Below are 43,002 nucleotides of genomic sequence, written 5' to 3'. Positions count from 1 at the left end.
TTTCCCTTTTTCCTGAAGAACTTCTTGTACGCGTCGGCCAGGTGTTTGACACTGTTCTGGACGGCCGTGCTGTCCACTTCCGTCAACCAACCGAACTCCTGCTTGAGCATGGGAAGTGCTTTCGAGCATGCATCATACGACAGTCCCTTGCCGGTCGCTTCATGGGCCGCGTCCCATTTCGCCAGGAAGTGGTTGAACACGAAACGCGAACAGCCGATCGTCTTGGCGATCAGGATTTCCTGTTCCTTCGTCGGGTAGATCCGGAATTTATAGCCCTTGTGCTTCACCATATGACGGTCACCCCCTTTGAAGACATTTTACCCGAAAGAGCGGCTCGCGATTCATCGCCCACTTTCACGTAAGCTCTGTCCTTAACGTTTAGAAGTGGGCGTATTCTCGCTTAATTTTGATAAACGAGATAAAGGTCATAGAGTTCATCCGTCGCAATCGATGTTTCCGATTCAGGGTCGAACAACATCCACTCACCGTCATGTATAAACGCATCGACCCTTTGTCTGACAGAAGATATTTTCAGTTCATTCAATACCTCTACATGAATCAGAACTTGTCCATACAAACTGTTGATCCAATCAAAGACGTCGGCTTGTCGAAAGCTCGCCGCGTGAATGATGACGTTCGCATCGATGAACACCGGCTCCTTAATCATCGGTAGCATCCTCTTGGAGACGACTAATTTCATCTTCCTGTAACGCCCGAGCCAAATCAGGACGATAAACAGAGAGTTTATTGGCAGCACTCAAACGTGTCAACCGTTCTTCTTCTACCGCTTTGACGACCACTTGTTCATAGGCTGAAAATGATTCGAAACGTTGGGCTTGATCCAATGGACTCGGTGCAATCCCAAGATGCTTCCGTTCTTCACGCCAGTCGGATTCCAGTTCACTCAGATCAGAGAATCGGTAATGAAGTTCCCGGAGTCGCCTTACGACTGCGACGTAAGGGACTTGAGCCATATCGGCCAAATAGATGATAGCGGTCTTCGTATCATGATTGTCTTTCAGCTTCTCCCAAATCTCTTTTGTCATACTTTTTGGTAGCATGATCGCAGCAGCAAAACGGTCGGCCGCTCGTTCGTGATCGAATCCATCGATTTGCCACTTGCTCGCTTCAGACAAATGCCATAACTCGTGGGCTGCGGTAAAGTAACGCATACGTAATGGTTGGTAAGAATTCAATGCGATGAACGCTTCTCCAGACATGTGCTTGATGGCGACACCATAATAAGTATCGTCCTCGACGTATTGAAAAATGAGGTTCGCGCGTTTGGCTAACACCTGCTCGATGTAAGCGCCAATGAAAACGTGACTGTCGATGACTCGCTCTAAAAAATCTGCCGCGAATGCTTCTGCCGTGTCTTCCGCAATCCGTGCCGATGGCTTCATGGTCGTTCACTCTTGAGACCAACATAATCTTCTATCGCAAATTTCAAACGCTCGAGTTCCATTTTCGACCGTTGATTTGACAGTGTGCCTCGCAATTCGACCGTCATGCGTTCTTCCTTCATCGAAGCATCTGATGTCAATTCATTGACCGTCAAACCCAGTGCATTCGCAAGATCAACGATTCGTTTTGGTTGAATGACGCGACTCTCATTCAACATATGACCAATCAACGCCTTGCTGACCCCGATTTCTTGAGCTAACCATTGTTGCGATTTTCCGTTATCCCTTAGCCATGATTGTATGTTGTTCACAATGATTTTGTTTGCGTTCACGATGACACCCTCCTTTGATTTTATGGTAACCCATTTCAATCATGACTACAAATTTGAAAATTAATTTTGTAGCCTTATTTACTATTGATTTCCCCTTTCTTTATTTTGTTGTATAGGAATGCATCTTTCAAACAACGAGGGACATCCTCCTATAATGGTTGTTATGCGGTTTTCGCACCTCGCCAACCGTGTCGTTTCGTCAAATCAAATCGGATGTAGCCTCGAAATGCTGTATCCCATTTGCGCCAAGCCTTATGGATTAAAAGCACGGATTCTCTATAACAACCATTATGCTGTAACCACCTAGGAAACTTGAGACGCGCGCGGGAAAGCAGCCCATCATGCCAGACGTAAACGAACAAATCAAAGAATGGGAACCGATGATCTATTACGTCATCCGCCAACTCCATCTTCATCCGAACGAAGTCGACGATGCCGCCCAGACGGCACGTATCGCCCTATGGCGGGCCATCCAGGACGGCAAGACGCTAGGAAAGACGTACTGTTTCATCCGTATCCGTGGAGCGATTTTAAACGAGCGCGCCAAGCAGGCGAAGACGCTCCAGCACGAGGTGACGAGTGAGCGACTCCCCGAACAAATCGACAAGAGTGAGGTGCCGCTGTCCCTTTGGCTAGACGACAAGCGTTCCACTTTACCAAATCGTCATTTCACCTTACTGTGCCATATGCTTCACGGAACCGAAGCATCGCTCGGGTACTCCCCGAGCCGCCTCCGCGCCTACAAGGCCGAACTACAGCGGATGCTCCGTGAGGACGACAAGTAAGAGGAGAATGAAGATGACCTTACACATGAAAGACGCTGTCGACCAGCACGTTCACTACTTACGCATGACCGGAAAATCGGACAATACGGTCTATCAGGCCATGTATAAGTTCGCCCGGTTCGAGAGAATCATGGGGCAGAGCCGAACTCTCGGTGACTTCAAGACGAGACAGGACGTCATGCCGTATATCGACGCCCTCCGCTCCGAGGGATGTCAACCGGTGACGATCAACAATTACTTGAGCGCGCTCCGCGGTTTATATGACTGGGCGATCACCGAGCAGCTCGTCACGCACAATCCGTTTCATCACCTTCGCGTGAAAGTGACCGAACGTCCACCTTCGGACGTCCCCACACCAAGCGACTTGCACCGCGTCATCGCTGCAATCGACGTCCCGTTGTATCGAACTTTCTTGACGCTCCAGTTGCATACGGGGATGCGCATCAATGAAGTGAGACAGTTGACACTCGACGCCATCGATTTGAACGCACGTCTCCTGTATATCCATGAATCGAAGACGGGGAAACCGCGCAAGGTCCCATTGAATGATGCGGCTCACGCAATGATGACGACGTACCTCGAGGAAGAGCGACGTTGTATCGATTCGCCATACGTCTTCCCGAGTGCCCGCGGCGAGCTCATCTGCAAGACGACAATCAACCGCCATTTGAAACGCGCCGCCGAGGAGGTGCTCGGCACATCCGTCACGTCGCACACGCTCCGACACGCCTTCACGTCGCATCTCTATGACAAGGGTGTCAAGGAGACGACGTTGTCCGAACTGCTCGGTCATAGCGAACCGAAGACGACCCGGCGATACATCCGCGTGCGCGAGGACCATCTGCGTGATGCGGTGGAGCGGTTGACGTTGGAGTGAATACAGAAACATAAAAAATCCGGTCCACGAGCGACCGGATTTTTGATCATCTTTTCATCACATATACCTTCAATAGATATCCGATGATTCCAATCAATGCAGCAATTGCAAGATACACAATTGGCACGAGAAGTTGCGGGGCTGTCAAAGATACAACGTAAATAAACATCGCAGTAATAAAGAAAAGTAGTAGGAACAAGCTGACATGTTTCAATGTATTTCCCCCTTCACAATCTGTACGCTTTAGACTGTCCTCACCGAGTCACTTTATCACTTCAATCTAATCGTCGTCTCGGTAGTCTTTTATTTTGACAGGTCAAATACATTCCCTATTTGAAATTAAAATATAGAAAATTAAGGAAATAACCTCACCTCATGGTATACTTTGAAAAAGAAGTAAATCCAATTTTTGAGGTGTATCTATGAAACGAATCTTACTCGTCCTCGTCTTGATTGGCGCGTGGGGGTCTGTCACCCCGACCGACTCCGTTCAGGCTGCGACGAACCCGTTCCACATCCGCTCCGTCCCGAACGCCATCGTCTACGAGATGAAGAACGGGAATCTGACGAAAGTGGCGACCTACTCGACGACGAAGCGCTATGCGGCGATCAGTACGTCCGGCTGGTACTATGTCGCCCTGAGCGGTGGGAAGAAGGTGTACATAAAGAAGAGTCAGGCGAAGCTCTTACTCGCTGACGCCATCACCCGTTCAAACTTAACGTCGAGCGGGACAGCACGACTGGCGCATGAATACATGCGACAGATGGCACCGCACGCCCCGTATGAATACGAACGTCTCACCGAAGCGAGGGCGATTGATTACGCGAACCGGGCCCTTCGCGGGGATTGGTACGTCCCGTCCACGCCGCATCGTCTGTCGGTCAAAAACATCGATACGTTCGATTGGCACCGGAGTATCCCGAGCTCTTCAAGCAACTCGTACCCGTTCCAGATCCACTATTTGACGGTATTGAACCAATTGACACAAGCCTACAATGCGACAGGCGACACCGCGTATCTGAAATACGGGATGCGCGTCGTGAAAAGTTGGACGAAAGCCCACCCCGTCGCCAACTACAAACAGTATCGCTGGCCGTATAACGACCACGGCACATCAATCCGCACGTTCCATTTGTTGAACTTCTGGGACGTGTATAAGTCGTCGTCCCTCTACAAAGACACGGCATTCACGGGTCTCATGTTGCGGACGCTCCATGAGCACGGCACGTTGCTCGCGACATCGAGTTTTTATAAGTATGAACACAACCACGGTGTGTTCCAGGACATGGCGCTCACGGCGATCGCGCAGACGTTCCCACAGTTCGACCAAAGCGCGAGATGGAAAACGATCGCTGATAGCCGGCTCGACAAACAGATCCGCCACAGCATCACGTCGGACGCCGTCCATCTCGAGCATTCACCGGGCTACCAGGCGTACATGTACCACGTGCTCGACCGCTTCGTCATCTGGGCGGACGACAACCGCTTCACGCTCCCGTCGAGCATGAAACGCGTCGAGTACATGCCGAAACAGCTGACGTATATGGTGAAACCGAACGGAACGCTCCCGATCTTCGGGGACACGTCCGGGGCTCGGCGCACGACGTCGATCATCCCGCATATCGAGGACTTCCCACAGCTCGCCTACGCGGTCTCCGGAGGGAAGAAAGGGTCACGCCCACCGCTCAAAGCGAAGAAGATCAGCACGCAATATAGCTTCATGCGTGAATATTGGTCCGCCCCACCGCGCGCCTTCGACCAGGCGACGCAAGTGATGATGACGGCGGGCTACCATAGTAACGCCCATAAGCACGCCGACGATTTGAGCATCGACTTGTACGGACTCGGCCGTGACTTCATCATCGAGACGGGGCGTTACGGCTACACGAACCGCCCGGAGCGTCAGCGCGTCTTCGGGGTCGATGCCCACAATACGGTCCATCGGGACGGGGCGAATCTCGACTTGAGCACGTGGATGCGCGAGAAGAGCAAGATCGTCACCGTCAAAAACCTCGGCCCGTCCCTCCTCGCGATGGGCGAAAGTAAGCTCATCGGCAAAGGGGCGACGCATCGCCGGACGCTCGTCTATGACAAGGCACAGACGCTCGTCGTCTACGACCGGATCAGTTCTCCGACACAGGAGAAGTTCGTGCAGCGATTCCACCTTGCGGAAGGTCTGAAACTGCTACAGAGTTCGATGGCGACCCAAAACGTCGTCTATGGTGACTCGAACGGTCGGACGATCCAGCTCATGCAGCTGAACCTTAAAAATTCGTCGATGCGCAACAGCACGAGCTTCGTCGCCGTCGAGGATTACGAGTGGAAGCCGCGTCCGCAAGTCATCTCGTATAACACCGGGAAGGACGTACGTTATCTCACGCTCATCCGACTCGACCAGTCGAAGACGACGATACGGTCGGCGAGTGTGAACGCATCCGGCTCAAACTATATCGTGACGTACACGCTCTCGAACAACGAGACGAGACAGATCCGTGTGCCGATGTAAACAAACAGGTCCTTTACGCCATGTTCGCGTAAAGGACCTGTTTTCATGTTTATGCCGTCTTCCGTCTTGTCGTCCACAGGAATCCGATCCCGATGGCGAGAAGCACCAAGCCGATCAACCAACCGTTCGACGATGCGCCACCCAAGAATGGGAGTCGTTCCGTCAAGGTCGGCTTCTTGCTGCCGCCTACACCGAGTGTCGATTCAGAGTCGGCGTCATCGTAACCGCCTCCTCCGGCACCGCCAGGGATTTCTGTCTCTTCAAATTCGAAATATTCTGCTGTGTTTTCCACGGTGATCTGTTGTTCGTCCGCTCCGCCGCGTTCGAATCGAATCGTACGTGGCGTCTCGTCCAGCTCATAGCCGAACGGCGCCCCGGTTTCCGTGAGCGTATACGTGCCGAGCATCAAGTCGGTCACGCGCACCTCTCCCGACGCATCCGTCATGAAAGTGATCACCTTACCGGTTGCATCGGTCAACGTGAACGTGGCGCCTTCGAGCGGTTCACCCGTCTCACTGTCGACTTTCTGGATGAGGAGCGTCTTGACCCGGTCGTTCTTTACCGTGACCGTCTTCTCGACATCGCCCTGCTCGAACGTGAACGGATACGGTGACTCATCTAAGAAGTACCCCTTCGGCGCCTTCGTCTCGACGAACTGATAGTCATCCGGGACGAGCCCTTCGACGACAATCTCTCCGTCTTCGTTCGTGACGAGGTCCTCTTTCACGACTTTCCCTTCACCGTTTAACAGACTGAACGTCGCACCGGCCAACACATCACCGGTCTCACCGTCCGTCTTGACGAGCCGGACCGATTTGTACGGGTCGTTCGTCACGTCGACTTCGAGAACTTCATTCGTCCCGCGCGTGAGCGTGAACTCGTGTTTTGTCGTGTCTAAGATGTAGCCTTCCGGAGCCTCCGTCTCGACGAAGGCGTAGTCGCCCGGTTCGAGGTCACGGACGAAGATCTCTCCAGACGCATCTGTGACGAGCCCGGCGCGGACGATGTTGTCCGAGGCGTCGATCAAGTCAAACGTCGCACCCGGAAGCACATCGTCCGTCGTGACGTCCGTCTTCGTGAGACGGACCGACTTTTTCTGTTCGTTCGTGACAGTGAGTGTCGTCGGTGCCGCTTGACGAGATGCCACGCTGAACGTGTGTTCTTTTGAATCGAGCAAGTACCCGTCCGGCGCTTTCGTCTCGATGAACGCATAGCTGCCCGGTGTGAGCCCGCCGACAAAGATCTCACCCGTCGCATCCGTCACGAGTCCGTCGCGGATCGTCGTCCCGAACGAATTGACGAGCTTGAACGTCGCGCCCGCCAGACGGTCACCCGTCTCCGAGTCGACTTTCGTCATTCGGACCGATTTGTATGAGTCGTTCGTCGCACTCACTTCCGTGACGTCGTTCGTTCCGCGTACGAGCGTGAACGGACGGGCCGTCATGTCGAGCATGTACCCAGGCGGTGCGACCGTCTCTTGGAAGTAGTACTCGCCCGGGTTCAACCGGTCGACCAAAATCTCCCCGTTCGCATCCGTCTTCAAGCCCGCCTCGACGAGGACACCGTCCTGTCGATAGAGCGAGAACGTCGCATTGGCGAGGCGTGACCCGTTGATCACGTCCGTCTTGATGAGACGGACCGATTTTTGCTGTTCGTTCGTGATCGTGATCTGTTCATCGACGTCTTGCCCGTACTCGACCGTGAACGCATGAGGCGTCTTGTCTAAGATATAGCCGGTCGGTGCGGTCTTCTCGACGAACGTGTACGTGCCGATGTCTAGGCGGTCGACGAGGACCGTCCCGTCCGCTCCCGTCGTCACGTCGTCACGGACGATTTCGTTCTTGTCGTTATATAACGTGAAGACGGCGCCTTGAAGCGTGGCGTTCGTGTCTTGATCGACTTTCGTCAACTTCACGCGTTTCATCGTCTCGTTTTCGATGTCGTCCTTCTGAACGGCATCACTCTCGAGCGTCACCGTGAACGTATACGCCTTCTCTGGTAACACGTATCCGTCCGGCGCCTTCGTCTCGACGAGCTGGTATGTGCCGAGGTCGAGGTCCTCGATCAAAAGCACACCGAACGCATCCGCCGCGAGGTCGTTACGGAGCGTGTTCCCGTCCATGTCCTTCAGGTCAAAGACGGCACCTGGGAGCGCCAAGCCCGTCTTCCAGTCGACTTTCGTCACTTCGATCGACTTGAACGGTTGGTTCTTCACACTGACCGGTGTCGCCGTCAGCTGATCCTTCTTGATCGAGAAGTCATGTTTCGTCGCATCGAACAAGTGACCCGTCGGTGCCTTCGTCTCGATGAAGTAATACATACCCGGCTCGAGGCCCGTCACGGTGATCTTGCCGTCCTTGTCCGTCACGAGCCCTTTACTGATGAGCGTATCGGCGGCATCATATAAGCTGAATTCCGCTCCTTCGAGTACCTTGCCCGAAGTCGACGTCTTCGTCAGTTCGACGTCTTGACGGATCGTGTCGTTTTTGACGGTCGTCGTCTCGCTCACGTCGTCGATCGTGATGTTGCGGGATGCCGTCGCGATCAAATAGCCGTCCGGCGCCTTCGTCTCGACTAGACGGTAGTCCCCGTACAGGAGACGACCGAACGTGAGCGTGCCGTCCGCACCTGTCGTGCCGCGACGGACGGTACGTCCGCTACCGGTGTCGATCAAGTCGAACGAGGCCCCGCTCAATGTCTTCTCACTCAACTCGTCCGTCTTCGTGATCGTCAGTTCACCGAGCTCCCCGCTCGCCGTCCCCATTCCGGACGTACGCGCGACACGGACTTTCGACTGTTTCGTCGTCGTGTTCTCGGAGACCTCGTCCGCCGTCACATACACCTCGTTCGTGATGTCTGTGCCGACCGCGGCCAAGATGTACGAGTCATATTCTAAAATATACGGGCGGTCGATCGGGTAGTTGAACGATAGTTCGAACTCGCCCATCTCCTCAATCGCTCTGACCGTATAGTCCGTCCCTTTCGTCAGTTCCCCTGCCTTCGTCACCTTGCCGTTCGGGGCGACCGTCGTCTCATAGACGCTTAGCGAATCGAGCAGGACGTCCTGGTTGTTCGATGGGACGTCACGAATGACGACATTTTGTAACGATGATTGTCCGAAGTTGATATCGATCGTCCAGGCGATGAGCTTTCCTTGCTGGACGCCTCGCTTCTCGTTATATTCGCCACCGTGGCGGACCGTCACCGTCGCCGGCAAGTTGCCGAGCTCGGTCGCTCCGTCTGTGACGACGGCCGTGTTTTTATAGGACGGCGCGATTTTCGTGTCGTCGATGTTCGTGTCATACGTGATGACGTACGCGTCGCTCGTCGGGTCGTTGAACGTCAACACGAAGCCCGTGTCACTCCACACGACGTTATATGCGGACGCCGGGATTGGGGTCGCATCGACCGAGTAGGCGTTCGCCCCACTTTCGCGCGTCATCTTGGCGACGGTGAGGGAATCCTTGTCCGGTACTTGCGTCCCTTCCCACGTGTCGGTGACCGTCAAGTTCGTCGTCGCATACTCGTGGTAGTTGATTCCGACTTTCCAAGTGATATCTTTCGTGACGGCGTTATACGTGCCGCCTTTGAATCCATTGTTGCGCGTGTGCGACGCCGGCTCGACAGAGTCTGTCGTCGTCACCGTGCGCGCTTCCGCTGACTCGTTATCCCAATTGACGGTCGCCTCATTGACGAAGCTCGTATTGTTCGCGTCTAGACGCTCGCGGTAATCGAACGACGTCTCATACGTGATGAGGTGTCGTTCCGTCAATTGCGTGTTGAAGTTTATCGTGAAGCCGTTCGCGTCAGGGGTGACCGTATAGTCCGTCCCTTTCGTCAATCCGCTGATTGACAGCGAGTCCTCGATGAACGTCAAGCCCTCGTTCGGGAACGTGTCGGTGATGACGGCGTTGTTCATCTCCCGCTTGTCCCGGTTCAACTCGAGCGTCCACTCGATCGTTTCTGCCGCATAGTTTGGTGCCTTGTGCGTCTTTCGTAAGACGGCTTGCCCGATCGACTGGGTCGCCGACTTCTTCCAGCCGTTCACTTCGATCGTGTTCGTCACACTGCCCGAGGAGACGATACGGTTTTTCGCTTGTGTTTCATACACGAGCTGATACGCCGTCCCGTTCTTCGGCAGGTCGAACGTGAACCCTTCAAGTCCCGTATCCGTGATTTTGCTTGTCGTCACGGGAACGGCTACCTGATTCGCGATCTTCCCGTCCCCATCGAGCGTCACCTCATATAACGTGAGATTGATCAATTGATGGGTGTCAGTGAATAAGTCCTTCACCGTGAGCGAGCCCATATTCCGTTGACGGAAGTTGATGTCTGACTCCCAAGTGATCGTCTGGGTGACATCGTCATAGCCATTCGGCTGCTTCGTCCGCTTCTCGAGCTCCGTGCCTCGTCCGACAGCGACCGTCGCCGAGGCCGTCGCCGTCTTGAACGACGTCCCTTCGAGATTCGTGACGTTGTTGAACGAAGCCACCTCTTCATCAAGGATATCCGTGATGAACGTGAGGCGATAGGCGTTTTGAATCGTCCCGAAGTCGATGGCGAGACCACTCGTCGTATCGACGGTGAGACCCGTCACCGCCTCTTCGCGGAGGACGCTCCCGTCCATCGCCATGACGAGTCGCGTCACTTCCATGCTGTCGGCGCGATACGCCAGACCTGCAGGGACCACGTCCGTCCAGCGGGCATCCTCGATCTGTTTCAGCCCTTTGTTCAGCTCGACCGTCCATTCAATCGAGCTCGGGTTGTACGGCCGGTCGGCGACACCCGATTTGGCGATGTCTTTCCCTGGATTCTTCAATCCGACCTGTAACTTGTGCGAGAGTTTGTTCTCGATCGGGGTGATTGTGACCGTCCGCTCTTCGGAGATCTCGGTCGTCTCTTTCACTTGCGTCAGGGCTTGGATCGTCCCTTGGATGTTTGAATATTTGTAGACGTTGTCGTTGAATGTCATCGTCGCCGTCCCGTCGAGGGCGAGCGAGTACGTCCCCATCGACTTGCCGTTGAAGTTCAGCGGTGCGTTCGTGACCGCGTCATACACCTTCAACTCACTCGGCATTTGGAACGTGAACGTCGACCCGTCCGTGTAACTGTGCCCGTTCGGGATCGACCAGTCATAGTTGATCTCGACGATCGAATCGGTCGTGACCGTACTCACCTCGACGTCTTCAACCGTCGTCGTCCGAATTTTGTAATTGTCCAATATATTGTCGGTGATCGTCATGACCGGGTCGGCCGGTGGCTGTGGGTCCGTGATGACCGGGTCCCCTGCCGCCTGTGCCGTTCTTGAGGTGGCGAACGGCTGCATGATGAGCAATATGGTCAAGAGTATGGATAACCATCGTTTCATGTACGTTTCCTCCTATGTCTTTGTTTGCAGACATCACAAACGTGGAACGAGGAGGTTCGCCTCAAAGAGAACACCAAAAAAAGGTCGCCTTCTCGAGAAGGGACCTTGGTCGTCGTTCAGTCATAGAGTGTGACACGATAGTCTGAGGCGCTACGGTACGTCGTCGTCCGTCGCTCGGTCACGTCACGCGTCACATCGATGACGCGCCACTTACCGTTCACGAACACCTCATTCCACGCATGATAGCCGGTAACACCTTTCGCCGTCCCCATGACGAGACGGGTCGGGATGCCTTGCGCACGAAGGAGCGCGGCGTTCAACGAAGCGAAGTCATAACAGATCCCCCGCTTCGTCCGAATCGTGTCGGCGTTGTTCGGCAGATAAGTAGATGAGAGCTTCATGAGCTTGTTGTCGTCATAGTCAACGAGTCGGTTGACGTGACGGCTCGTCACGAGCGTTTGCGTCGAAGTGGAATAAGATGAACGTGACAACGACGAGGCGAGACGCGACGTCGCAGAATCGATGGAGACATTTTGGGTGGAATGGAGGTACGGCGCAGTCGAATGGACGAGGCGGACCGTCTTTTGGAGCCCATAGACGCGTTTATAGCGTTTGCCGTCCGATGACTGGTAGAGCGTGAATGTATAATCCCCATTCCCAAAGTTGACGTTGAAATGATTCTTCCCTTTATAGACATCGTAAGTACGGACCTGCTTGCCTTGTCGCACCTCGAACTTGAACGATCCTCTGTCCTTGTTTGAGATGTACACGTCAACTTTCCCCGTTCGTGTGTCGACACGCGCGCTCGCCGCATCCGCGACGGCAGGCCGCACCACAATCAGTGCGAACAACAATACCAAAACCCCTGCGAAGAATTTCTTCACGAGACGAACCTCCTTTGGAAACTGGCTGCCATTTTACAGGCCCTATAGCTTTGCGTCACTCGCTTTCGCGTAGTTTTGCCATTATCAGTGAAGTCTTACCCTTTCACCTTAGCATAAGGGGCATCATGACGATGTCCGACTTTTAAATATTATGGGAATGAATGTGCTCGAGGGCATGCGAAAAAAACCTCTGCGCCTCGCAAAATGTAACTGATAGAGAGGATCGTGGCAATTTTTTTCGAGACGACATCACTTCGAGCGAAGCGACAAGTGCTCCATGAATGGAAAACGACGATGGAGTCGTTGTTTCACGAACCGAGACAAGACGACGGACGAATGTAAGACAAAACCGAGGGTCGGAAGCGCCAGCAACAATAAAATATAGAAGAGAACATCGTTCAATGGACACAGCTCCTAACGAATATGGTAGGTTACAGGATGCCACGTTCGCTTCACTATATGTGGAAGCAGGACGTGTGAGGATGGGGTATATGTGAAGGAATACCTAATATCTAACAACCATGTAATGATATTGTAACAAACTTCTCGTTTGCATTTAAGGGAAAATGGGAATAATTGTGTCCGAATAGTAGATTTCGTTCGACAGAAAATGACAATTTACTACATAATTAAAGACGAACCCTCTCGAGTTCGTCTGATGACCAAGCATATAATGGATTGCTTGCCGTTTAGACCATGAACCTTAAATCGTTCAAACCCCGTCTTTGGAGCGAGTCTGCCGTGTCTTCAGTCGCTCCGACCATTTTTCATGACCTGTTTGTTCCGCATGTAACGAACGATCAGCCAAATCAGCAAAATCGGAATGACTAGACTCGTGACGGCACCGATGACGATCGACCCGATAGCAAGGAGCACCACGAGGACATCCATTGACATGAACCATTCCATTATTCCCGCTCCTCTTGCGTGTTATTTTGAACCTTTCATCCCTTCCTGAAATATCACAGGCACTAAATCCTCTCTTAAAAAAAGCGGATGTTTCGGATACTTTCCATCAATTATTTGTTCTAATACGATGCTACCTATCCTGCGCGCCCCATCGAATTGAGTTTATCTACGTTATTTCAATTCATAACTCATTCGATACGGTTGATTCCGATATTCCGATTCAGCTAAACCCGATAATGGGAACGAGGCCAAGTAATACTCGCCGGCAGGAATAACGAGGTCTAACGTCCCATAATAACGCCCTTCATTCGAGTACTCTTCACTGTAACGAATCGCCTCACCGTTCGCGTCAAATAGACCGAACGCCCAGTATTCACCTTGCTGATTGTTCATCCATCCCCCGAACACAGATAACGTCATTCGCTTATCAGTCCGGAAGACGAACGTATCGACATCTTCTAAATCATAAACAGAACCAATTAAATCACCAGAGGCATACGAAATCACATCCGCATCCGCAAACGCATCATTCAATTCCTGTTCTCGTGTAACCCCTTTGCCGGATACGACAGGTAATTCATATTCTGGCTCAGTCGGCATTTGCACATTCGCAATCGTTTCACGTCCGTACTTCAATATATCCAGTTCTTGAATCGGAACCGCATAGTTCATATTTTGTGAATCCGGGAGTCCCCATGTGACGACACCGATGACCTGTCCGTAATCATTAATGAGAGGACCACCTGAATTGCCATGAGTCACACTGGCGTTAAATTGAAGATAAGGTTGGCCACTGAAGAAAACTTCACGATTACTAAGAATCCCTTGTGTGATTGTATTATCCACACCTTTCGGGCTCCCGAGGGCATAAACGGTTGATCCTGTACTTCCCGCCTTCGCTGTCGCCAATGTTGGAATGGACTGAAGGGACGGGACATCTAAAATCGCCAAATCCAATGCATCATCGAAGCGCTTCAATTTGAGTGTTTCGACTTCAGTCCCGTTTGCGAACCGAATGCGCGCGTATCGGTTCGATTCACCCGAAACAACGTGGAAATTGGTGATGACTTCCCCTTTCTTCGTCACGAATCCACTCCCAGTTGAAGTGAGTCGATCGGAAGCATCGTACATCTCAATCGTCGCGACCGATGGATTGACTGCCTTGAACGCTGCTTGTGCGTTCAGCTTTTTCGGTTTGACCGTCACACTGATGGTCGATTTCAATTTTGTCTTTTGGACGGTGACTGTGATTGTCGCTTTTCCGACCGCTTTCGCTGTAATCTTCCCATTCTTCACGGTCGCCACTTTCGTGTTCGAAGATTTCCATACGTATACCGGTTTTTTCACACCACTCGTTTTCACCTGTACCGTTTTGGATTGGCCAACTTGTAACGTCACGCTTTTTGGAGAAACCGTCAAACTTGCCGCGGCTGCCGTTGTGGGTAAGCATGTACTGAGTAACAGGAATAGGATGGCAAGAAGAGAAAACTGCGTCACGAACCGTTTCAAATCTTTCGACCTCGCTTTCGTATTTAGTCAATTTGTATAAATCATGTCCATCATTTTCATAGTACCAACCTAGGTCTTTCGTCGGATGACACTTATCATTTTTAAGTCAATCAGTAATTTAAAATCAAAAAGCAATCGTTCGACAAGATTCGTCACGTCCTCATCCTCATTTTCTCCAAAAGAAAAGAACCGCCATCGGCGATCCCATTCCTTCATTTCATTCTCTTCCCGACCCGCTTCATCTGCTCCACATCTTCTCGTTCCATCGTATGTTTACAGAGTGGGAAGTTCAAACATCCATAAAACTTGCCGTTCTTCCCGTTCCGTAGCACAAGATATCCTCTGCATGATGGACAGACAATCGGATCATGAATGATGCTCGGATGATTAGCGGTATAGTCGCAGCCCGGGAAGTGACTGCAACCGACAAACGTTGACTTTCGGTTTGTCTGTTCACGAATGACCAAGTGACCATCTAAACAACGAGGGCATTTTGGATTATTCCGTATGCTCTTGCCCTCCGCGATCCCCATTTCATACGGGACTTGTTGCTCCTTGATCAACTCTTGGACAAACGTCGACATGCGGTCATCCGGCGTCAGCACATACGTCGTGTGTTTCGTGCGCGTCAATGCCACATAGAACAGACGACGTTCTTCCCCAAACTCCAACTCTTCTTGTTTTTGAAGGACGAATGACAATAATGGGTCATCCATGATTTTATTTGGGAAACCATTCTTACTGTTTGCCGTATTGATCAAGATGACGTTCTCTGCTTCGAGTCCCTTTGAACGGTGAGCCGTCAAAAAGGAGATTCGAAGATTCGGATGCGTCCGGTCTATCACCTGCACTTCATCTTTCATGTGCTTCACTCGAAACGAAGCGCTCCCCTCAATTGACTTGATGTCAAAGTTGTTCCGTCCGACGAGTAGTACGTCCGACTCCGGACCATGCGATTGAACGATTTGATCAAGCGCTCTACGTAAGGCGACTTCAAAGTCGTTCTTCCCCTTGATCCCCATCACGCGAACAGGTGTGGTCAGTCGTTTTCCCGAAGAGAGGTTCTTTCGAATTTGACGCTTATTCTTCATCACGAATCGACCAGCGATATCGATCAATTGTTGCGAGTTGCGGTACGTGTTCTCAATTTTTAATAGAGCACTCTTCCCGAAATAACGCTCAAAATCTGTGAACAGACTCAAATCAGACCCCGCAAACCGATAAATGGACTGCCAGTCATCCCCCACGCATAGGATGGTCGCCGCCGTCTTCTTCCGTATTGCTTCAATCAGACGATAACGACTGACGGAGACATCCTGGTACTCATCGATGATGATATATTTGTACGGCAAATGGACGGCATCGGACGAAACAATCGAAGTCGCTTCGTTGATCATGTCATTGAAGTCAATTTTGTTCATTCGTCGTAGATGATCCTCATACATTTCGTACATCGGTTTGACGAGACGGAAGAAGAGGAGTGCTCGTTGATAATGAAATAGGTCTTTCTTGTTCAAACTTTGCGCGAAGACATCAAATTGAGACTCCGTATAATGGTTCGATTTGAACAATTGAAGAAAGCTCGACACAAAATCGACGAAGTCGTTGAAATGACTCTTTTGTTTCGTACGATATAACTTTTCGAATACTACTTTCGGGTCCACTTCCCGGAAGACGACACCTTGCTTCAATAACTTCAACCGTAGTTGATCTAACAAATTCCCTTCTTGCCGATTGTAGGAATACGTCTCCATCAGCTTCGTTCCGTGTTCACGATGCAGCTGTCGTTTCCATTCCATTCCGTCGAGATACTTCTGCTCCTCGATTGGACTGAGCCACGGGGCGCGATTGTTCCGGTTGATTCCGAAGTGCTCTAAGTACAAATCGTATTCTGGCAGATAAAAGTCTGGTTGGTATTGACGGTGATACCGAGTCGCCGTTTGATGAGGGTGCTCATAGAACTGATTTATACAATAATCACGAATGACTGTTTTTAACTCGTCCTCGACTTGAGGTTTTTTTCCGTCCTTCGGCAATGAGCCCATCCCTAGACCATGAAACGTTTTGACCTCCACCGGGATATGAAGCCGTTCGCAGATTTGCTCTTTCATCTCTTCGGCAGATTTTTTAGTGAACGAAATTAAAAAGATTTCCTGAGGTTGCACTTGTTTTCGTTCAACCAAATATTTCACTTTTACAGCAATCGCCAACGTCTTCCCCATCAATGAGCAGGACCATCAACTTGATATTTATTACTCCTTGCCTTCCCCCTCCAAAAATAGGAACTACCAACTTAGCTCATCATATATTTTTGAGAAGATGTCTAAATAGCTAGTAGTTATTTATTTAAAAGTACTATGAGCAATATGTATTTTGCACTACACACAATAACCTACAATTCAAAAAACTCCAGAGGATAAGTCCCCTGGAGTTACGATTGTTATCACTTTTAATTAGTTGATTGTAATGTCAGCAGTTTTAGAAAGTCCATTTCCAGTAACAACTGTGATTGTCTCAACCACATCGATTGAGTCATCATCATCAGTTACATTACCGTCCGAATCAATTTCATTTCCACCGAAGAAGTACATTGAAGTTGAGTTAGTAATTTCTACTCCATATTGATCAAGTACATCAACAATAGATTTTACATCCGCTGAGACAGCATCATCGATTGATGTTGCTGAGAACTCGACTGATTTAGCATACGGTGCTTCTTCACTCACTACCACTGAAGCAGACGCTACTTTTACTCCATCTTTCCAAGCAGTGATTGTTGCAGTCCCCTCTTTAAGACCACGTACTTCAACATCATTATCTACCTTAGCGACTGAAGTGTTGCTAGACGTGATGAAGTCTGGAGCAGTATCTGCCAAGACAACTTTTTTACCTTCCGCATCTACGCCATTCAACATTGCTGTTACGTCATACGCATCAGTGTTTCCTGCATAAATTGTACCGAAGCTCTCTAAAGTATAACTCTTAATATCTGCTGAGTTAATTACTTTAACATTCACATCTAAAGTTTTAGTACCGACTGTGATAGTAAGTTTTGCAGTTCCAGCGGCATCAGCAACGATTGTATTATTGTCGTTGTCCTGAATTACGGCGTCTGTGTCAGAGCTTACAGAGATTGGTCCTTCAAATTCACGACCATACTGGTCAACTACTGTCAAGTCGTCGTTATCGAGTGTTAACGATGAACCAACTTCAAAGACTGTAGGGAAGCTAGCTGCTGTGATTTGTTGTGCGACAGCAGTAGGTTGAACATCCAAGTCAAGTGTAGCGACTGTTTTAGTGCCAATCTTAACTGAGATTTTTACATCTCCATTTCCGTGAGGCGTTACAACGAGTTCATTATCATCGTTGAATGAAATGTCACCGTTCGCAGAAGCATCAACTACGCTTGTATCTGAACTCACAAATGTAAGTTGGCTTTGCTCAGCAGTTCCAAAGTCTTCGAGATCATATGCAGTACCGTATTGATCAGCTGCTACATATTTAACTTTCATAGCTTCACCTTGAACAACTAGAGAAGATGGAGCAACGACATCGAAGCGGTCGACAGCTGGATCAGCAGCTACAGTCACCTTCACAGTAGCAACATCACCTGTTGCATTGATGATAGCTGTAAGTGTAGCAGTACCTTCCTCATCTCCTGCTTCAAAAATCAAGTTACCTTCTGCATCAGTATCGATATCAGCAGGGTCTACAACATCAAGATTCGAAGATGTAAATGTAACGCCATCAGCTGTTGAAATTGCGCCAGCACCAGTAGAGTTAGGTGTAAGTTCGATTTCTTTACCGAATTGGTCAAATAGTGAATATTTGATTTGTACATTTGTATCGCCAACGTAAATACGTTTTTGATTTTCTGGAATAACTACTTCTCCAAATTCGAAGTCTCCAGCAGCAGCATTTTCAGTAACAACGACGTTTTTCTGAGCAGTCAAACCTTTATAAGTAAGAGTTACTCGAACAACGTCTCCAACTTCAGCTCCGTCACCGTCAAGGTCAGAGAATTCGATTTGGCTTTCGTTAGCTACAGTATTTAAAGTTACTGAAGACTTATCAGTAACATTGTAACCTGCAAATGCTAAGCCTGCAGTATCACTATCAACTTCCATATCTGTTCCATATTGGTTTAAGACTTTGTAACGAATAACGTTACCGTCAGCAATTTGAACTGAATCTGAAGAAATTTCAAGAGAAGAAACCGTTTCTTCCATTACTTCAACTTCTTTAGAAATCATTTCTTCAGTAAGTCCACCAACTTCAACAGTGTAAGTTCCTTTAGGAAGTTCCATGGCTGTAGATAATGTAGCTACAGATTTATCCTCGTTCCATTTTACAGTCACAGGGTATACTACTGCGCCACGCTTAAGTTTGAAAGTAGCTTTTTCTGAATCTACTTTACCGTTGAATTTAACTTCCATCTTATTAACATCAACTGGTTTTACTTCTTCTACTTCAGGAGTAGATTTGATTACTTTGTATTTAACTGTTTTCGTAACAACGCCGTAAGCGCGGTTAGCGTAAGTGAGTGTTCCTTCGAACTCTCCAACTTCATCTGTGCTGAATCCAGCTACTGAGAGTGGTTTCGCATATTCATTACCGTCAGCGAAGAGTACAGGTTGAACGCGGATCCCTGAAACAGGAACGCCTTGCTCGAATACGAACTCAGAAGTCGGTTTGATTTCTTGTGCGTGGTTCAAGACGCGGACGCGCTTCTCAACACGGATGCCTTGGCCTTTAACAAAACCTTTAGCAGTTTGGAATACGCCGAGTTTGTTCAAGTCTACTGAAGACTTGTACCAGTGAATTTCTCCACCGTTGTACGTTTTGTCGAGTGTCGCGTCGAGGTCCCCTACGCGTACATAATCTGATGAAAGACGTACTGTCTTTGTTGCTGCGTCTGCCGTGATTGCAGGCGCTACTGCTGATGCTGCTACTGCGAACGCTGCCGCTGCAGTAACGAATTGTTTCTTCTTAGCCATCTGATGAAAATCCTCCCTTAGGTAGATAGGTTTTTCTACCGTCCTTGCCCAACCGATCTCGTTCGGAGTCATGTATCCATAACAATGAATAAAGTACGAATGATTATGTAACCGACTCTTCTGTAGACCGGGCGTTCTCCCCCGGTAGAAGTCTTTTCAAGAATCATCTTGCACAAATTACCAAGACTGTTCTTGGAAAACCTTACATCCATAATATACATAACCCTTCCAAGCGACACAAGCGTTTTTTTTCGCAAAAATGGTAACGTTTTTGAATTTTGGAGATTTTAGTTTAATTCATTTATTGATTTACCTATTTTGGAAATGTCGAAACGGGTCGATTTTTGTTGATTTTATGCGATTTAAGCTAAAATACTCGTTGAAAACCATTTTTATACCATTAATTACCTATAACATTTAATTTACAGTGATGAATTTGAAAGACCAAACTTAACCATACATATTTCCAACTCATAAAATCATTGACCTCTTTCACAAAACCAAACATATCCATAATCGTGTCCGACATTCCAACTACTGGTTCGCTACAATCTCGTTCAGGTTTTGCCTACTCGGAAGGACTTTATGCCTAGCGCCGATTACGGAGCAAATCCGCTCCGTCTCTCGTCGACCGAGCATGACCTCTCCCTTAGTGAACGACAAAAAGACGGGTACCCCGATCACTCGGTATACCCGTCTCTTCCATCATGATGATTATCGTACGGTCGTCTTCGTCATCTTGCCTGGGCGACCTTTCAAGTCCTCGATGTGGACGTTGATCGTCTCACTCTTTTTGAGCGCACGTGTCTTCACAGAGAACGTGCCGTTCGGAAGGACCGTCCCGCGTCCTAGCAACTGATACTTGCTGTTGCGGACGACGACACGCATCCCGGCGTCACCGCGACCCGTGACCGACTTCGCGCCAGAACGGAGCGTGTTCACTTTCGGTTGCCCCGGACGTGTGCCGGCTTTCACGATGACGCGTTCGCTCGTTTCATACTTCCCGTTCGTATAGACGACGCGAAGGAGCGTCCCTGCTTTTTGCGGTTGAATCGAGAAGGCGGCCATTGTCTGTTTCGACGTGCCACGTCCGATCAACTTCTCTCCTTTGTACACGCGCACACTTGTCCCCGACGCGACTTTCGCCTTGAACGCCGTGGCGTTGTCCTGTGCTCTCGCGCCAGAGGCATTCAGTTTGAGCATCGACTCGGCGTGGTGAAGGTTCACCTTCCCGAAGCCGCCTAACACATCGTAATACGCCACTGGTAACGAAAACTCGACACTCATGTCTTCATATGCCCACTCATCTTCCTCATCCACCGGTACTTCAGGCACATCTCCGCCTGAGAAGGCGACCGGGTCAGCCGTCCGTTGCAAGAGCGCACGGATCGACTCGACCGAGAGGGTCGGGTGCTGTGATTTCAAGAGGGCCACGACGCCAGCGACGTGTGGTGTCGCCATGCTCGTGCCGTCCAAATAAACGACATTCCCATCTGGGACAAGGCTCGCGATTTTCGAACCTGGTGCCACGACATCGACGCCGTATCCGAAATTCGAGTAATCTGCGACGATTCCGAGCGAATTCGTCGCTCCGACCGAGATCGTATACTTCGAAGAGGCCGGATAAGATACTTCCGGTTCACTTTCGTTCCCCGTCGCCGCAACGACGACGACACCGCGGTCATAAGCATACTTCAACATGTAACCGATCGTACGACTTTCGCTGCCACCGAGACTCATGTTGATGACTTTTGCTCCAGCATCGACCGCATATTTGATTCCGAGTGCGATTTGATCCGTATCACCCGTCCCGTCTGCTCCGAGCACTTTGACCGGGAGGATTGATACATTCGGTACCATCCCGCGCATCGAGACACCGTTGTCTCGTACTGCCCCGATGACACCTGCCACGTGCGTCCCGTGACCGTTCTCATCGCGAGAGCTTCCATCTCCGTTCGGGTCTGTGAAGTCTTTCCCGTTCGCGACATCGACTTTTCCTTTAAAGTCGAGTAGACGATCATCCACGCCTGTGTCGAGTACGGCTACCTTGATCGAACGACCTGGAAGGCGGAGTGCCTCATAGCCTTCTAGCCCGACACCCGCATACTTCATCGGTTGGAGGACTGATTTTTCATTGATTGCCCATTGATACTCATAGTTCGAATCTGTCGCAAACGCTTTGTACGTCTGAACTGGCTCGATGAATTCGACGTTTGAATCGGCACTCAACGTCGCTTTTGCTTTTGCTTGCATCTTCGTGTTTGCCGACTCGACGTCAACGAGCGCGAAATAGTCTCCCGGACGACCGATCGAGATACGCTCTGCCGATACATCCGTCATCGCGTTCATCTTGCCGATCGATGTCGATGGTTGTGATTTGTATTTGACGATATAACGCGGTGTATCCACCGTTTGAAGTTCCATTCCAATCTGTGCGAACACGTCTTCCACCGTTGAACCGGCAAGGCGTGTCATATCGACCGATGAAGCCAAGTCATTGACATCCGACTTGATTCCGCTCGGTACGCTTGATTTGACCAAGGCGTGCATGCGGTTGATCGCAGCCGCTTCATTTTTCGTGATGGTGTGACTTTCTTTGTTGACGATTGACGTGATGAGCGGACGTAACGTCTGAAGGTCCGTCAACGCCTCTTGGCGTTTCTGTTTGTCGAATGCCAACTTACGGACGAGGTACGGGGACGACTTGTAGTAAAGTGCCTCCAACTGACGTCCTTCTTTCGACCCACCAAGGATCTCTTCTTGCAGGCGACGAATCATATCGAGCAACCCGCCGTCTTCTGGCATCGGGAGCAACGATTCGACCGGACACATCGTTCCGTTTCCTTCTTCATACTTTACTGGGAGTTTCACTGATTTATAACCAAGTGAGACATCTGCTGCCGTCGGTGGAATTACCGCGCCCTCTTCATCGATTGTCTCGAGTGGCATGTATTCCACTTTGATGTAATATGGACCTTCCCATGCATATGGGAAGTGGATTTTTGCGACTGACGTCTCGGCGTCCGGAGAAGCACTAGCCCGGTAGCGATCGAACGTCTCATCCTTCGCCGCCATGTCGGTGCTCGGGTAGATGCTGATGTTCGCGAGCTTCGAAGATTCGAACGTGACTTCCATATGTGTCATCGCGGACGTTTCTCGTTCCATCTTGAACCAATACGTGTTGACCGGGTCCGTATCGGTCGTGAACTCGACCGCTTCCCCCGGAGTGAGTAATGTGGCATTGGTCATCCCGTCTCCGCTGTCAGCGAGTGCTGGCGGCAGGAACGAGAGGACGAGGACGAGAACCGTCACCATCGCCACGAACTGCTTGAATCGTGCTTTCATGTTTTCCCCTCTTTCATATGTGTTGGAGCATGTGCCCCACATCGTTCTACGGTATTTATCGGTTCATGTTTCAAAAATGTAACAAAAATGTTTCGACGATGTTTCAAACCGTTCGTCGAATCGTCTCTCATCCTATTAAGGGGGTAGCTCTTCGCATATAAAAGACCGGTGTCTCCACCGGTCCCTCAATTAGTATCCTGCGTATTGAAGCGATTGGATGAATGCGCGTTTTTCCGCACCTGCTAACTTAAACTCTACATCGTATTCGCTACCTTCGATTGTGACGACGATCCGATTTTCCGGACGGACGTACTTGTCGACGAAGTTGATGAGTTTCGTGCTCGGGTCGAATAGGAATGACTCTTCAATCGAACCGTCATCATACATTTCGTACATCACATCATCTTCTGAGATATTTTGTGAGTATGTCGCGCGCCCAACGCGGAGTGTCATCTTCTCAAACCCTGCGATTTCCCCATCTTCCGCAAAGTAGTTGAGCAGGAAGTTCAGGTTTGATTTAGATGGATGACCGAGAAAGGCCGGTGCGAATGTCTCGGCGTAGCGCGTGTCACCACTTGAACGGAATGCTTCTTTATGGAGCGTCAACTTCATGCCTTCAATATAGACACGATGGAAGTTGTGATAGAGTGCGTGTTGCACTGTGATCGCTTTTGGCTTACTGACGTTGCCTGCGCCGTCACGGATGACGAGTGACATCTTCTGTCCCATCTTTTGAGCAGGGATCGGGACGATGAATCCACCGTGTGACATGACCGGTGCCGTGTACGTTTTGCTGCCGATTGTGACGATAGCCGTCGAATATGGTTCAGCTTTTCCGAACACGCCACGCATCGATGCCGTCACCGATTTCGTCAATCTTGCTGGCTTCGGTGCGTAACGGTCTTTGTAGACGCTACGTTTTGACAAATCGCTCGTCGCACCTTTCCTCGTGACCGTCTTCGCTGAGAGCCACGAGTAAGCAGGTTGAGCTACAATCCCACGACGATAGAGACCGTTCGCATCGAACTTCCCTTTATACGTCTTGTCGCCGATCGTGAGCTCGACGTATTGTCCCGGCTCCCCGACGACACGCACTTCGCGCGACGTCTCCGTCAACGGTTTGATGACCGGTGCATCAGGACGTGCTTCCGGGTCTTCTGCGACGATCGCACGCGTCGTCTCACTGATGTTACCGCTCGCGTCGACGAGACGGACATCAATCACTTTCCCGACCGACTGCGGGGACATCTTGAAGACGGCCTCGCCACCTTCTAAGATCGTACGGACGTACGTCTTGCCGTTGATCATGATCTCCGCTTTCGCCGCGACTTCACCCGTGATCGTGAGTGCGTTCGACGTGTGGAGTGGTGCTGATAATACAGGGGCGTCAGGTGCAGTGACGTCTTCGACCGTCTCCGCGTTGACGACTGTTGAAGGAACGATTCCTCCGAATGCGAGCGTAGTCGCTAAAAAAAGAGCTGCATACTTCGGTTGCTTCATGCTAAATAAGTCCTCCTAATGAATAATGACAATCGTTTACAAAAATATTATATACAAGCCAATCTTGAAAAGGTACATAATTTTTCTAAATTAGGTACATTTTTTTGAAAATCACATTGTCTTATTTCACAAAAAAGACACTCCGCTGGTTCGGAATGTCTGAAACTGGCTTATCCTTCGTTGATCATCGTCGCTTGTCCGCCTTGCCATAACCAGACGCCATCCTCTTTCACGTAGAGATGAAGCATCCAGAAGCGACCTTCGTAGGCGTTCGTACCGAGGATGAACTTCTCCTCGAGCAACAGTTGGACGATGGCGATGTCGCCGCGTACCGTCTCGTCGAACGTCACGGTCTCCTGCGCGATCCATTGAATCGCCGTCGGGTCGACGAACTGGTCCAAGAACGTCTCTTTATCGAACTGACGCCCGCTCGAATCGACATATCGGAACGAGTCGTGCATGAGCGCCCGCATCGCGTCGAGGTCGCCGGCCACCTGATGGGCCGACCGGTCGTCAGAAAGTTGTTTCATGTTGAGTGTCTCCATAGTTGTCCCTTCCTTTCCCCGTCCATCATAGCACAGATGACGAACAGCGAACGAGTGGAATGTCGCACGTCGAATCATTCAATCATTTCCCTTTTATCGAAATATGCAACCTTTTTCGCATCAATAATCGATATACTAAAAATTGTAAATTTCATGAATCGAGGTGGAAATGTTGAAACGAATCTTCAGTTTACTCTTACTCCTTACCTTCTGTTGGACACTGACCGCACAGGCGACCGAATCAAACGCCATGCTCCCTATCGGCACGACCCTCTATGCCGACCCGGAGGAATCAAGCATTCTACTCGTCACGGATGAGCCGAGACGGGTCGAGGTCCATGACATGACCGAGACGCATACGTCCGTCACGCTCGACGCGAAAGACGGATTCGTCCGAAATGACGCCTTGGTGCACGCCGTCACACGCTATGTCCAGACGGAGACGGGTGCGCTAGACGCTTTCGGCAACCCGGTCGCGACACTCGCAGTTGGGACGGTCATCGACGTTTTTGACCTCGGGGGTGCGCTCCTCCTCACATTGGACGGAACGTATGTCGCCCGTGACGCGCTCGGCGAGACGGCGCCGGATTTGGTGACCCGCTACGCGAAAGCAGGCGCAATCGTCCTATCCGCTCCGGATGGGGACAAGGTCACCGAGCTCGAGACCGGACAGACGCTCGAGGGACTATTGGTCGATTCGATGCTTCAGATCGTGACGGCGGACGGCTTCGGCTATGTCGCCCTCGATTCGACGAGCACACGTCCGCTCAAGACGGGCACCCAGTTCGTCTTGACGACATCTCCTTACACCGATGCGTCCGGCAAGACCACCGGCTCCCTCGTCCGTGGTGACGAGACGAGCATCTATGGCACCATCGGGGACATGGCCCGCCTCTTCAAGGACGGGGCCTACGTCTACATGAAACGCGACGCACTCGCAGACACGATGCCGTACTATAAGAAGACGGGCAGCCGCTACGCGCTCGCTGCGATTGACATCTATCAGGACACGGACAAGAAACAAGTCGTCGGTTCACTCAAACGAAGCCAGCTCGTCAGCATTTACGGGACGGATGGCGACTTCACACGCATCTTCACGCGCGGTCAGTTCTTCTTCGTCGAGACGACATCGCTCGGTAAGACGAAACCAGCGCCGCTAAAGACGGGGCAACGGTATATCACGAAGAACACGCCGATCTATGCCCGGACGATCCTGTCCTCAAAGACGTCCCTTAGCCTGAAGCGCGGACAACTCGTCAGCATTTACGGGACGAAGGGCGGCTATACCCGCATCTTCACGAAAGGCAACTACTACTTCATCCCGACGAGCGTGACGAGCACGAAAAAGCCGCCACGCTTCGAGTCGACGGGGACGCGTTACAGTCGCTATGACGAGGTCGAAGTGTACGCCTCGACGTCCGTCGTGAAACAAGTCGGTTCCTTGAAACGCGGACAGGTCGTCGAAACGTACGGGACGAGCGGCTATTACACGCGCATCCGTCTGAACGGGACGTATCGCTACGTCGCGACCGGCTACCTCGCCGTCTCGAAACCGACCGCGAAACCAAAGGCGGGCACGGTCTTCTATACGCAGTTCAACGGCACGCCTTACTTCTCGGCTGACGTCGCGTACGGTCGTCCGGCCGGCACGTTGCCGCGTGGGACGAAACTCGTCGGGCTCCGCTCGATCGATGCCGACTTCTGGCACGTCCGCCTTCCGTCCGGGAAACGCGTCTACGTGTTGAACCCGTATATCGCCGAGACGAAACCGAAGGCGATCCAACCGGCGAGCGTCTATACGGCAGCCCACTACGGGACGACGAAGAAGACACCGTTCTATGCCAATCCGAACGACACCCGTCCGATCGGCTATCTCGATGCCGGACGTCGCATCTACCCGCGCGGGAAGAGTGGCGACTCGTATCTCATCCAGTACGACTGGCGCCCCGTCTACGTCAAGACGAAGGACATCCGCATCAAGCAGGACGCCTTGTTGAAGAAACGGGACAACTCGCAAAAGGAGCGTCTGATCAACGCCGCCGTGAAACATCTCGGGACGCCGTACACGTGGGGCTCGCAGTCCCCGCTGAACGGTGGGTTCGACTGTTCCGGTCTCATCCACTATGCGACGAACCAGGCCGGCAAAGTAGGTGGTCGCACGAACGTGTCGGGCTATTGGTATAGCGGACATTTCAAGAACAAACGGACGGGCATCACGAGTGCCCGTCGCGGGGACATCATCTTCTTCGCCGGGACGTACAAATCCGGCCCGTCCCATATCGGCATCATGCTCGATGACGAGTTCTTCATCCATGCCGGGGGCGAGATGCTTCAAATCAACTCGGTGCACGACCCGATGTGGAGCCCGTACTTCCTTGGATACAAATCGTTATAAGGAGGAATCTCCATGTTTGAGTTCGTCGACCCGTTTCTGTGGCAGCTCGTGATGGTCCCAACGTTCGCGATTGGACTAGGGGTCGCCATCGCACTGCGCCTGAAGCGTTTGTACGCCGCTCCTTTGATCACGTTTTTCGCCTATTGGGTACTGGAGTGGCTCATGTATCGGGGCACCCTCTTCTTCTTCACGAAGTGGTGGCTCCTCCCTCTCCTGGCGTTGGAGATCACGTTCACGTTCATCGGCAAACGTCAGGTGGGACCGTCCTCGGTCAAATGATGCTTGACAAGATATCTTTGTCCCGTTAAAGTAACGATAACATTCATACGAACTCGCGATGAGAAAGAAGAGTAGCGCGAAGGGACGTCTCCAGAAAGCCGGTGGTCGATGCGAACCGGTGTCGTGCCTTGCGTGAATGGGCTTTTGAGCGTTCAGACCGACATGTAGGCTCTGACGGGTCCTCCCGTTATCGGGGACAGCGAATGATGGTTCGCGATGAGTGGGAAGACGAGGCGTCTTTCAACGAAGGTGGCAACACGGGGGAATCTCCTCGTCCTTCATGTCCGATCGGGCATGCGGGACGGGGAGATTTTTTTAGTTTAAGGAGGAGATGTGGATGCAACAACTTATGATCAATGGTGACGAACTCACACCGGTGGCGATCTTCCACCGACTGCAAGGTGAACGAAAGGTCTTACTCGAAAGTCGCGCGGAAGGCAAGCACGGGCGCTACTCGATCATCGCGGCGAATCCGGTCGAGACGATTCGGGTCGATGGGAACGACGTGACGGATGCAACGGGAACGATCTATGCGGACGACCCGCTCCATGCCCTGTCGGAACACATCAGCCGTGACGACTTCACTGCACCGTACCCGTTCATCGGCGGTGCCGTCGGCTATATCGGCTACGACTTGCTTCGGGTGTATGAACCGATCCCGAAGACACCGACCGTGACGCGTGATTTGCCGGACGCCCTCTTCCAGCGCTATGAGACGGTCGTCTTATACGACCACCTCGAAGAACAGGTCATCTTGCTTGATACGAGTGAGACGGATGCGACGATGCGACTCGAGTCCATCCGTGAACAGCTCGAGACACCGGAAACGCACGCTCTCGAACCGGTCGTTCGGACGAGCGAACAGATTTTGACACCGAAGGATGAATTTATCGACCGCGTGCTAAAGGCGAAAGAGGCGATCCTTGCGGGCGAGGTGTTTCAACTCGTCTTGTCGCAACGGATCGATGCGACGTTCACCGGGGACCCGTTCCACTTTTACCGGACGCTGCGGAAACAAAATCCGAGTCCGTACTTGTTCTACATCGACCTCGGGGAAGCGATCGTCCTCGGTGCATCACCCGAGAGTCTCGTCCGGGTCGAGAACGGAAAAGTGACGACGAACCCGATCGCCGGGACGCGCCCACGCGGGAAGACCGATGAGGAAGACATGCCTCACGCGGCATCACTTCTAAAAGACGAGAAAGAACTCGCCGAGCACCGGATGCTCCTCGACCTCGGACGGAACGATATCGGACGGGTCGCCAAAGTCGGCACGGTCACCATTCCGAAACAGATCGAGCTCGAGCGATTCAAAAACGTGATGCATCTCGTCTCGGAAGTCGAAGGGGACCTACGGGATGACGTCACGCCAATCGACGCCCTCCGTGCCTGTCTGCCGGCCGGTACCGTCTCCGGGGCTCCAAAGATTCGGGCGATGCAGTTGATCGACGAGCTCGAGACGGTGAAACGGGAAGTGTACGCCGGGGCGGTCGGTTATCTCGACGTCCGCGGTGGATTCGACTTCGCCCTCGCCATCCGAACGATGGTCGTCCAAGGTGACACGGCCCACGTTCAAGCCGGCGCCGGCATCGTTTATGACTCGGACCCTGTATCGGAATACGAAGAGACATTGCATAAAGCCAAATCCCTCTTGGAGGTGTTCGCATGATTCTCCTCATCGACAATTACGATTCGTTCACGTATAACGTCTATCAGGACGTCGCCCGCTTCAGTGACGTCTGCGTCATCCGGAACGATGAACATACAATAGAAGAAATCCGTCGCATGAACCCGGACGGCATCATCCTCTCCCCCGGTCCCGGCGGTCCAAAAGATGCCGGTGTGTCGCTCGCGGTCGTCCGGGAACTGTCCGGCTACGTCCCGATTCTCGGGGTATGTCTCGGCCATCAAGTCATCGCCGAGGCGTTCGGTGGGGTCGTCGGACGGGCGAACGAGGTCATGCATGGGAAAGTCTCTCGGATCAATACGGTGCCTGGCGTCCTCTTCGAAGGATTGTCGATGGACGTCATGCGCTATCACTCGCTCGTCGTTCAAGAGACCGAACTGACGGTCACGGCCGAGACGGCAGACGGCGTCATCATGGCACTCGAGCACCCGACCCATCCGACGTACGGCGTCCAGTTCCATCCCGAGTCGATCGGGACACCGGACGGACGTGGCATCTTCGAACAGTTCGTCCAGCTGTGCACGAAAAAACCGGGGCACGTGTCCCCGGTTTGAGTGTCATCTGTCTGGTTGTGCCAATACTTTCATTTCTTCCCCATCAGCAACAATAAAAATCTTTTGCCGTTCGACTTCTGCCTTGAAATTCAAAGTAACCGGGCGAGACATCGATAATTGGGTCGCTTGAGTCCGTTCTTCTGAAATGAGTTGGATTTGATGTCGTTCCCGTTTTTCTAGAGCCAAGCGTACTTTAAACTCTTTTTCATAATTTTCAAGGGACGAATGAAAATCAGATCTTTTTTCTTCAAATTCTTGACTCATTTTATTTAAGTGATTGGTAGCCTGTACGATAGTAGACTCCGGATCTCCTAACATACGCATAGCATGTATTGCACCTTGAGAATTTAAAAGGAACATGTAAATCAATTCCTCATATTCCTGGAACTCCGTTATCACTTTTTTTAAAGCATTCAGTTTGTCTGCTTCTTTAAATACAACGGTGCGTTTTTTTAGTTCTTTCAACTTATTTATAGGCATTTCAATATCTTTTAAAAGAGCATAAAGTGAATCGATATCGATTTTATAGTTATACTCCAGCTGCTGGACTATTTTATAGTCAACTGAGTCCTCTTTGATAAAAACCTGAACACGATCAAGGTAATTAAATGAACTCCTCACTTGTCCATGATAGTCATTTAATTTCATAGCAACAAGGTTGTCTAATGTTTTTTGAATGTTGTCTAATGACTTTTTAATTTCTTTCAAGTGCTCTTGTGCAACTACAGTAGTTGCTACACTAAGTAATAGCATCCGCATTTGCAAAGGATTAATCTTTTTCAGATTCGCATGCTCTTTAATAGCTTTACCATTCTTTGCAAAAGCACGATAATATCCTTTGTCCTTAGATTTACTGACTTCATATATTCCTTTTTTGATAGCAGCTTCCGTTTCTGGTGTGAACACTAGTTCAAATGCTTGTTTCCGATTGATCATTTGAACAGCAGTTGAAATTCCGGCAGATTTGACAATTTCTTTTAAAGATGAAGTCCAATCCGAACTTAAATCAATCGGTTCCTTTGCCTCGATATTCTCAAAATCAACAGGAACCAATTGGACAGAATCTTTATTTTTCACTAAATGAATCCTCTGATCATCTTCATATTGATCCATTTCAATAGATGAGGTTGTTAAGCTTACTACAGAATACTTTCGTCTATTCAGCACCACTAATCCAATAACGAAAATAAACAGGACAATAAGCACTATATAAAAAAGTTCCACTTTCAGGCCCCCTCAATAATCATTTGATTAAAGTATAAAGGTAGACATTAAAAAAACCGAGGACAGATTCCCCGGTTTGATCATTATTTCAAAAAGTCTTCTCGCTGAAAATCATGCTTGTCGAGCTTGATGTTGTCACATGCCACCCCGTTCGACCGGAGCACCTGGATCGTTTCACGCAACAGCTCATCACTACCAACGATATAGAACAAGGCGTCCTTGTCGGATGCCATCATCTCCACCCGTTCATAGTAATCTTTCCGACTCGGGACGAACTCTGATGTGAAATGCTCGTTCGATTCGAAGACGTCACCGAACAGATACGCCTTCGACGAGTCGACGTTCAACGAATGGAGATGCGAAACACCTTCCATGTTCGCCAAGTACTCGAGGACGACCGGACGGAATGTCGCGAGTCCAACCCCAGCCGATAAGAGATAGACGTTTTTCCCGCTCCGTTCGAGCGGGACGTTCGAATGTGTCTTGAACAAGGCGACCTTGTCCCCTGGTACCATGTCGCGAAGGATCGATTTGAACGTCGAGCATTCTGACTTGATACGGGTCGTGATGCCGATTGCCCCTTCGTTTGGCAACGTCGAGATCGACATATGGCGGACGAGGCTCCGGTCCGGCATATCCCCGGCGTTGAATCCTTCGAGCGCGAGATGCGTGTGCGCCCCTTCCTGCCACGTGAATTCAGGCGGCAAGGCGAGATGGAACGTGTATGTATCGGGTGCCTCGTTTACGACCTTTGTGATTGGTGTCCAGTCAATTTTCATGTGAATCCTCCCTTTCGTTAATACACCGCAATCGGCCCGTACGGCCCTTCGATGATTTCCAGTTTCGTCTCAAAAATATCCGATAAAATCTTTGCGTCCATGACTTCGTCGACCGTCCCGAACGCAGCGATCTGCCCGTCTTTCATCGCACAGATGCGGTCCGAGTATTTCGCCGCGAAGTTGATGTCGTGGAGCACCGTGACGATTGTCCGTCCGAACTCGTCGGCGACGTGACGCAAATACTCCATCATCTGTACCGAACGGGCGATGTCCAAGTTATTGAGCGGCTCATCGAGGAGGACGTATTCCGTCTCCTGACAGAGCACCATCGCCACATACGCACGCTGTCGCTGCCCCCCTGAGAGCTCGTCGAGATAGCGGTTCTCGAGCGCGGTCAAGTCGAGGAAGTCGATATATTTCGAGATGATCGCCTCGTCCTCTTTCGTGAGCCGTCCTTTCGAGTACGGGAAGCGGCCGAACCCGGCGAGTTGCCGGACGGTGAGCCTTGTCACGAAATGGTTCTCTTGACGCAGGATGGTGATGATTTTTGCCAAGTCTTTTGACTTCGTGCTCGACACGTCCATCCCGGCGACTTGAATCTGCCCCTCGTCTAAGTTGAGCAACCGTCCGATCATCATGAGCGTCGTCGACTTGCCCGCCCCGTTCGGTCCGATGAGTGAAGTAAAGCCGGCTTTCGGGATGTCGAGCGTGAGCGGTCCGATCTGGACGTCGTCTGTATACGATTTTTTGACTTGTTCGATTTGAATCATAGCGACCTCTTCCTTAGAATGACGGCCAAGAAGATGAGTCCGCCGAACAGTTCGATGATGACGGAGACGACACTTGGCGTCTGGAATATGTGATACATAAAGAAATACGCGCTCGTCAGGACGAAGAACCCTAGGGCGAACGCCATCGGGAAGACGTACTTATGGTCGTACGTCGAGGTGACCTGGTAGCTGAGCGTCGCGACTAAAAACCCGAAGAACGTGAGCGGTCCGATGAGCGCCGTCGAGACGGACATGAGGAGTGAGATGAGAACGAGCGTATAGATGACGCTCATCCGATGGTTCACCCCGAACGTCGTCGCGACGTCCTTGCCGAGTGCGACGATGTTGAGTCGGTTCGAGAACAAGAATAGGAGAATCCCGACGATGATGACGATCGGGATGACGATTGGGAAGTACGCCACGTCCGCATTCGTCACCGACCCGAACAGTCGCGCTTGCAGGATATCGAACTCGGACGGGGCGAGCATGCGGCGCATGAACGACGACACCGAGTTCAGTCCCGTCCCGATGATGATCCCGACGAGGAGCATGAGCTGAAGATTGGCATATTTCCCCGACAAGAGCCATCCATAGAGGAGTAGACTCATCCCGACCATGAGCCCGACTTGTGTCAAGAAGGCGCTTGTCCCCGAGAATCCGATCAACGCCCCTGCCCCGAAGAAGAACACCATGCTCGTCTGAATCGTCGAATAGAGCGCGTCGAACCCGAGCAGCGACGGGGTGATGATGCGGTTGTTCGTCACCGAGTGGAACGCGACCGTCGCAAGACTTTGACAGAGGGCCGCGATCAACATCGTCACAATCGAGACGACACGACGCTCGACGACCGGAATAAACGACGGCGAGTCGACAGGGACGGGATTGTTATAAAGAAGAAGGCCGAGGGCGCACAGTAGTCCGCCGAGAATGAAGGCACTTAAAAAGAGCCAGTAGCGCCTGCTCGCCCGCTTCGATTGAAACGCCGAGGCGTGACGGGCTTCTTTCAGTTCTTCGACTGACATTTCGACACCGTCTCGTTCTATGACCGTACTCATCGAACCCCTCCCTTCTTACGTTGTCGCATCAAAATCATGATGAAGACGACCGCTCCGACCGTCCCGAGAATGAGCGAGACGGGGAGCTCGAACGGTTTGATGATCGTCCGAGAAATCAAGTCACTGACGAGGATCGCCCCCATCCCGACGAGACAGACCCACGGCAAGTTGCTACGCAAATCGTCCCCGCGAAACATCGAGACGAGGTTCGGGACGATGAGGCCAAGGAACGGCAAATTCCCGATGACCGTCGCCACGACCCCGACCGACAAGGCGATGAGCCCCGTCGCTATCATCATGAGCTGGTTATAGTTCACACCGAGGCTCGTCGCGATGTCTTCCCCGAGCCCCGCGAGCGTCAAACGGTTCGCCAACAAGAAGATGAGCACCGTCACGACGACGATGACCCACAGATATTCGTAACGCCCGATCTGGACCGAGGCGAACGAACCGACGAACCAGCCCTCGATCGCCTGGCTCGCCCGGAAGAACAGGCCGAGGAACGTCGAGACGGCAGAGATGACCGCACCGAGCATGAGCCCGATGATCGGCACGATGAGCGACGAACGGAGTTTGACCGAACGCAAGAACCAGAAGAATACCATCGTCCCGATGAATGCGAAGACGATCGCCCCGGTCATCCGCATCATGAGGCTCGGTGCCGGTACGAGTAAGTAAACAGTGAGCAGGCCGAGTCCTGCCCATTCGAGCGTCCCGGTCGTCGTCGGTTCGACGAGCCGGTTTTGCGTGATGAGCTGCATGACGAGCCCCGCCATCGCCATCGCCGCACCCGTCAGCATGAGCGCGACCGTCCGTGGCACGCGGGTGATCCAAAACATATCGAAGTCGCCGCTCAAGTCGTACACTCCCGTGAACAGAGAGAGGACGGCTAAACCGAACACCGACACGACGGCGAACGTAAACGACTTCGTCCATAATCTAGAAGAGGGCTGAGACAATGTCTCAACCCTTGTTTTCATCAACTGTTGCACCAGGCACGTCCTTACTTCGCAAGTGCGGCTGCGACACTGTTAAAGAACTCTGAGTATGTTTGAATCGACTCGTTCAAGTATGTGTCTTTCGGTGCGTAGACGATGTTGTCTTCCGTGACAGCCGTCGTCTTTTGAAGAGCGGGTGCGTTGTTGATCACGTCTTCCGCAGGGACCGCACCTTCTGCGTCACCGAGTGGCGCGTCACGGTCGAGGACGAACAACCAGTCCGGGTTGCTTTCCGCGATGGCTTCGACTGAAACCTCATCTCCTTCATGGTCACCCGTCGAGGCTTCAACCTCAAGCGCCGGAGCCCATCCGAAGATGTCGTACATCGGTCCGAACACACGACCTGTCATCGGCGCAGAGAACCCGATATCTCCACCTGATACGATGACTGACATGACCGTGTCATCTTCGTTGTATGCTGATGCGACGTCTTCAATCGACTTGTCGAGGTCGGCGACGAGTTGTGCCGCTTCTTCGTTCTTGTCAAAAATATGCCCGAGTGTGAGCGTCGTGTCCTTCAAGCCTTTAACTAAAATCTCACCCGGTGTGCCCGCATCTTCCGGGATGTCGATGTTCAAGTCGATGACCGTCGCTTCCGGTACCAACTTTTTGATGTCCTCGTAGTAACTAGCGAAACGTTGACCGACGATGACGACGTCCGGGTCAACCCCTGCGATCGCCTCTAAGTTCGGCTCGAAATGCATCCCTGCGTCCGCGATCTCTTCGTTTGAAGCGTACGGTGAATCAGCAGGAAGGAGACCGATCGGCGCCCCGACGAGCTCGATGTCCCACGCTGCCAATGTTTCGAACGTCCGGTTATCAAGGGCGACGACCTTCTCCGGATTGACCGGTACCTCGACCGTGCCATGTGTATCCGTAATCTCGACCGTTTCCGCTTTTGTTGCACCGTCGACGCTCTCTTCTTTCTTCGTCTCATTCGTTCCGCCACATGCGGCGAGTACGAAGACGAGCAACGTCAACATGAGTGAAATCTTGAATTTCCCCACTTCATCCATCTCCTCTGTATGTAGATTTCAATGATTCTCTCACCAAGAACGAGCCACATCGGGTATGTATGTCTAGTATTGTGTTCTCGTTATCAGTGATAATGATTATCATTGTCGTTTTCATCAAGTAGCATAACAAACAAAATTAGGATACGCAATGCCAAATTGAACAAATTTGTCTAGGAAAATTTCCCTTTCCATTAAGAGTGCAAAAAAAAAGAAAGTGGAGAGGTCCACTTTCAAAGTCACTCGTCGTCATGGTGATGTCTCTTTCGACCGTGAATGATATACGTAACGAACAGGACGAACGTATACGTCGCTGAGAAAATCACGATACTCAACAATCCGTCCGGTATGAGTTTCGTGATGAAGAACAACGAAAACACGACCGAGAAAAACAAATACGGTCCTCGATCGTCAGTCGGCGTGTCTCGCCAGTAAATGATCAAGATGAGAAGCGCGATCGGACCGCAAAGGGCATACAAGAAGAAAAACGGCACACGGCGCATCAAAAATGGAGTTGGTTTAGGCAGTTCCATCCCACTCATGCCTCCGAGATCCCGTTCGCCAACAGCAACAAAAAAGTCCAAATCGACAATGGGATCATCAATCCGATTGTCGCAAGCAGCGTGTAGATTTTTATGATTCGATCCTTCGTGAACAGTCCCCAAATCAACGTGGTGAACAAGGCGATGTCAATCGCGAGATATACCCAGATGACCGTCATCAGCTCAAGGTTCGGAAACACTCGACCGTTCAAGGTGAAGAAGGTGATCACCGTCACGATAAAGAGTCCGAGCGTTGCGTATAGTGGTGCGTATCGCTTGTTCATACGAGCATCGCTCGCTTCCGTTTGACCATCTCCAGGCAGCGGCGGACACACGTATCGACATAGCCATCGAACTGGTGCGGCAAGAACATTGTGTACGTCCCCTCTTCTGTCATCGCCGCGTCCTGCTCGACTTTCTCAACCAGTTCAATGAGCTCTTTATTCCCTTTCAACCGTTCAAAGTCGAATGATCCGAGACGCTCCGACAAACGCGCGTTATACGCATCGAAATCTGCATAATAGGAAACCTGCTTCTCTGGATTTTGAGTAATGATTTCCTTCAGCCAGCTTTTGTAGAACCCTTGCAACCATATCTCATCCGCGACGAGATGCACGTAGTATCCAAGTCGAAAGGACATCTCTACATCTTCACTATCCCGCCAATATTGTTCAAAGTCTAGTCGACGGGACAAATCCTCATGACACCCTGCATAATAATGCGAAGTCCCCTTCTCCGTCGTCGCATCCGGTGCGAGACTTCCGAGCAAAAACGCGACTTCATCGATCTCCGACAACTCTGGTAACATCTCGTTCGCGATGACGAGATGCATCAAATGTGAACCCATGTCAGCTCCCCCTTTCCCACATTATTCCATCCATCGTTTGGCTAGACAACCTCAAAACATATTTGATAGGATAACTTTACTGAACGGTCAGTAAAGTAAAGTGAGGTGCTACTCCATGAGTAAAAAACAAATGTTGCTTCAGACGGCCGCCCACATGATTCGAGAGGACGGCATCAGTCAGTTGTCGCTCGAACGGTTGGCGATGAAAACGGGGATCACGAAGGCCGGCGTCCTCTACCACTTCGACAACAAGGCCAACTTGTTGCGCCAGATGAACGAGCTCGCCATCGAGACGTTCGAGAGACGGATCAGCGACCACCTATCGGACGGTCCGTACCCGTTCACCCGTGCCTATGCCCTCGCGACGTTGGATGATGTCGATCACGGGGACATGGACCTCATCGCCGTCTTCATCTCGTCACAGGAAGATGCAATAAGTGAATCGATTTGGCGTGCGGTTTCAGGTAACTGGGACGAACGGTTCGCAGCCGACGGACCCGACCAGGACGCGGTCTTGAACGTTCGACTCCTCTGTGATGGCCTTTGGTTCGCCGCTTCCTATGGATATAGCGACTCGTTCAAGGAGCGTGCGGCGACACTCATCCATGAGGCGTGTGACGCGCTTCATCAAGGAGATGCTTGATATGGGATTCCTTTATTTGGTCGGGGCGGTCGCTTCAGAACTGTTCGGGTCGAGCATGTTGAAAGTGAGTGCCACCTCGACGAGCCGACTCCCGATTCTCGGGGTCGTCATCGGCTACGGGACGGCGTTTTATCTTTTATCGCTCGCCCTCTTTACCATTCCGCTCAGTTTTGCCTATGCGTTTTGGAGCGGGGTCGGGACGGCACTCACGGCCGTGATCGGGTTCGTCATCTTCCGCGAACATGTGAGTCGTCAAAAAATTGCCGGGATCGGGCTCGTCATCATCGGGCTCGTCTTGATGAAAGTGTGAGGTGAATCGAAATGAAAGCCTATCTCTTACTCTTCTTTTCCATTAGCTTTGAGGTGCTCGGGACGTCGATGTTGAAGCTGTCGGACGGATTCACAAATCTTGTGCCGAGTGTCATCCTCTTGATCAGTTTCGCCGCCTCGTTCACCCTCATGGGCATCGTCTTGAAGACGATCCCACTCAGTATCGCCTATAGCATCTGGGCCGGACTCGGGACGGTGGCGACGGGACTCATCGGGGTGTTCGTGTACGGGGAAGTTCTTTCGGCGTTGAACGGAATCGGTCTGTTGTTGATCGTCCTCGGCGTCATCGTGATGAATCAACAACGAAAGGAAGCCGTCAGCTGACACATCATATTCAAACACGTGAAGAAGCGTTACTCACGACGGAAGTCAGGCAGTCGACGGAGCGATTGCGTGAACTGTTGACCGACGATTTCTTTGAAATCGTTAGCTCGGGACGATTACTGTATCAAAATTGGGATCAGACGACACTCCAGTTCGATCCGATTGAGGCCGTAGTATCCGAGTTCACGCTACACCCGTTGACGGAAGGTCACGTCTTCGTGACGTATCGTCTCGTTCAACCGGCATTGAAGCGCGAAACACGTCGTAGCTCGATTTGGGTACTCGTGGATGGTCGTTGGAAGATGCGTTTCCATCAAGGTACGGTCGTCCCGAAAGAGGCAACTTGATTGCCGAACGTCCTCATCTTCCGCTACTCTGAAATGGAATCTAAGCGTGACGAAAGGGGCAGTTTCATATGAATATTTTACTCGTTGGGGCAAGCGGTACGGTCGGTCAGGCCGTCGCGAAAGAGTTGGAGAAAACACATACGATCATCCGGGCTGGGCGTAACGGGGCAGACGTCAAAGTCGACCTCACATCAGAAGACAGTATCCGCCAGATGTATGAGACGGTCGGACGGGTCGACGCGGTCATCAGCACGGCGGGCAGCACGCATTTCGGACCGCTTTCCGAGATGACGCCGGCGGATAATCAGAAGAGTATCGACAGCAAGATCAAAGGACAAGTCAACCTCGTCCTTCTCGGGCTCGATTATGTGAACGATGGTGGTAGCTTTACACTGACGAGCGGAATCTTGATGGACGACCCCATCAAAGAAGGCGCATCGGCGGCACTCGCGAACGGGGCCATCAAAGGATTCGTGACCGGTGCGGCGATTGAGATGCCACGGGGCATCCGCATCAACAACGTCAGCCCAAACGTCCTCGTCGAAGCGCTCGATGCGTATGGTCCTTATTTCCGTGGTTACGAGGCGGTACCGGGTGAACGGGTCGCCCTCGCTTATGTGAAGAGCGTCGAAGGCGCGCAGACTGGACAGACGTACGAAGTGTATTAACCTTGAAGCATCTCTTCAAGAGGTGCTTTTTTCGTACCTTGTCCTTTATTTTATCTACCTCGATCAGAAGATTCCGCTATACTCGGGGCATCTTATACCCGGGAAAGGTTGAAGTTTCATGAAAGACAAAACGTTTCGCGCCCTTTATCACATTCCCTCTTCTTTCGTCGAACATCCGCTCCAAAAGCGCGCCCTTCAGGCAATCGGTCGTCCTCAAGAATCGATGGTCGAGGTGATCTTCCGCGTCGGTGGGTTTGGCACGTATGATGTGAGTACGATCACCTTTTTTGAGAGGGGCACCGTCCTTCGACACATTGAGCGGTCCGATACGTCAATCACCGAGCCCTTCGAATTCGAATACTACGAGGGAGAGGAAGCGAAACAGATGCGTGTCGCGTTTCACCTGCTTGGCACGAATTGGTGGCCAGCCATCTTCGAAGAACCGGAAGGGGTTTGTACGCTAGACGGCACACAGTGGAGTCTCAGCGTATACACGAACGGGACACTCATTCACGAGCATCATGGCAGCAACGCCTACCCATCCGAATGGGAACAAGTGACTCGCCTGTTCGGTATTTCTTGAAGAACGACAAAGGGAGCATCCGCGATGGATGCTCCTTTTGTCAGAGCGCTTGAATCATCTCGACCCGATTGCCGAACGGGTCACGGAACTCGAACCGGTCGAACCCTGGAATCGGGATGCCTTCGGAATAAGGAATCTCGTTCTCTCGAAGCGCTTCCTTCCAGTGACCTAGATCCGTCACAGCATACGCGATATGCGCTTTCGTCTTCTGTCGTTCCACGTCGTCCTCTGCCCCGACATGGACGGAACGGTCGCCGACTTGAAGCCAAAACCCGCCACGCCCCTTCAGCGACTCCGGCTTGTCGATTTCACGTAGACCGAGAAAGTCACAATAGAACGCCTTCGCATCTTGCTCGGCGCCAGTCGGAATCGTGATTTGGACATGATGAATCCCTGTAATCATTCCTCATTCCCCCTTCCGATAGGTCAGTCCGATATACTGCATCTTCTCGTTGAACAAACGTGGGTACGCCAAATAGCCGACGAGCGTCGCCGAGATCGAGGCGGTCGTCAAAATCAAGAAGAGGATCAAGAGTTGGTACAGGACCGCCTCCATCGGGTCCGCTCCCCCGATGATGAGGCCGCTCATCATTCCCGGCAACTGGACGAGCCCCATCGTCTTTTGCGCCTCGACGGTCGGGATCATACTCGTGCGAATCGCATTCTTCAAACTGCGGTCGATGGCCACTTTCGGCGTTCCGCCGAGTGAGAGAATAAGTTCGATGACGTCGTCACTCCGTTCGACCTCGTCTTTGAACTTGTTCAAGAACAGGAGCGACAACACCATGCTATTCCCGATGACCATCCCGCTGATCGGAATGACCTTTTCCGGCTCAAATGGGATGATACCGAGTCCGAGCATGAGGCCCATCGTCAATGTTTCGATCGTCACGAGCGTCAAGACAATCATCCACGTGATCCCCGGAATCCCGTCCCCTTTTTTGATGATGTTCTGTGTCGCCGCGCCAATCATAAGTAAAATCATCAATAACATGAAAATCGGACTGTCGCTCTCAAAGACGAACGTCAAGATATAGCCGATGATTAACAGTTGAGTGATGGAGCGGACCGTTGCGATCACAATATCACGTTCGAGTCCGAGTCGTAGGACGAGTGTCAAAGCGAGCGGGATGACGACAAAGACGAGCGCCGTCGCAAGTTCAATATATGACATCAATCTTCCCCCCTGACGAATCGCTGAACGACAGGGTCATCCGACTCATCGATGAACGATGCGTCCCCGTAGGCGAGCAGTTCCCCGTCTTTCAAGAACCACATGTCATCACTCACCCGCCGCGCCTGGTCGAGATCATGGGTGATCCAGATGACGGTCACACCGTACGATTGTTGCAGTTTTCGAATGAGTCGCTCGATTTCTTTCACCGTCCGATAATCAAGGCTCGCCGTAATCTCATCGAGCAAGAGCACGTCTGGCTTATTGACGAACGTCCGGGCGATGGCGACCCGGCTTCGTTCCCCTCCCGACAGTGATTTGACGGGATGGTCGAGGAGCGCCTCGCTCAAGTCGACATGATGCAATAGCTCAGCGGCTCGGTCACGGTCGAGTGTTTCGTCGAAGATGGCTTTCGGTAGATTCAAGTTGTCGTACACCGTTCCTTGAATCATCGGCGCACTTTGGAACGCCATCCCGATTTTCTTTCGTAGCTCGAGGATGTCCATCTCCGCGATGTCTTCCCCTTTAAATAGAATCGTGCCCGTGTCTGGTGACAGCAACCCGTTGATATGCTTCAGACACGTCGTCTTGCCGGCGCCACTCGGTCCGACGAACGTCGTAATCCGTCCTTCCCGGAACGTCCCGGACACATGATGCAGGATGTCTTGATGACTCACATCTTTGAATTCAATGATTGACATGCTTCTCTCGCCTCCTGGTTCTAGTGTACAGAAAAGAGCGGATGAGGTCGTCAAGAATGCAGTGTACAATCGGTTATAATCAGATTAAGGGGGTGTCTGTGATGGAAATAATAAATATCCATCTCAATGAAGAAGATGCGAGCGTCATCAAGGAATATGTAGAAGCGAAACAGCTGCACCTGTCTACCTTCATTCGCGATGTGATGATTGAACATATTCAAAACGAAAGAGACGTAAATCGATATCACGAAACGATGTATCATCATCAAAAGGAATCGAAAGCAATCTCATTCGAAGAGATGATGAAAGAATTGGACGGAGAATAAATTCTACGTTAAACAATCTTTGTTATAGTCGGAGAATCAGTGGATAGCACTTCAATCACATCATTTGATGTAAGAAAAACATAGTGTTCCACTTCAACTATGCCCTCATACCGCTCCAAAGATTCTTGGGCAAACCATTCCAGATAACTAGAATTTTTCATTTTGAATAACGTCCAATTCCCGTACTGAAGATGTGCATAATGCTGATGCTGATGCTGATGCTCTAACATCCTCATTCGTGAGCCTTCATCCGAGTTTCGATAAGAAAGTACAAGACCATCAAACAGAAATGAATATTTCTGCCCCTCGGTTTCGCCCCTTAAGATAATTCGCAAAGAATCTCCATCGTCCAATAGTGACTCTTTGCACAGACGTGCCGGCATAGACTCTAAAGGAATCCATTTTTCCCATTCATTCACTTGAATTTATTATCTTCGATCTTTTGAGAGAATTCCCAACCCTAACAGTAAGAGACCTAAAATTAACACACCAACAAATGTAGTTACGGTCATATTTGTCACCTTTCGAATCATGTCATCGATCCAACATTCGAGTTACATTTTGAAATCCCTTGTCCGTCTAATTCGTTCATTTCCTACTCATTTCCTTGATAAACATAGTCATCTCAGAACAAAATGAACATGTTTATCGTGCTTAAACATGTTCATTTATCCGTGAACTACTCGCCACTTATTTGCTTCACAAATTGAAGTGGGAGCTTCTTGGGAAGACCGTGCTCTTACCAGCCACGGTTATGGACCAAGCTCGTCGGGCAGTCCCTGCCCTGAATGGTTTGTCAGTC

General features: G+C 51.2%; 42 protein-coding genes, 1 riboswitch and 1 other annotated feature. Of the genes, 14 read left to right on the top strand and 28 right to left on the bottom strand.

The genetic code is table 11. The features are described from left to right. From KNP00_RS12915 to KNP00_RS14320, 4 genes are all read right to left on the bottom strand, one after another. On the bottom strand, positions 1-290 hold a 290-nt coding region (locus KNP00_RS12915; RefSeq protein ID WP_215145920.1), incomplete at its 3' end, for a helix-turn-helix domain-containing protein. A gap of 110 nt (positions 291-400) precedes the next feature. Next, complete coding sequence (locus KNP00_RS12910; protein WP_215145918.1) at positions 401-667, bottom strand: hypothetical protein; 267 nt, start codon at positions 665-667, stop codon at positions 401-403. Continuing rightward, positions 660-1,403: an ImmA/IrrE family metallo-endopeptidase gene (locus KNP00_RS12905; protein WP_215145916.1), complete on the bottom strand. Its 744-nt coding sequence runs from the start codon at positions 1,401-1,403 to the stop codon at positions 660-662. The genes KNP00_RS12910 and KNP00_RS12905 overlap by 8 nt, the downstream gene beginning before the upstream one ends. Beyond that, entirely contained in the window at positions 1,400-1,735 is a 336-nt protein-coding gene (locus tag KNP00_RS14320; protein WP_215145914.1) for a helix-turn-helix domain-containing protein, read from the bottom strand. The genes KNP00_RS12905 and KNP00_RS14320 overlap by 4 nt, the downstream gene beginning before the upstream one ends. 341 nt (positions 1,736-2,076) lie before the next feature. Here KNP00_RS14320 and KNP00_RS12895 point away from each other — a divergent pair, with 341 nt between their 5' ends. Continuing rightward, the gene (locus KNP00_RS12895) at positions 2,077-2,520 is read left to right on the top strand and encodes a sigma factor (RefSeq protein WP_215145912.1); all 444 of its coding nucleotides are present in this window, start codon (positions 2,077-2,079) and stop codon (positions 2,518-2,520) included. Positions 2,521-2,533: 13 nt separating this feature from the next. Next, complete coding sequence (locus KNP00_RS12890; protein WP_215145910.1) at positions 2,534-3,397, top strand: tyrosine-type recombinase/integrase; 864 nt, start codon at positions 2,534-2,536, stop codon at positions 3,395-3,397. 46 nt (positions 3,398-3,443) lie between these two features. Here the strand turns inward: KNP00_RS12890 and KNP00_RS12885 are convergent, their stop codons facing one another. After that, a complete protein-coding gene (locus tag KNP00_RS12885) occupies positions 3,444-3,611 on the bottom strand; it encodes a hypothetical protein (RefSeq protein WP_214774674.1) in 168 nt (55 codons plus the stop codon). A gap of 208 nt (positions 3,612-3,819) precedes the next feature. Between KNP00_RS12885 and KNP00_RS12880 the strand changes: the two genes are divergently transcribed. Next, positions 3,820-5,904 (top strand): heparinase II/III family protein, encoded by a 2,085-nt coding sequence (locus KNP00_RS12880; protein ID WP_215145909.1) that lies wholly within the window; start codon positions 3,820-3,822, stop codon positions 5,902-5,904. 49 nt (positions 5,905-5,953) lie between these two features. On the opposite strand, the gene KNP00_RS12875 is transcribed toward KNP00_RS12880, so the two are convergent. The 10 genes from KNP00_RS12875 to KNP00_RS12830 all read right to left on the bottom strand — a co-directional run bounded on the left by KNP00_RS12875 (position 5,954) and on the right by KNP00_RS12830 (position 24,961). Beyond that, entirely contained in the window at positions 5,954-11,272 is a 5,319-nt protein-coding gene (locus tag KNP00_RS12875; RefSeq protein WP_215145907.1) for a SpaA isopeptide-forming pilin-related protein, read from the bottom strand. Between the two features lie 116 nt (positions 11,273-11,388). After that, positions 11,389-12,156, bottom strand: coding sequence for a transglutaminase-like domain-containing protein (locus KNP00_RS12870; RefSeq protein ID WP_215145905.1), 768 nt, complete (start codon positions 12,154-12,156; stop codon positions 11,389-11,391). Between the two features lie 13 nt (positions 12,157-12,169). Next, positions 12,170-12,246: riboswitch (cyclic di-GMP riboswitch) on the bottom strand. 159 nt (positions 12,247-12,405) lie between these two features. Beyond that, positions 12,406-12,558 carry a hypothetical protein gene (locus KNP00_RS12865; RefSeq protein WP_215145903.1) on the bottom strand — a complete coding sequence of 51 codons (153 nt, stop codon included), beginning with the start codon at positions 12,556-12,558 and terminating at the stop codon, positions 12,406-12,408. Between the two features lie 345 nt (positions 12,559-12,903). Further along, a complete protein-coding gene (locus KNP00_RS12860) occupies positions 12,904-13,065 on the bottom strand; it encodes a hypothetical protein (RefSeq protein ID WP_215145901.1) in 162 nt (53 codons plus the stop codon). Positions 13,066-13,236: 171 nt separating this feature from the next. After that, the gene (locus KNP00_RS12855) at positions 13,237-14,574 is read right to left on the bottom strand and encodes a trypsin-like peptidase domain-containing protein (protein ID WP_215145899.1); all 1,338 of its coding nucleotides are present in this window, start codon (positions 14,572-14,574) and stop codon (positions 13,237-13,239) included. 212 nt (positions 14,575-14,786) lie between these two features. Beyond that, positions 14,787-16,784, bottom strand: coding sequence for a UvrD-helicase domain-containing protein (locus KNP00_RS12850; protein WP_215145897.1), 1,998 nt, complete (start codon positions 16,782-16,784; stop codon positions 14,787-14,789). Positions 16,785-17,027: 243 nt separating this feature from the next. Beyond that, positions 17,028-19,571, bottom strand: a complete 2,544-nt coding sequence (locus KNP00_RS12845; RefSeq protein WP_215145895.1) for a hypothetical protein — start codon at positions 19,569-19,571, stop codon at positions 17,028-17,030. 714 nt (positions 19,572-20,285) lie between these two features. Then, positions 20,286-22,916 (bottom strand): S8 family peptidase, encoded by a 2,631-nt coding sequence (locus tag KNP00_RS12840; RefSeq protein WP_215145893.1) that lies wholly within the window; start codon positions 22,914-22,916, stop codon positions 20,286-20,288. 189 nt (positions 22,917-23,105) lie between these two features. Next, entirely contained in the window at positions 23,106-24,416 is a 1,311-nt protein-coding gene (locus KNP00_RS12835; RefSeq protein WP_215145891.1) for an Ig-like domain-containing protein, read from the bottom strand. Between the two features lie 170 nt (positions 24,417-24,586). Then, the gene (locus KNP00_RS12830) at positions 24,587-24,961 is read right to left on the bottom strand and encodes a nuclear transport factor 2 family protein (protein ID WP_240542886.1); all 375 of its coding nucleotides are present in this window, start codon (positions 24,959-24,961) and stop codon (positions 24,587-24,589) included. Between the two features lie 169 nt (positions 24,962-25,130). Here KNP00_RS12830 and KNP00_RS12825 point away from each other — a divergent pair, with 169 nt between their 5' ends. The 4 genes from KNP00_RS12825 to KNP00_RS12810 all read left to right on the top strand — a co-directional run bounded on the left by KNP00_RS12825 (position 25,131) and on the right by KNP00_RS12810 (position 29,876). After that, on the top strand, positions 25,131-27,356 hold the full coding sequence (locus tag KNP00_RS12825) for a C40 family peptidase (RefSeq protein ID WP_240542885.1): 2,226 nt from the start codon (positions 25,131-25,133) through the stop codon (positions 27,354-27,356). Between the two features lie 12 nt (positions 27,357-27,368). Beyond that, on the top strand, positions 27,369-27,635 hold the full coding sequence (locus tag KNP00_RS12820; RefSeq protein ID WP_215145887.1) for a hypothetical protein: 267 nt from the start codon (positions 27,369-27,371) through the stop codon (positions 27,633-27,635). 49 nt (positions 27,636-27,684) lie between these two features. After that, positions 27,685-27,917 (top strand) — a binding site (T-box leader). A gap of 55 nt (positions 27,918-27,972) precedes the next feature. After that, positions 27,973-29,304, top strand: coding sequence for an anthranilate synthase component I (trpE, locus tag KNP00_RS12815; RefSeq protein ID WP_215145885.1), 1,332 nt, complete (start codon positions 27,973-27,975; stop codon positions 29,302-29,304). Then, positions 29,301-29,876 (top strand): anthranilate synthase component II, encoded by a 576-nt coding sequence (locus tag KNP00_RS12810; RefSeq protein WP_215145883.1) that lies wholly within the window; start codon positions 29,301-29,303, stop codon positions 29,874-29,876. Before trpE ends, KNP00_RS12810 begins: the two co-directional genes overlap by 4 nt. A 3-nt stretch (positions 29,877-29,879) precedes the next feature. On the opposite strand, the gene KNP00_RS12805 is transcribed toward KNP00_RS12810, so the two are convergent. The 9 genes from KNP00_RS12805 to KNP00_RS12765 all read right to left on the bottom strand — a co-directional run bounded on the left by KNP00_RS12805 (position 29,880) and on the right by KNP00_RS12765 (position 37,104). Continuing rightward, entirely contained in the window at positions 29,880-31,100 is a 1,221-nt protein-coding gene (locus tag KNP00_RS12805; RefSeq protein ID WP_215145881.1) for a hypothetical protein, read from the bottom strand. A gap of 83 nt (positions 31,101-31,183) precedes the next feature. Then, on the bottom strand, positions 31,184-31,879 hold the full coding sequence (locus KNP00_RS12800) for a dihydropteridine reductase (protein ID WP_215145879.1): 696 nt from the start codon (positions 31,877-31,879) through the stop codon (positions 31,184-31,186). Positions 31,880-31,896: 17 nt separating this feature from the next. Beyond that, complete coding sequence (locus KNP00_RS12795; RefSeq protein WP_215145877.1) at positions 31,897-32,649, bottom strand: iron ABC transporter ATP-binding protein; 753 nt, start codon at positions 32,647-32,649, stop codon at positions 31,897-31,899. Next, positions 32,646-33,704 (bottom strand): iron chelate uptake ABC transporter family permease subunit, encoded by a 1,059-nt coding sequence (locus KNP00_RS12790; RefSeq protein WP_215145876.1) that lies wholly within the window; start codon positions 33,702-33,704, stop codon positions 32,646-32,648. The genes KNP00_RS12795 and KNP00_RS12790 overlap by 4 nt, the downstream gene beginning before the upstream one ends. Continuing rightward, a complete protein-coding gene (locus KNP00_RS12785; RefSeq protein WP_240542887.1) occupies positions 33,701-34,684 on the bottom strand; it encodes an ABC transporter permease in 984 nt (327 codons plus the stop codon). The genes KNP00_RS12790 and KNP00_RS12785 overlap by 4 nt, the downstream gene beginning before the upstream one ends. A 23-nt stretch (positions 34,685-34,707) precedes the next feature. Continuing rightward, on the bottom strand, positions 34,708-35,718 hold the full coding sequence (locus tag KNP00_RS12780) for a siderophore ABC transporter substrate-binding protein (RefSeq protein ID WP_215145872.1): 1,011 nt from the start codon (positions 35,716-35,718) through the stop codon (positions 34,708-34,710). A gap of 236 nt (positions 35,719-35,954) precedes the next feature. Next, complete coding sequence (locus tag KNP00_RS12775; RefSeq protein ID WP_215145870.1) at positions 35,955-36,248, bottom strand: hypothetical protein; 294 nt, start codon at positions 36,246-36,248, stop codon at positions 35,955-35,957. Between the two features lie 5 nt (positions 36,249-36,253). Continuing rightward, a complete protein-coding gene (locus KNP00_RS12770) occupies positions 36,254-36,541 on the bottom strand; it encodes a hypothetical protein (protein WP_215145868.1) in 288 nt (95 codons plus the stop codon). After that, the gene (locus KNP00_RS12765; protein ID WP_215145866.1) at positions 36,538-37,104 is read right to left on the bottom strand and encodes a zinc dependent phospholipase C family protein; all 567 of its coding nucleotides are present in this window, start codon (positions 37,102-37,104) and stop codon (positions 36,538-36,540) included. Before KNP00_RS12765 ends, KNP00_RS12770 begins: the two co-directional genes overlap by 4 nt. Before the next feature lie 115 nt (positions 37,105-37,219). Here KNP00_RS12765 and KNP00_RS12760 point away from each other — a divergent pair, with 115 nt between their 5' ends. The 6 genes from KNP00_RS12760 to KNP00_RS12735 all read left to right on the top strand — a co-directional run bounded on the left by KNP00_RS12760 (position 37,220) and on the right by KNP00_RS12735 (position 39,999). Beyond that, complete coding sequence (locus KNP00_RS12760; RefSeq protein ID WP_215145860.1) at positions 37,220-37,747, top strand: TetR/AcrR family transcriptional regulator; 528 nt, start codon at positions 37,220-37,222, stop codon at positions 37,745-37,747. Position 37,748: 1 nt separating this feature from the next. Further along, complete coding sequence (locus KNP00_RS12755; RefSeq protein ID WP_215145858.1) at positions 37,749-38,057, top strand: DMT family transporter; 309 nt, start codon at positions 37,749-37,751, stop codon at positions 38,055-38,057. Positions 38,058-38,068: 11 nt separating this feature from the next. Then, positions 38,069-38,401 carry a DMT family transporter gene (locus KNP00_RS12750; protein ID WP_215145856.1) on the top strand — a complete coding sequence of 111 codons (333 nt, stop codon included), beginning with the start codon at positions 38,069-38,071 and terminating at the stop codon, positions 38,399-38,401. A gap of 65 nt (positions 38,402-38,466) precedes the next feature. Next, positions 38,467-38,748, top strand: coding sequence for a DUF4440 domain-containing protein (locus tag KNP00_RS12745; protein ID WP_240542884.1), 282 nt, complete (start codon positions 38,467-38,469; stop codon positions 38,746-38,748). 68 nt (positions 38,749-38,816) lie between these two features. Then, entirely contained in the window at positions 38,817-39,416 is a 600-nt protein-coding gene (locus tag KNP00_RS12740) for a short chain dehydrogenase (RefSeq protein WP_215145854.1), read from the top strand. A gap of 118 nt (positions 39,417-39,534) precedes the next feature. After that, positions 39,535-39,999 carry a hypothetical protein gene (locus KNP00_RS12735; protein WP_215145852.1) on the top strand — a complete coding sequence of 155 codons (465 nt, stop codon included), beginning with the start codon at positions 39,535-39,537 and terminating at the stop codon, positions 39,997-39,999. Positions 40,000-40,039: 40 nt separating this feature from the next. Here the strand turns inward: KNP00_RS12735 and KNP00_RS12730 are convergent, their stop codons facing one another. Genes KNP00_RS12730 through KNP00_RS12720 form a run of 3 tightly spaced genes read right to left on the bottom strand, consistent with a single transcriptional unit; the run spans position 40,040 to position 41,874 of the window. Next, complete coding sequence (locus KNP00_RS12730; RefSeq protein ID WP_215145850.1) at positions 40,040-40,402, bottom strand: VOC family protein; 363 nt, start codon at positions 40,400-40,402, stop codon at positions 40,040-40,042. A 3-nt stretch (positions 40,403-40,405) separates the two neighbouring features. Further along, a complete protein-coding gene (locus KNP00_RS12725; protein ID WP_215145848.1) occupies positions 40,406-41,173 on the bottom strand; it encodes an ABC transporter permease in 768 nt (255 codons plus the stop codon). Beyond that, positions 41,173-41,874: an ABC transporter ATP-binding protein gene (locus KNP00_RS12720; protein WP_215145846.1), complete on the bottom strand. Its 702-nt coding sequence runs from the start codon at positions 41,872-41,874 to the stop codon at positions 41,173-41,175. The genes KNP00_RS12725 and KNP00_RS12720 overlap by 1 nt, the downstream gene beginning before the upstream one ends. Before the next feature lie 101 nt (positions 41,875-41,975). Here KNP00_RS12720 and relB point away from each other — a divergent pair, with 101 nt between their 5' ends. Continuing rightward, positions 41,976-42,200, top strand: a complete 225-nt coding sequence (gene relB / locus KNP00_RS12715) for a type II toxin-antitoxin system RelB family antitoxin (protein WP_215145844.1) — start codon at positions 41,976-41,978, stop codon at positions 42,198-42,200. Between the two features lie 8 nt (positions 42,201-42,208). Here the strand turns inward: relB and KNP00_RS12710 are convergent, their stop codons facing one another. Then, positions 42,209-42,619, bottom strand: a complete 411-nt coding sequence (locus KNP00_RS12710) for a hypothetical protein (protein ID WP_215145842.1) — start codon at positions 42,617-42,619, stop codon at positions 42,209-42,211. Positions 42,620-43,002 lie beyond the last annotated feature (383 nt).

Source organism: Exiguobacterium qingdaonense (genome assembly GCF_018617855.1).
In the GTDB taxonomy this organism is placed as follows: Bacteria; Bacillota; Bacilli; order Exiguobacteriales; family Exiguobacteriaceae; genus Exiguobacterium; species Exiguobacterium qingdaonense.
This window is presented reverse-complemented; position numbering and strand designations above follow the sequence as displayed.

What these genes read in the sequence shown, in the direction of transcription:
- KNP00_RS12725 (WP_215145848.1), bottom strand. Translation starts at nt 41,173, where the DNA reads ATGTCATATATTGAACTTGCGACGGCGCTCGTCTTTGTCGTCATCCCG.
- KNP00_RS12860 (WP_215145901.1), bottom strand. Translation starts at nt 13,065, where the DNA reads ATGGAATGGTTCATGTCAATGGATGTCCTCGTGGTGCTCCTTGCTATC.
- KNP00_RS12795 (WP_215145877.1), bottom strand. Translation starts at nt 32,649, where the DNA reads ATGATTCAAATCGAACAAGTCAAAAAATCGTATACAGACGACGTCCAG.
- KNP00_RS12895 (WP_215145912.1), top strand. Translation starts at nt 2,077, where the DNA reads ATGCCAGACGTAAACGAACAAATCAAAGAATGGGAACCGATGATCTAT.
- KNP00_RS12820 (WP_215145887.1), top strand. Translation starts at nt 27,369, where the DNA reads ATGTTTGAGTTCGTCGACCCGTTTCTGTGGCAGCTCGTGATGGTCCCA.
- trpE (WP_215145885.1), top strand. Translation starts at nt 27,973, where the DNA reads ATGCAACAACTTATGATCAATGGTGACGAACTCACACCGGTGGCGATC.
- KNP00_RS12835 (WP_215145891.1), bottom strand. Translation starts at nt 24,416, where the DNA reads ATGAAGCAACCGAAGTATGCAGCTCTTTTTTTAGCGACTACGCTCGCA.
- KNP00_RS12720 (WP_215145846.1), bottom strand. Translation starts at nt 41,874, where the DNA reads ATGTCAATCATTGAATTCAAAGATGTGAGTCATCAAGACATCCTGCAT.
- KNP00_RS12780 (WP_215145872.1), bottom strand. Translation starts at nt 35,718, where the DNA reads ATGGATGAAGTGGGGAAATTCAAGATTTCACTCATGTTGACGTTGCTC.
- KNP00_RS12910 (WP_215145918.1), bottom strand. Translation starts at nt 667, where the DNA reads ATGATTAAGGAGCCGGTGTTCATCGATGCGAACGTCATCATTCACGCG.
- KNP00_RS12880 (WP_215145909.1), top strand. Translation starts at nt 3,820, where the DNA reads ATGAAACGAATCTTACTCGTCCTCGTCTTGATTGGCGCGTGGGGGTCT.
- KNP00_RS12830 (WP_240542886.1), bottom strand. Translation starts at nt 24,961, where the DNA reads ATGGAGACACTCAACATGAAACAACTTTCTGACGACCGGTCGGCCCAT.
- KNP00_RS12785 (WP_240542887.1), bottom strand. Translation starts at nt 34,684, where the DNA reads ATGAAAACAAGGGTTGAGACATTGTCTCAGCCCTCTTCTAGATTATGG.
- KNP00_RS12770 (WP_215145868.1), bottom strand. Translation starts at nt 36,541, where the DNA reads ATGAACAAGCGATACGCACCACTATACGCAACGCTCGGACTCTTTATC.
- KNP00_RS12790 (WP_215145876.1), bottom strand. Translation starts at nt 33,704, where the DNA reads ATGAGTACGGTCATAGAACGAGACGGTGTCGAAATGTCAGTCGAAGAA.
- KNP00_RS12890 (WP_215145910.1), top strand. Translation starts at nt 2,534, where the DNA reads ATGACCTTACACATGAAAGACGCTGTCGACCAGCACGTTCACTACTTA.
- KNP00_RS12810 (WP_215145883.1), top strand. Translation starts at nt 29,301, where the DNA reads ATGATTCTCCTCATCGACAATTACGATTCGTTCACGTATAACGTCTAT.
- KNP00_RS12740 (WP_215145854.1), top strand. Translation starts at nt 38,817, where the DNA reads ATGAATATTTTACTCGTTGGGGCAAGCGGTACGGTCGGTCAGGCCGTC.
- KNP00_RS12735 (WP_215145852.1), top strand. Translation starts at nt 39,535, where the DNA reads ATGAAAGACAAAACGTTTCGCGCCCTTTATCACATTCCCTCTTCTTTC.
- relB (WP_215145844.1), top strand. Translation starts at nt 41,976, where the DNA reads ATGGAAATAATAAATATCCATCTCAATGAAGAAGATGCGAGCGTCATC.
- KNP00_RS12775 (WP_215145870.1), bottom strand. Translation starts at nt 36,248, where the DNA reads ATGGAACTGCCTAAACCAACTCCATTTTTGATGCGCCGTGTGCCGTTT.
- KNP00_RS12840 (WP_215145893.1), bottom strand. Translation starts at nt 22,916, where the DNA reads ATGAAAGCACGATTCAAGCAGTTCGTGGCGATGGTGACGGTTCTCGTC.
- KNP00_RS12755 (WP_215145858.1), top strand. Translation starts at nt 37,749, where the DNA reads ATGGGATTCCTTTATTTGGTCGGGGCGGTCGCTTCAGAACTGTTCGGG.
- KNP00_RS12800 (WP_215145879.1), bottom strand. Translation starts at nt 31,879, where the DNA reads ATGAAAATTGACTGGACACCAATCACAAAGGTCGTAAACGAGGCACCC.
- KNP00_RS12845 (WP_215145895.1), bottom strand. Translation starts at nt 19,571, where the DNA reads ATGGCTAAGAAGAAACAATTCGTTACTGCAGCGGCAGCGTTCGCAGTA.
- KNP00_RS12905 (WP_215145916.1), bottom strand. Translation starts at nt 1,403, where the DNA reads ATGAAGCCATCGGCACGGATTGCGGAAGACACGGCAGAAGCATTCGCG.
- KNP00_RS12730 (WP_215145850.1), bottom strand. Translation starts at nt 40,402, where the DNA reads ATGATTACAGGGATTCATCATGTCCAAATCACGATTCCGACTGGCGCC.
- KNP00_RS12760 (WP_215145860.1), top strand. Translation starts at nt 37,220, where the DNA reads ATGAGTAAAAAACAAATGTTGCTTCAGACGGCCGCCCACATGATTCGA.
- KNP00_RS12875 (WP_215145907.1), bottom strand. Translation starts at nt 11,272, where the DNA reads ATGAAACGATGGTTATCCATACTCTTGACCATATTGCTCATCATGCAG.
- KNP00_RS12750 (WP_215145856.1), top strand. Translation starts at nt 38,069, where the DNA reads ATGAAAGCCTATCTCTTACTCTTCTTTTCCATTAGCTTTGAGGTGCTC.
- KNP00_RS12765 (WP_215145866.1), bottom strand. Translation starts at nt 37,104, where the DNA reads ATGGGTTCACATTTGATGCATCTCGTCATCGCGAACGAGATGTTACCA.
- KNP00_RS12825 (WP_240542885.1), top strand. Translation starts at nt 25,131, where the DNA reads ATGTTGAAACGAATCTTCAGTTTACTCTTACTCCTTACCTTCTGTTGG.